The 57,671-nt window shown below is 63.3% G+C and carries 45 protein-coding genes and 2 pseudogenes (1 of these 47 cut by a window edge); 21 read left to right on the forward strand and 26 right to left on the reverse strand.

The window, feature by feature from the left end:
- The 3 genes from KMZ29_RS24115 to KMZ29_RS24125 form a co-directional block, all read right to left on the reverse strand.
- On the reverse strand, window positions 1-1,197 hold the 5' portion of the coding sequence (locus KMZ29_RS24115) for an extracellular solute-binding protein (protein ID WP_215621521.1). Its footprint begins 672 nt before the window's first position; 1,197 of the gene's 1,869 nt are visible here — the first part of the coding sequence; its start codon is at window positions 1,195-1,197; its stop codon lies beyond the left edge, outside the window.
- Between the two features lie 14 nt (window positions 1,198-1,211).
- A complete protein-coding gene (locus KMZ29_RS24120; RefSeq protein ID WP_215621522.1) occupies window positions 1,212-3,104 on the reverse strand; it encodes an extracellular solute-binding protein in 1,893 nt (630 codons plus the stop codon).
- Window positions 3,105-3,396: 292 nt separating this feature from the next.
- A complete protein-coding gene (locus tag KMZ29_RS24125; RefSeq protein ID WP_215621523.1) occupies window positions 3,397-3,945 on the reverse strand; it encodes a c-type cytochrome in 549 nt (182 codons plus the stop codon).
- A 199-nt stretch (window positions 3,946-4,144) separates the two neighbouring features.
- On the opposite strand from KMZ29_RS24125, the gene KMZ29_RS24130 reads away from it, so the two are divergent.
- From KMZ29_RS24130 to KMZ29_RS24140, 3 genes are all read left to right on the forward strand, one after another.
- Window positions 4,145-4,903, forward strand: a complete 759-nt coding sequence (locus KMZ29_RS24130) for a 3-deoxy-manno-octulosonate cytidylyltransferase (protein WP_215621524.1) — start codon at window positions 4,145-4,147, stop codon at window positions 4,901-4,903.
- Window positions 4,904-4,926: 23 nt separating this feature from the next.
- A complete protein-coding gene (locus KMZ29_RS24135; protein ID WP_215621525.1) occupies window positions 4,927-5,787 on the forward strand; it encodes a prephenate dehydratase in 861 nt (286 codons plus the stop codon).
- 193 nt (window positions 5,788-5,980) lie between these two features.
- Window positions 5,981-7,021, forward strand: coding sequence for an IS110 family RNA-guided transposase (locus KMZ29_RS24140; RefSeq protein ID WP_215621526.1), 1,041 nt, complete (start codon window positions 5,981-5,983; stop codon window positions 7,019-7,021).
- Window positions 7,022-7,322: 301 nt separating this feature from the next.
- Here the strand turns inward: KMZ29_RS24140 and KMZ29_RS24145 are convergent, their stop codons facing one another.
- Window positions 7,323-8,342, reverse strand: coding sequence for an LLM class flavin-dependent oxidoreductase (locus tag KMZ29_RS24145; RefSeq protein WP_215621527.1), 1,020 nt, complete (start codon window positions 8,340-8,342; stop codon window positions 7,323-7,325).
- Between the two features lie 417 nt (window positions 8,343-8,759).
- Here KMZ29_RS24145 and metF point away from each other — a divergent pair, with 417 nt between their 5' ends.
- The 4 genes from metF to maiA all read left to right on the forward strand — a co-directional run bounded on the left by metF (window position 8,760) and on the right by maiA (window position 15,576).
- Window positions 8,760-9,674, forward strand: coding sequence for a methylenetetrahydrofolate reductase [NAD(P)H] (gene metF, locus KMZ29_RS24150; protein WP_215621528.1), 915 nt, complete (start codon window positions 8,760-8,762; stop codon window positions 9,672-9,674).
- A gap of 4 nt (window positions 9,675-9,678) precedes the next feature.
- Entirely contained in the window at window positions 9,679-13,554 is a 3,876-nt protein-coding gene (gene metH, locus KMZ29_RS24155; RefSeq protein ID WP_215621529.1) for a methionine synthase, read from the forward strand.
- A gap of 248 nt (window positions 13,555-13,802) precedes the next feature.
- Window positions 13,803-14,798 carry an AraC family transcriptional regulator gene (locus KMZ29_RS24160; protein ID WP_215621530.1) on the forward strand — a complete coding sequence of 332 codons (996 nt, stop codon included), beginning with the start codon at window positions 13,803-13,805 and terminating at the stop codon, window positions 14,796-14,798.
- A gap of 115 nt (window positions 14,799-14,913) precedes the next feature.
- Window positions 14,914-15,576 (forward strand): maleylacetoacetate isomerase, encoded by a 663-nt coding sequence (maiA, locus tag KMZ29_RS24165; RefSeq protein ID WP_215621531.1) that lies wholly within the window; start codon window positions 14,914-14,916, stop codon window positions 15,574-15,576.
- A gap of 157 nt (window positions 15,577-15,733) precedes the next feature.
- Here the strand turns inward: maiA and KMZ29_RS24170 are convergent, their stop codons facing one another.
- From KMZ29_RS24170 to KMZ29_RS24215, 11 genes and pseudogenes are all read right to left on the reverse strand, one after another.
- Window positions 15,734-16,363, reverse strand: a complete 630-nt coding sequence (locus KMZ29_RS24170) for a glutathione S-transferase family protein (protein WP_215624397.1) — start codon at window positions 16,361-16,363, stop codon at window positions 15,734-15,736.
- Window positions 16,364-16,569: 206 nt separating this feature from the next.
- Window positions 16,570-17,247, reverse strand: coding sequence for a transglutaminase-like domain-containing protein (locus tag KMZ29_RS24175; protein WP_215621532.1), 678 nt, complete (start codon window positions 17,245-17,247; stop codon window positions 16,570-16,572).
- Between the two features lie 58 nt (window positions 17,248-17,305).
- Window positions 17,306-17,448, reverse strand: a pseudogene (locus tag KMZ29_RS26820) (glutathione S-transferase family protein); the annotation flags it as partial.
- 15 nt (window positions 17,449-17,463) lie between these two features.
- Complete coding sequence (locus tag KMZ29_RS24180; RefSeq protein WP_215621533.1) at window positions 17,464-18,174, reverse strand: PP2C family protein-serine/threonine phosphatase; 711 nt, start codon at window positions 18,172-18,174, stop codon at window positions 17,464-17,466.
- Window positions 18,174-19,484: a serine/threonine protein kinase gene (locus tag KMZ29_RS24185; protein WP_215621534.1), complete on the reverse strand. Its 1,311-nt coding sequence runs from the start codon at window positions 19,482-19,484 to the stop codon at window positions 18,174-18,176. The genes KMZ29_RS24180 and KMZ29_RS24185 overlap by 1 nt, the downstream gene beginning before the upstream one ends.
- A 77-nt stretch (window positions 19,485-19,561) precedes the next feature.
- Window positions 19,562-21,067 carry a glycerol kinase GlpK gene (gene glpK, locus KMZ29_RS24190; protein WP_215621535.1) on the reverse strand — a complete coding sequence of 502 codons (1,506 nt, stop codon included), beginning with the start codon at window positions 21,065-21,067 and terminating at the stop codon, window positions 19,562-19,564.
- 233 nt (window positions 21,068-21,300) lie between these two features.
- The gene (locus KMZ29_RS24195; RefSeq protein ID WP_215621536.1) at window positions 21,301-22,074 is read right to left on the reverse strand and encodes an SDR family NAD(P)-dependent oxidoreductase; all 774 of its coding nucleotides are present in this window, start codon (window positions 22,072-22,074) and stop codon (window positions 21,301-21,303) included.
- A gap of 155 nt (window positions 22,075-22,229) precedes the next feature.
- Window positions 22,230-23,372 (reverse strand): pimeloyl-CoA dehydrogenase small subunit, encoded by a 1,143-nt coding sequence (pimD, locus tag KMZ29_RS24200; RefSeq protein ID WP_215621537.1) that lies wholly within the window; start codon window positions 23,370-23,372, stop codon window positions 22,230-22,232.
- Window positions 23,373-23,501: 129 nt separating this feature from the next.
- Window positions 23,502-24,692 carry a pimeloyl-CoA dehydrogenase large subunit gene (gene pimC, locus KMZ29_RS24205; protein ID WP_215613527.1) on the reverse strand — a complete coding sequence of 397 codons (1,191 nt, stop codon included), beginning with the start codon at window positions 24,690-24,692 and terminating at the stop codon, window positions 23,502-23,504.
- 217 nt (window positions 24,693-24,909) lie between these two features.
- Window positions 24,910-26,592: a dicarboxylate--CoA ligase PimA gene (gene pimA, locus KMZ29_RS24210; protein ID WP_215621538.1), complete on the reverse strand. Its 1,683-nt coding sequence runs from the start codon at window positions 26,590-26,592 to the stop codon at window positions 24,910-24,912.
- 168 nt (window positions 26,593-26,760) lie between these two features.
- Window positions 26,761-28,857 carry a 3-hydroxyacyl-CoA dehydrogenase NAD-binding domain-containing protein gene (locus KMZ29_RS24215; RefSeq protein WP_215621539.1) on the reverse strand — a complete coding sequence of 699 codons (2,097 nt, stop codon included), beginning with the start codon at window positions 28,855-28,857 and terminating at the stop codon, window positions 26,761-26,763.
- Between the two features lie 211 nt (window positions 28,858-29,068).
- Between KMZ29_RS24215 and KMZ29_RS24220 the strand changes: the two genes are divergently transcribed.
- The 7 genes from KMZ29_RS24220 to KMZ29_RS24250 all read left to right on the forward strand — a co-directional run bounded on the left by KMZ29_RS24220 (window position 29,069) and on the right by KMZ29_RS24250 (window position 36,217).
- Window positions 29,069-29,929, forward strand: a complete 861-nt coding sequence (locus KMZ29_RS24220; protein ID WP_215621540.1) for an IclR family transcriptional regulator — start codon at window positions 29,069-29,071, stop codon at window positions 29,927-29,929.
- A 72-nt stretch (window positions 29,930-30,001) separates the two neighbouring features.
- Complete coding sequence (locus KMZ29_RS24225; RefSeq protein ID WP_215621541.1) at window positions 30,002-30,799, forward strand: ABC transporter ATP-binding protein; 798 nt, start codon at window positions 30,002-30,004, stop codon at window positions 30,797-30,799.
- Window positions 30,796-31,509: an ABC transporter ATP-binding protein gene (locus tag KMZ29_RS24230; RefSeq protein ID WP_215621542.1), complete on the forward strand. Its 714-nt coding sequence runs from the start codon at window positions 30,796-30,798 to the stop codon at window positions 31,507-31,509. Before KMZ29_RS24225 ends, KMZ29_RS24230 begins: the two co-directional genes overlap by 4 nt.
- 11 nt (window positions 31,510-31,520) lie before the next feature.
- Window positions 31,521-32,399 (forward strand): branched-chain amino acid ABC transporter permease, encoded by an 879-nt coding sequence (locus tag KMZ29_RS24235; protein ID WP_215603739.1) that lies wholly within the window; start codon window positions 31,521-31,523, stop codon window positions 32,397-32,399.
- A 2-nt stretch (window positions 32,400-32,401) separates the two neighbouring features.
- Window positions 32,402-33,418 (forward strand): branched-chain amino acid ABC transporter permease, encoded by a 1,017-nt coding sequence (locus tag KMZ29_RS24240; RefSeq protein WP_215621543.1) that lies wholly within the window; start codon window positions 32,402-32,404, stop codon window positions 33,416-33,418.
- 187 nt (window positions 33,419-33,605) lie between these two features.
- Window positions 33,606-34,835, forward strand: coding sequence for an ABC transporter substrate-binding protein (locus KMZ29_RS24245; RefSeq protein ID WP_215621544.1), 1,230 nt, complete (start codon window positions 33,606-33,608; stop codon window positions 34,833-34,835).
- Window positions 34,836-34,987: 152 nt separating this feature from the next.
- On the forward strand, window positions 34,988-36,217 hold the full coding sequence (locus tag KMZ29_RS24250; RefSeq protein ID WP_215621545.1) for an ABC transporter substrate-binding protein: 1,230 nt from the start codon (window positions 34,988-34,990) through the stop codon (window positions 36,215-36,217).
- A gap of 350 nt (window positions 36,218-36,567) precedes the next feature.
- Here the strand turns inward: KMZ29_RS24250 and KMZ29_RS24255 are convergent.
- Window positions 36,568-37,736 (reverse strand): IS3 family transposase gene (locus KMZ29_RS24255; RefSeq protein ID WP_215620298.1). Its coding sequence is split into 2 segments (ribosomal slippage): window positions 36,568-37,448 and window positions 37,448-37,736, totalling 1,170 coding nucleotides; the frame shifts between segments, so codons are not numbered across the junction.
- A 401-nt stretch (window positions 37,737-38,137) separates the two neighbouring features.
- Here KMZ29_RS24255 and KMZ29_RS26825 point away from each other — a divergent pair.
- The 3 genes and pseudogenes from KMZ29_RS26825 to KMZ29_RS24270 all read left to right on the forward strand — a co-directional run.
- A pseudogene (locus tag KMZ29_RS26825) lies at window positions 38,138-38,268 on the forward strand (IS3 family transposase); the annotation flags it as partial.
- Between the two features lie 436 nt (window positions 38,269-38,704).
- Complete coding sequence (locus tag KMZ29_RS24265; RefSeq protein WP_215621547.1) at window positions 38,705-40,981, forward strand: outer membrane protein; 2,277 nt, start codon at window positions 38,705-38,707, stop codon at window positions 40,979-40,981.
- 800 nt (window positions 40,982-41,781) lie between these two features.
- The gene (locus tag KMZ29_RS24270) at window positions 41,782-43,062 is read left to right on the forward strand and encodes a glycerate kinase type-2 family protein (protein ID WP_215621548.1); all 1,281 of its coding nucleotides are present in this window, start codon (window positions 41,782-41,784) and stop codon (window positions 43,060-43,062) included.
- 158 nt (window positions 43,063-43,220) lie between these two features.
- On the opposite strand, the gene KMZ29_RS24275 is transcribed toward KMZ29_RS24270, so the two are convergent.
- Window positions 43,221-43,739: a MarR family winged helix-turn-helix transcriptional regulator gene (locus tag KMZ29_RS24275; RefSeq protein ID WP_215621549.1), complete on the reverse strand. Its 519-nt coding sequence runs from the start codon at window positions 43,737-43,739 to the stop codon at window positions 43,221-43,223.
- Window positions 43,740-43,927: 188 nt separating this feature from the next.
- On the opposite strand from KMZ29_RS24275, the gene KMZ29_RS24280 reads away from it, so the two are divergent.
- The 3 genes from KMZ29_RS24280 to KMZ29_RS24290 are packed head-to-tail and all read left to right on the forward strand — an operon-like array spanning window position 43,928 to window position 47,471.
- Window positions 43,928-44,965 carry a branched-chain amino acid ABC transporter permease gene (locus tag KMZ29_RS24280; protein WP_215621550.1) on the forward strand — a complete coding sequence of 346 codons (1,038 nt, stop codon included), beginning with the start codon at window positions 43,928-43,930 and terminating at the stop codon, window positions 44,963-44,965.
- 5 nt (window positions 44,966-44,970) lie between these two features.
- Window positions 44,971-46,743 carry a branched-chain amino acid ABC transporter ATP-binding protein/permease gene (locus tag KMZ29_RS24285; protein WP_215621551.1) on the forward strand — a complete coding sequence of 591 codons (1,773 nt, stop codon included), beginning with the start codon at window positions 44,971-44,973 and terminating at the stop codon, window positions 46,741-46,743.
- On the forward strand, window positions 46,740-47,471 hold the full coding sequence (locus KMZ29_RS24290; protein WP_215621552.1) for an ABC transporter ATP-binding protein: 732 nt from the start codon (window positions 46,740-46,742) through the stop codon (window positions 47,469-47,471). The genes KMZ29_RS24285 and KMZ29_RS24290 overlap by 4 nt, the downstream gene beginning before the upstream one ends.
- Window positions 47,472-47,590: 119 nt before the next feature.
- On the opposite strand, the gene KMZ29_RS24295 is transcribed toward KMZ29_RS24290, so the two are convergent.
- The 9 genes from KMZ29_RS24295 to KMZ29_RS24335 all read right to left on the reverse strand — a co-directional run bounded on the left by KMZ29_RS24295 (window position 47,591) and on the right by KMZ29_RS24335 (window position 56,363).
- Window positions 47,591-48,742 carry an ABC transporter substrate-binding protein gene (locus tag KMZ29_RS24295; RefSeq protein ID WP_215621553.1) on the reverse strand — a complete coding sequence of 384 codons (1,152 nt, stop codon included), beginning with the start codon at window positions 48,740-48,742 and terminating at the stop codon, window positions 47,591-47,593.
- Window positions 48,743-48,857: 115 nt separating this feature from the next.
- Window positions 48,858-49,277: an acyl-CoA thioesterase gene (locus tag KMZ29_RS24300; RefSeq protein ID WP_215603751.1), complete on the reverse strand. Its 420-nt coding sequence runs from the start codon at window positions 49,275-49,277 to the stop codon at window positions 48,858-48,860.
- 11 nt (window positions 49,278-49,288) lie between these two features.
- The gene (locus KMZ29_RS24305; RefSeq protein WP_215621554.1) at window positions 49,289-50,050 is read right to left on the reverse strand and encodes an SDR family NAD(P)-dependent oxidoreductase; all 762 of its coding nucleotides are present in this window, start codon (window positions 50,048-50,050) and stop codon (window positions 49,289-49,291) included.
- Between the two features lie 37 nt (window positions 50,051-50,087).
- Window positions 50,088-51,965, reverse strand: coding sequence for a feruloyl-CoA synthase (locus tag KMZ29_RS24310; RefSeq protein ID WP_215621555.1), 1,878 nt, complete (start codon window positions 51,963-51,965; stop codon window positions 50,088-50,090).
- Between the two features lies 1 nt (window position 51,966).
- Window positions 51,967-52,770 (reverse strand): crotonase/enoyl-CoA hydratase family protein, encoded by an 804-nt coding sequence (locus KMZ29_RS24315; protein WP_215621556.1) that lies wholly within the window; start codon window positions 52,768-52,770, stop codon window positions 51,967-51,969.
- A gap of 196 nt (window positions 52,771-52,966) precedes the next feature.
- Window positions 52,967-53,431 (reverse strand): DUF3237 domain-containing protein, encoded by a 465-nt coding sequence (locus KMZ29_RS24320; RefSeq protein WP_215621557.1) that lies wholly within the window; start codon window positions 53,429-53,431, stop codon window positions 52,967-52,969.
- 4 nt (window positions 53,432-53,435) lie between these two features.
- The gene (locus KMZ29_RS24325; RefSeq protein WP_215621558.1) at window positions 53,436-54,752 is read right to left on the reverse strand and encodes a TRAP transporter large permease; all 1,317 of its coding nucleotides are present in this window, start codon (window positions 54,750-54,752) and stop codon (window positions 53,436-53,438) included.
- Window positions 54,753-54,757: 5 nt separating this feature from the next.
- Window positions 54,758-55,267, reverse strand: coding sequence for a TRAP transporter small permease (locus KMZ29_RS24330; protein WP_215603757.1), 510 nt, complete (start codon window positions 55,265-55,267; stop codon window positions 54,758-54,760).
- 79 nt (window positions 55,268-55,346) lie between these two features.
- Window positions 55,347-56,363, reverse strand: a complete 1,017-nt coding sequence (locus tag KMZ29_RS24335) for a TRAP transporter substrate-binding protein (RefSeq protein ID WP_215621559.1) — start codon at window positions 56,361-56,363, stop codon at window positions 55,347-55,349.
- 134 nt (window positions 56,364-56,497) lie between these two features.
- Between KMZ29_RS24335 and pobA the strand changes: the two genes are divergently transcribed.
- The gene (pobA, locus tag KMZ29_RS24340; protein WP_215621560.1) at window positions 56,498-57,667 is read left to right on the forward strand and encodes a 4-hydroxybenzoate 3-monooxygenase; all 1,170 of its coding nucleotides are present in this window, start codon (window positions 56,498-56,500) and stop codon (window positions 57,665-57,667) included.
- Window positions 57,668-57,671 lie beyond the last annotated feature (4 nt).

Consider the following 57,671-nt stretch of genomic DNA (forward strand, 5'->3'; position numbering starts at 1 on the left):
CGGCACCTGGCCGCGGAACGGCTCGAGCAGCTTGAGTTCCTCCGGCGAGGGCGGCCCGCTCACCATCATGTCCGAATTCTGGAACGGCGAATGGGTGCGCGCATAGGCGCCGTACATGATGGTCTTGTTGGTCCACTCGAAATCGAACGCCTGGATCAGCGCCTCGCGCACCTTCGGATCCCTAAACTTGTCGCGGCGGGTATTGATGAACCAGCCCTGCGCGCCCGACGGCGTGTCGTCGGGCAGGATCTCGCGCTTGACGCGGCCATCCCTGACCGCCGCAAAATCATAGCGCGTCGCCCATACCCGCGCGGTGAACTCCTCGCGGTACAGATAGTTCTTGCCGGTAAATCCCTCGAACGCGACGTCGCGGTCGCGGTAGAACTCGTAACGCACGGTATCGAAATTATAGGCGCCGCGCGCCACCGGCAGATCGGCGGCCCACCAATCCTTGACCCGCTCGAATTCGACGTAGCGATTGACCTCGAACTTGCCGACCTTGTACGGCCCGGAACCGAGCGGAATATCGAGCGTCGATTCATCGAAGGGGCGCGTCGCATAATAAGCCCTCGAAAAAATCGGCAAGGAGGCGACATAGAGCGGCACGTCGCGCGCGCGCTTCTCCGCGAAGGTAACGACCAGCGTGGCGTCGTCGGGCGCTTCCGCCTTCACCATGTCGCGCATCTGCGTCACGATCAAAGGATGGCCCCTGGCCTTCAGCGTGGTCAGCGAGAAGGCGGCGTCATGCGCAGTCAGTTTCGAACCGTCGTGAAACCGCGCCTCCGGGCGCAGCGTGAAGCGGTAGGTCAGCTTGTCCGGTGAAATCTGCACCGATTTGGCAACGAGGCCGTACATCGCGTCGGGCTCGTCGGTGGCGCGCACCATCAGCGGCGAGAACGTCATGTCCATGCCCTGCGCGCCTTCGCCCTTCAGGATGTAGGCGTTGAAGGAGTTGAAGGTCTGGTAGGACTGGTTGTAGGCGCGCGTCGAGGGGATCAGCGAAAACATCCCGCCCTTCGGCGCCGCCGGATTGACGTAGTCGAAATGACGGAAGTCGGCCGGATATTTCAGATCGCCGAACACCGATATGCCATGCGCTTCGGTGCCGCCGCCAGCGGCGCGCGCGGGCCGGAACTGCGCCGCGCCCAGCGCGCCGAGGCCGAGACCGAGCACATGCCGGCGGGAGAAAAGCGCCATGCGCGAAAAATCCCTCAAGATCGCTTGCCGATCCGCCCGGCCTTGTCGGCATCGAACCACCACAGCGACGGCAACCCGGAACGGCCGTATTTCGGCAGCGGCTCGAAATGGCTGAAGCGGTCCCAGCGCGCGTAGCGCGAAAAGCCATAGGTGAATTGCGGCACGACGTAGAAATTCCACAGCAGCACGCGGTCGAGCGCCCTGGTCGCGGCCACCAGCGTCGGGCGATCCTTGGCGAAGATCAACTTCTCGATCAGCGCATCGATCGCGGGATTCTTGACGCCGATGGTGTTTCTCGAGCCGGGCTGGTCGGCGGTCTGCGACCCCCAGAATTCCCGCTGCTCGTTGCCGGGCGACAGCGACTGGCCCCAGAGGTCGGTGATGACATCGAAGTCGAAGTTGCGCAGCCGGTTCTGATATTGCGCATCATCGACGATGCGGATCGAGGTGGTGACGCCGATGCGCTCCAGCGACGGCTTGTAGAACAGCGCGATCCGCTCGGCGGAAGGGTCCTGCACCAGGATCTCGACTGACACGGGCTTGCCTGATGCATCGACCAGCTTGCGCTCGCGCACCTCGAAGCCGGCTTCCTTCAGGAGCCGCGCGCTCTCACGCAAATTGGCGCGCACCGATTCCGGATTGCCGCCGACCGGATTGACGTAAGGCTTGGTGAAGACATCGGCCGGCACCTTGTCGCGGACCGACTGCAGAATCTCCAGCTCCAGCCCCTCGGGCAGACCGGAGGACGCAAGCTCGGTGCCCTCGAAATAGCTGTTGATGCGCTTGTACTGCCCATAGAACAGCTGCTTGTTCATCTCCTCGAAATCGAAGGCGTAGTTGAAGGCCCGGCGCAGCCGCGCGTCCTTGAACTGGTCACGGCGCAGGTTGAGAACGAAGCCCTGCATCCGGCCGGAATCGGTGATCGGGAATTCCTCCTTGACGACGCGCTTGTCGGTCACGGCCGGAAAGTCATAGGCCGTCGCCCATTGCTTGGCCGAATTCTCCGCGATCCAGTCGGCCTGGTCGGCCTTGAAGGCTTCCAGCGCCACCACGTTGTCGCGGAAGAACTCGAAACGCATTTCGTCGAAATTGTTCTGGCCGATCCGCGACGGCAGATTGAGGCCCCAGTAATCCTTCACCCGCTCCAGCGTGATCGAACGCCCGGCGACGAAATCCTTGATGCGGTAAGGGCCGGAGCCGAGCGGCTTCTCCAGCGTGGTCGCCGAGATGTCGCGCTTGCGGCCCTGGCTGTCGGTGCCTTCCCAATAGTGTTTCGGCAGTACCAGCAGCTCTCCGACGATGGTCGGCAGTTCGCGGTTGCCCGTCGTGTCGAAGGTGAACTTGATGTCGCGCTCGCCGATCTTTTCGGCCTTGACGACGTGGCGGTAATAGGACGCGTACATTGGGCTGTATTTCTTCAGCACCTCGATCGAGAAGATCACGTCGTCCGGCGTCACCGGCTTGCCGTCGTGCCAGCGGGCTTCCTTGCGCAGGCGGTAGATCACCGAGCCGAAATCGTCGGGATGCGATGCCGCCTCGGCGACCAGGCCGTATTCGGTGGCGACCTCGTCCTGCGACTTGGTCATCAGCGTTTCGTAGATCAGGGCGGCGGCCGGCGCGAGCGAGCCTTTGACGCCGGCGACCGCGATGTTGAAATTATCGAAGGTGCCGATCGAGATCATGCGGGCGATGCCGCCCTTCGGCGCATTCGGATTGACGTAATCGAAGTGCTTGAAGCCGGCCGGGTATTTGATGTCGCCGAACAGCGACAAGCCGTGGCGCCAAGCCGGTTCGCCGGATTGCGCCTGGGCCGGTTCCGCTGCGGGAACGCCTGCCGCTATCCCCAAAGCCGGGGCGAGCGCGGCATAGGCGCCGCTCTGCAGAAGATGTCGTCGGGTAATCGCCAAATGAGAATTCCTGATTGCTATCGCGGGCTATTGAGGACGCAATATAAGGCAAGGATTCGACCGATTATGTTGCTTTTTCCTCATGTTACCAGAGCCTTTTCGGTTCTGGCGGGATCGAACCCGAGGCTCTATCTCCTTTGTCTGACGCGTTTTCTTCGCCCCGCTTCGCTGAAAAACGCTTCTGTCCCCCGCTGCGGCGAAACGCCCCGATAACAAGGCCGCGATCATAGCAAAACGGCCAGGCAATGCCTGGCCGTCTTGAGGTGGAGACCCATGGTGGGGCGCCGGGATGTTACTTCGACGCCGTCGGCCGCGGAACCGGCTTGTCCGCAAGCGAACGCAGGTAGTCGATGACGTCGGCGCGTTCGCTGTCCTTGGCGATGCCGGCGAAGCCCATCGCGGTGCCGGGAACGTTGGCCTTGGGATTGAGAAGGAATGCGTTGAGCTCCTGGAAATCCCATTTCCCGCCCTTGGCCTTCATGGCGGCGGAATAGTTGAAGCCGGCCTCGGAGGCGCGGGCGCGTTCGACGACGCCGAACAGGTTCGGACCGACGCGGTTGGGGCCGCCCTTCTCGAAGGTGTGGCAGGCCGCGCATTTCTTCGCCGCCGCGGCGCCCTTCTCGACGGAGGCGGTCTGCAGCAGCTTCTCGATCGGTTCGGCCGGCGCCGCCGCGGCTGCCTTGCCGGCGCCGTGGCCCGCGTCCTTGACCGCGATTTCATAACCCGGCTTCGCCGGCATCTCGGGCGCAAAAAGCGCGCCGGCGGTGAAGCTCGTCACCAGCAGGAGAAGACAGGTGGCCAGAATGGCGCCGAGAATTTTATTGAGTTCGAAGGAGTCCATTTTGGATCAGGCTCCAGGCCGGAAGGTCGACTAAAAGGCCGGAGAGACGGCCGGGATGAGCATCAGGAATCGGCTTTCGCACCGCCCCCCGAGCGAGGATGAGATATCGGTTTGCCCGGGCTCTGGCAACCCGTATAAACGCCCCAACTTTCCGCCCATCCCCATCAATTCCTGATCCTGTGAGCCGGGTCCGAACCCGATGACCGACCCCCGCATTCTGGTGCTGATTCCCGCCCGCATGGCGGCCACGCGCCTGCCCGGCAAACCGCTATTGGACATTGCCGGCCTGCCGATGATCGTCCATGTACTGCGCCGGGCCTGCGAGGCCGGCATCGGCCGGGTGGCGGTCGCCACCGACACGCCGGAGATCGCCGCCGCCGTGACAACCCATGGCGGTGAAGTGGTCATGACACGCGCCGATCACCCCTCCGGATCGGACCGGATCCACGAGGCGCTGGGCAAGCTCGATCCCCAAGGCGAGGCCGAAATCGTCGTCAACCTGCAGGGCGATTTCCCGACCATCCGCCCCGACAACATCCGCAGCGTGCTGGCGCCGCTGGCCGATCCCGCGGTCGATATCGCCACCCTGGCCGCCCGGATCCACACCGAGGAAGAGGCCACCAATCCGAATGTGGTGAAAGCGGTCGGCTCGCCGATCAGCTCGGTGCGGCTGCGCGCGCTGTATTTTACCCGTGCCACGGCGCCCTGGGGCGATGGGCCGCGCTATCATCATATCGGCCTCTATGCCTATCGCCGGGCGGCGCTGGAGCGTTTCGTGTCGCTGCCTCCCTCCCCGCTCGAGCAGCAGGAGAGACTCGAGCAGTTGCGGGCGCTGGAGGCCGGCATGCGGATCGATATCGGCATCGTCGACACGGTGCCGCGCGGCGTCGATACGCCGGCCGATCTCGAAACCGCCCGCCGCATACTGGCTGACGCTGGCAAAAGCCTGAACGGCTGATACAAGGCCCCCAGGAAAACATCATGACCAAAAAGCTGAAAATTGCCTTCCAGGGCGAGCCGGGCGCCAATTCCCACATCGCCATCGTCGAAGCCTATCCCGACGCCGAGCCATTGCCCTGCCCGACCTTCGAGGACGCGCTGGCCGCGATCGCCTCCGGGGAAGCCGACCTCGGCATGATCCCGATCGAGAACTCGGTCGCCGGACGCGTCGCCGACATCCATCATCTGCTGCCGCAATCCGGCCTGTTCATCGTCGGGGAATACTTCCTGCCGATCCACCACCAGATGATGGCGCCGCGCGGCGCCAAGCTCTCCGACATCAAGACGGTGGAGAGCCACGTCCACGCGCTCGGCCAATGCCGCAACATCATCCGCAAGCTCAAGATCAAGCCGATCGTCTCGGGCGATACCGCAGGAAGCGCCCGCATCGTCGCCGAGCGCGGCGACAAGAGCTGCGCCTCGATCGCCTCGAGGCTCGCCGCCGATATCTACGGCCTCGATATCCTCGCCGAAGACGTCGAGGACGAGACCCACAACACCACACGCTTCGTGGTGCTGGCGCGCGAAGCGGCCTGGGCCAAACAGGGATCGGGACCGCTGGTTACGAGTTTCGTGTTCCGGGTGCGCAACCTGCCCGCCGCGCTCTACAAGGCGCTGGGCGGCTTTGCCACCAACGGCGTCAACATGACGAAATTGGAAAGCTACATGGTCGACGGCAATTTCTTCGCCACGCAATTCTATGCCGACGTCGACGGCCATCCCGAGGACCGGGGGCTGGCGTTCGCGCTGGAGGAGCTGAAATTCTTCTCGCGCGAATTCAGGATCGTCGGGGTTTATCCGGGCCATCCGTTCCGCGCGACGTTCAGTGAGAAGGCGGAGTGAATTAACCGCGGGATTTCTCCGCACGTCGTCCCGGCCTTGAGCCGGGACCCATACCGCGTGATGCATCAATAAGGCGCTGTGGCTGACGCCTACCGCAACAATTTGCAGCGGTGGTTGATGGGGTGGACGGCCCCCTACGGCATCAGTTGTGCCAGAATGAGGTTGTTGCAAATCTCAGACAAAGGAGCCGTCCGTGGAACAGATTATCCGAATTGGCATGGATACGTCGAAGCATATTTTCCAGCTGCATGGGGTTGATGCGACCGAACGGCCGGTGTTGCGCAGGCGGCTCGGCCGGGCGCAAATGGTGGCATTTTTTACCAAGCAGCCGCCGACCGTGATCGGGATCGAGGCCTGCGGTGCGGCGCATTATTGGGCGCGCGAGCTTGGCAAGCTCGGCCACGAGGTGAAGCTGATCGCGCCGCAACACGTGAAGCCTTACGTCAGGCGGAACAAGAACGACGGGCGAGATGCCGAGGGGCTGTGTGAAGCGATGGGCCGACCGACGATGCGGTTTGTGCCAGTGAAGACGGCCGAGCAGCAGGCAGCTTTGATGCTGGCAGGTCTCCGCGAGCAGATGGTCGCCCGTCGCACCCAGCTCAGCAATATGATCCGGGGCTATGCGGCAGAGTTCGGCCTTGCGGTGGCCAAGGGCCTCGACAAGATCGAACCGCTTTTAGCTGGCATCGCGCAAGATGACAGCGTGCCGGCGCTGGCGCGCGAGTCGTTTGCGGTCCAGGGCCGCGAGTACGCGCAGTTGCAGGGAGAGTTGAAGGCAATCGAAGCCAGGCTGAGGGCCTGGCACCGCGGCAATGCCGATAGCCGGCGCTTGGCGAAGATTCCAGGAGTCGGGCCGATCGGCGCCACGGCGCTGGTGATGAAGACGCCTGATCCGCGTGCCTTCTCCTCGGGCCGGCATTTTGCGGCCTGGCTCGGACTGACCCCGAAAGACCACTCCACTGCCGGCAAAACCCGGCTCGGCAAGATCACCCGTGCCGGCGATGAGAGGTTGCGCAGCGTGCTGGTGGCAGGAGCGACCGCCGTGATTCAGCAGGCGAAGTACGGCCGTGGCCATCCATCGCCCTGGCTGATCGCTTTGCTCAAGCGCAAGCCGCCAAAACTCGCGGCGGTGGCGCTCGCCAACAAGATTGCCCGCATCGCCTGGAAACTGATGGTTACGGGGGATAATTACGACGGCGCGCGGATGTCTGAGGCATCGGCGTCAGCCGCCTAAGAGATCAGCCGGTAAGTTCGTCTTATCGGCTGAGCCGGAGCTGCAAGAGGAGCAGATGGTAGGATCGATCGATCCGAGGTGCGAGACAATCCGTGGGACCCATTGGCCCAAGACAGGTCGTGTGGTTGTTTGGAACTCGCGTCGCGGAAGCCATCTTGGCCAGCGGTCCAAGCGACCGCACCAACAGGCCGGACATATGGATGCAAGCGATCCGATCAGACCTCAAAAAACTCTTGTGGCACGGGGGCCGTCCACATATGGGTCCCGGCTCGCGCTTCGCTTGGCCGGGACGACGAGTGTGTTACGCCGCCGCCATTTTCCTCAGCCCGAACGCATCCGCCAGCAGGCTGTAGGATTTTTTCCGCGCGTCGTGGTCGTAGACGGCGGTGATGACCATCAGCTCGTCGGCCTGGCTCGCGTCGATCATCGGCTGCAGCTGTTGCAGCACCGTGGCCGGACTGCCGACGAACAGCCGCGAGCGGTTGCGGGCGATCGAGGCGCGCTCGGAGTCGGTGTAGGGATAGGCCAAGGCTTCTTCGACGCTCGGCAGCGGCAGATACTGGCCGCGGTCGCGGCGCAGGCGGTTGAGATCCATCGACGACGCCAGCTTTTCGGCTTCCGCATCGGTCTCGGCCGCTACCACGGCGACGGCGAGAATGCCGTGCGGCGCCGCGCGCCAGCCCGACGGCTTGAAGTGGGTGCGGTAATTCATCATCGCTTCGACGGCGTCATGGGAGGCAAAGTGGTGCGCGAACGCAAAACCCATCCCGATCTGCGCCGACAGCTCCGATGAGTAATCGCTGGAGCCGAGCAGCCAGATCGGCGGCAGCGGGCTGTCGTCCGGCATCGCCACCACATTGTTGTAGGGATGGCCGGGCGGAAAATCGCGGGTCTCCCACAGGATCAATTCATGCAGCCGCTCGAGGAAGTCGTCGCCCTCGCGGCGGTCGAGCCGGCTGCGCAGCGCATGCGCGGTGGCGCCGTCGGTGCCGGGCGCGCGGCCGAGGCCGAGATCGATGCGGCCGGGAAACAGCGCCTCCAGCATCTTGAAGCGCTCGGCCACCACCAGCGGCGCGTGGTTGGGCAGCATCACGCCGCCGGAGCCGACCCGGATGTGCCTGGTCACCGCCGCGATCTGCCCGATCATCAGGTCGGGCGCCGGGCTCGCCACCGATGCAAGATTGTGGTGTTCGGCCAGCCAGTAGCGGACGTAGCCGAGGCCATCGGCGTGGCGCGCCAGGTCGATGCTGTTGCGCAAGGCCGCCGCGGGCTTCGTGCCGGTGGTGACGACGGAGAGATCGAGGATCGAGAGCGGAATCATGAAGGTAAACTAGTGCGCCTGATCGGGCCGACAAAGGCCCTTGCCGCGCAGATCAGGCGCGCGCCGGCAGACATCCGCGACGGTAGCCTGGACATGGAAAGTGGGCCAATTTGCCAGATAGAAACACATACTATGTTCTGCCCACCATATAGCTCTGGGATGGCGCGGCACCCGGACCCGCCGAAACTTGATGAAATGTCCGATTTTATGGTATTTATCCGAAATTTTGGCCAATGAGGCGCTTCGCCCTCCATTGCCCACCAATTGAGTAGTGGAACAATAATTCCATACGAAATGCAAATATTGGGCTATTTCCCATCTGCGATGGGCTGTTTGAACGACCTTGTTTGGCTTATTTTAGCGTCTCGGCAGCTAAGCCGGCCGTTCCCGAAAGCTTCGAGTGGAGTTTGTGGTGCCATGACCGAGGTTACGCCCCCCGCGCCTGACGGGCACCGCGCGCTCAAATCGCCTGACATCTCCTTCGAGTTCTTCCCGCCGAAGACCGAGGAGATGGAGAAGAGCCTGTGGGAGACCATCAAGCGCCTGGCGCCGCTCACGCCGAATTTCGTGTCGGTAACCTATGGCGCCGGCGGATCGACCCGCGAGCGCACCCATTCCACCATCGCCCGCATCCTGGCGGAAACCGACCTGACGCCGGCGGCGCATCTGACCTGCGTCGGCGCCGCGCGCGGCGAGATCGACGAGATCGTCGGCCGCTACCATGACATCGGCGTCCGCCATATCGTCGCGCTGCGCGGCGATCCGCCCGGCGGCATCGGAACCGCCTACTCCAGCCATCCCGACGGCTACCAGACCTCGGCCGAACTCGTGGCCGGCATCAAGCGGCAGCACGGTGACATCGAGGTTTCGGTTTCCGCCTATCCGGAAAAACATCCGGAAAGCCACGACTTCGATGCCGACATCGATACGCTGAAGGCCAAGGTCGACGCCGGCGCGACGCGGGCTATTACGCAGGTGTTCTTCGACAACGACCTCTACTTCCGCTACCTCGACCGGGTTCGCGCGCGCGGCATCGCCATTCCGATCGTGCCCGGCATCATGCCGATGCACAATTTCAAGCAGGCCCGCAATTTCGTCACCCGCGCCGGAACGTCAGTGCCGGACTGGCTCGCGGAAAAATTCGAAGGCCTCGACGACGATGCGGAGACCCGCAAGCTGGTGGCGGCGACGGTTGCCGCCGGCCAGGTGCAAAACCTGGCCAAGCACGGCGTCGACACCTTCCACTTTTACACCATGAACCGCGCGGACCTCGTGTTCGCGATCTGCCATTTGCTCGGCATTCGCCCGCAGGGCGCACAGAAAGCCGCCTGATCCGATGACCGTACCCGTTTCCGAAAAGCGAACCGCTTTGCTCGCGGCTGCCCGCGAGCGCATCCTGGTGCTCGACGGCGCCATGGGCACCATGATCCAGGGCCTGCAATACGACGAGGCGGCGTTTCGCGGCGAACGCTTTGCGGATTTCCACCGCGACATCAGGGGCAATAACGACCTGTTGATCCTGACGCAGCCGAAAGCGATCGAGGACATCCACGCCGAATACTTGCGCGCCGGCGCCGACATCGTCGCCACCAACACCTTCTCCTCGACCTCGATCGCGCAGGCCGACTACGATATGTCGGACCTCGCCTATGAACTCAACCGGGACGGCGCGAAGCTGGCGCGCGCCGCTGCCGAGCGCGTGACCGCCGAAGACCGCAAACCGCGCTTCGTCGCCGGTGCGCTCGGCCCGACCAACCGCACCGCCTCGATCTCGCCCGACGTTTCCAATCCCGGCTACCGCGCCGTCACCTTCGACGACCTGCGCAAGGCCTATGGCGAACAGATCGACGGCCTGCTGGATGGCGGCGCCGACCTGCTGCTGGTCGAAACCATCTTCGATACGCTGAACGCCAAGGCAGCGCTGTATGCGATCGCGGAAATCGCCGAGGCGCGCGGCATCGACGTGCCGGTGATGATCTCCGGCACCATCACCGATAAGTCCGGCCGGCTGTTGTCGGGCCAGTTGCCGGAAGCGTTCTGGAATTCGGTGCGCCACGCCAAGCCGATCACGGTCGGCTTCAACTGCGCGCTCGGCGCCGAGGATCTGCGCGCCCATATCGCCGACATCGGCCGCGTCGCCGATACCCTGGTCTGCGCCTATCCCAACGCGGGCCTTCCCAACGAATTCGGCCAGTATGACGAGAGCCCGGAATATATGGCGCGGCTGATCGGCGAATTCGCTGCCAGCGGCCTCGTCAACATCGTCGGCGGCTGCTGCGGCACCACGCCGGCCCACATCGCCGCCATTGCGGCTGCCGTCGCGCCGCATAGGCCGCGCGTTGTCCCCGTGATCGAACCGCGGCTGCGGCTGTCGGGACTCGAGCCGTTCGAACTGACGCCCGCGATCCCCTTCGTCAATGTCGGCGAGCGCACCAATGTCACGGGCTCCGCCAAATTCCGTAAATTGATCACCGCGGGCGATTACACCGCAGCCCTGCAGGTGGCGCGCGACCAGGTCGAGAACGGCGCCCAGATCATCGACGTCAACATGGATGAGGGCCTGCTAGATTCCGAAGCCGCGATGGTGACGTTCCTCAACCTCGTCGCCGCCGAGCCCGACATCGCCCGCGTCCCGGTGATGGTCGATTCCTCGAAATTCGCCGTGATCGAAGCCGGCCTGAAATGCGTTCAGGGCAAGCCGGTGGTGAATTCGATCTCGATGAAGGAAGGCGAGGCAAAATTCATCCACGAGGCCCGGATCGCGCGGCGCCACGGCGCGGCCGTGGTGGTGATGGCGTTCGACGAGACCGGGCAAGCCGACACTTTCGTGCGCAAGACCGAGATCTGCAAGCGCGCCTACGACATCCTGGTGGGCCAGCTCGATTTCCCGCCGGAAGACATCATCTTCGATCCCAATATTTTCGCGATCGCCACGGGGCTCGAAGAGCACAACAATTACGGCGTCGACTTCATCGAGGCGACGCGCTGGATCCGCGCCAACCTGCCGCACGCCCATATCTCCGGCGGCGTCTCCAACCTGTCGTTCTCGTTCCGCGGCAACGAGCCGGTGCGCGAGGCGATGCATTCGGTGTTTCTGTACCACGCGATTCATGCCGGCATGGACATGGGCATCGTCAATGCCGGGCAGATGATCGTCTATGACGACATCGATCCCGAGCTGCGGCAGGTGTGCGAGGACGTCATTCTGAATCGCGACCCCGGCGCGTCGGAACGGCTGCTGCAGCTTGCGGAGAAATTCCGCGGCAAGGAGAAGCAGGCGAAAGAGCAGGACCTCGCCTGGCGCGAATGGCCGGTCGAAAAGCGGCTCAGCCACGCGCTGGTGCACGGCATCACCGAATTCATCGAGGCCGACACCGAGGCCGCCCGGCTGCTGGTCGAGCGCCCGCTCAACGTGATCGAAGGCCCGCTGATGGCCGGCATGAATATCGTCGGCGACCTGTTCGGCGACGGCAAGATGTTCCTGCCCCAGGTGGTGAAATCCGCCCGCGTGATGAAGCAGGCGGTCGCCTATCTGATGCCATTCATGGAAGAAGAGAAGGCGCGCAACCTCGCCAACGGCATCGAGGGCGACGGCCGCAACTCGGCCGGCAAGATCGTGCTCGCCACCGTCAAGGGCGACGTCCATGACATCGGCAAGAACATCGTCGGCATCGTGCTGCAATGTAACAATTTCGAGGTCATCGACCTCGGCGTGATGGTGCCGGCTTCGAAGATCATCGAGACCGCCAAGGCCGAAGGTGCCGACATCATCGGGCTGTCCGGCCTGATCACGCCATCGCTGGACGAGATGAGTTTCCTGGCCGGCGAGCTGGAACGGCAGGGCATGAAGGTGCCGCTGTTGATCGGCGGCGCCACCACCAGCCGCGTCCATACCGCGGTCAAGATCGACCCGAACTACAAGGGCGGCCCGGTGGTGCATGTCAACGACGCCAGCCGCGCCGTCGGCGTCGCCTCCTCGCTGCTGTCGCCGGAACGGCGCGAAGCCTATGCCGCCGAGGTGCGCGCGGATTATGCGAAAATTTCCGCGGCGCATTTCCGGGCGCAGGCCGACAAGAGGCGGCTGAAGCTGGCGGATGCCCGCGCCAACGCGATCACGATCGATTTTGCCAAGGCGCCGCCGAAGAAGCCGGCGTTCCTCGGCATCCGGAGCTTTGCCGAGTACGATCTCGCCGAATTGGCCTCCTACATCGACTGGACGCCGTTCTTCCAGACCTGGGAACTGACCGGGCGTTTCCCGGCGATTCTCGACGATCCCAAGGTCGGCGAAGTCGCGCGCTCGCTCTATGACGATGCCCGCAAGATGCTCGATCGCATCATCGCGGAGAAATGGTTCAAGGCACAGGCGACGATCGGCTTCTGGCCCGCCAACGCCGAAGGCGACGACATCGTGGTCTATGCCGACGACAGCCGCAAACAGCAGATTGCGACGTTCCACACCCTGCGCCAGCAACTGGAGAAGCGCGAAGGCCGCTTCAACTCGGCGCTGTCGGATTTCATCGCGCCGGCATCCTCGGGCGTGCCCGACTATATCGGCGCCTTCGTGGTCACCGCCGGGATCGGCGAGGACATCATCGCCGACCGCTTCAAGAACGCCAACGACGACTACTCCTCGATCCTGTGCAAGGCGCTGGCCGATCGTCTCGCCGAAGCCTTTGCCGAGCGGATGCATGCCCGCGTGCGCCGCGAGTTCTGGGGCTACGCGCCGGATGAGGCGCTTTCGCCGGAGCAACTGATCCTCGAACAGTACGTTGGGATTCGCCCGGCGCCGGGCTATCCGGCGCAGCCCGATCACACCGAGAAGGCGACGCTGTTCGCGCTGCTCGATGCCGAGAATACCGCCGGCGTGAAGCTGACGGAAAGCTATGCGATGTGGCCGGGCTCCTCGGTGTCCGGGCTCTATTTCAGCCACCCCGAAAGCTTCTATTTCGGCGTCGGCAAGATCGAGCGTGATCAGGTCGAGGATTACGCCGCGCGCAAGGGCTGGAGCGTGGCGGAAGCCGAGCGCTGGCTGGCGCCGGTGCTGAATTACATCCCGGCGCAGGATCAGTCCGAGCAGGATCGCCGCCTCAAAGAGGCGATGCCGACGCTGGCGCCGACCTCCGCCGAGCCCGCCAACGACGTGTCGTCGCATCCGCCCGGCTGCAACTGCGCAGTGCATCTGGCGTATCGCAAGAAGGCGGCACGGGCGTAGGTGGATTCTTGTTTCCCTTCTCCCCCTGTGGGAGAAGGTGGCGCGAAGCGCCGGATGAGGGGTCTCTATCCGCCGGCACGACGGCCGTTTCCATGGCCGCTGTGTCCCGGCCGACACGCGAATTTGTCCTGGGCGGAACAACCATGGGACCATGCGGAACACTGCTTCAACAGCGTCGGGCTTCATGAACGCGTCTTCAATTGGCCGCGACTACCAGAGGAGAGATCGATTCCTGGGCAGGGGGCGCCATGCAGAACATCGAACCGCTCGGGCACGCGCATATCACCACGAATGCGTTCGCGGAGCACACGCGGCTGGCGACCTGGCAGGAGATCTACGGCCGCGGCATCGCCAACGTCGATATCGAGCCGATCGGCGACAAGCCGTTTCACGCCGACGTCACCTTCAACCTGCTGCCCAATGTCAGCATCGCCGCCGGCTCGCGCTCGCCGGCGCATTACCGGGTGACGCGGGAGCTCGCCGGGCGCGGCCGTGACATCATCGCGCTCAGCATCCTGCGCAGCGGCGCCGCTTCCGCCACGCAGTTCGGCAACGAGCTGATCAGCGGCGTCGGCAGCGCCAGCGTGCTGGTGCCGACCGATCCCTCGACCTCGACGCTGTACACGGATGGCAGTTTCATCACGCTGGCGCTGTCGCGCAGCAGCCTCGCCGCACTGGTTCCGGACCTGTCGCAGGCCTTCGGGCGGCCGGTCCCGGGCAGCAGCACGGCGCTGCGGCTCCTGACCCGCTATCTCGAGGTGGTGCAGGCCGGCGACGAGCTGACCCATCCCCGCATCGGGCAGAGCGTGTCCGACCACATCATCGACCTGGCAGCTCTGGCGCTGGGCGCGCGCGGCGATTACGCCGAGATGGCGCGCGGGCGCGGCGCCAGGGCGGCGCGGCTCGGCGCCATGAAATCGGATATCCTGCGCGAGCTCGGCCGCGGCGAGCTGTCGGCCGACCTGATCGCGGCCCGTCACGGCATCTCGGCGCGCTATGTGCGAAAGCTGTTCGAGCAGGACGGCTCGTCGTTTTCCGCCTTCGTGCTGCACGAGCGGCTGGTCAAGGCCCATCGCATGCTGATCGACCGCCGCTGCAGCGGCATGAGCATCGCGCAGATCGTCTACGCCAGCGGCTTCGGCGACATCTCCTATTTCAACCGCGCCTTCCGCCGCCATTTCGGCGCCAAGCCCTCGGATTTCCGCGAGGCCGCGCGGCGGAGCTGGCGCGAGGGGTTGGAGTGAGGGCGGTTGTTCGTCATCACCGGGCTTGACCCGGTGATCCATCTTCTCAAGAGTCTTGTGAAGATTGATGGATGCGCGGGTCGGGCCCGCGCATGACAACGGCGCGGATTCCTCCATGAAATTCTTTTCCTTCTGGCGATCGCTGGCGAGTTTTCGCGTTCGGATCGCGCTCAATCTCAAGGGCCTGCCGGCCGAAATCGTGTTCGTCGATATCGACGCCGACGCGCACCGCGCCGACGACTACCGCAAGGTCAATCCGCAGATGGCGCTGCCGGCGCTGGTCGAGGACGACGGCACCACGCTGTTCCAGTCGCTCGCCATCATCGAATATCTCGACGAGACCCATCCCGCCCCGCCGCTGTTGCCGGCCGATCCGCGCGGCCGCGCGAGGGTGCGCGCGCTGGCGCTGATGGTCGCCTGCGAAGGCCATCCGCTGCTGGTGCCGCGGGTGCGGCGCTATCTCGATCACGAACTGAATTTGCGGGAGACCCAGCAAGCGGCGTGGCGGCGGCACTGGACGACGGAGACGCTGGCCGCGCTGGAAGCCATTCTCGCCAACGACAAGGCCACCGGCCGCTTCTGCCATGGCGACACGCCCACGCTCGCCGACATCTGCATGGTCGGCCACGTCAGCGTGGCGCTCACCCAGCAGATCGATCTTGCGCCCTGGCCCACCGTCAAGCGCATCTTCGAGACCGCGATGGCGCTGCCGGCATTTGCGAGCGCCCATCCGCTGGCCCAGCCGGATACGCCGGAGGCGATGCGGGTGAAGAAGTGAGGGTAGCGGGGCTTCTTACTTCCCCTCTCCCCTTGTGGGAATTTGTCGCAGGCGCTCGCTCGCTCCGTCATTCCGGGGCGATGCGTTAGCATCGAACCCGGAATCTCGAGATTCCGGGTTCACGCTTCGCGTGCCCCGGAATGACGGGAGGAGTTTTTCACCCCTTCGGCGGATCGAGCTTCTGCACGACTTCCCGGAACGGCTGCAGCGCCTCGCAACGCGCGGCGTGCGCCGTCAGCGCCGGATAGCGCGCCGCCGGGAACAGCGCCGGATGCGCCTCGCCGGTGAAGCGCAGCGCGCAGGCGACCATGATGTCGGCGTGGCCGATCCGCTCCCCGAACCAGAACGGCGTCGCCACCGCGGCGCGTTCCTTTTCCAGCAGGTCGAGCACGCCGCCGATCTGGGCCTGGCAGCGCTCGACCCACAGCTCCAGCTGATCCTTGCGCAGCACCCGCTCATAGATCAGGCTGACCGCCTTGTCGGCGAGCCCGCTTCCGAGCGCGCAGATCTTCAACGCATGGCGCCGCGCCTGACCATTTTCCGCGATCATCGCCTTTTCCGGCCCGACCAGCTCGTCGAGATAATCCAGCATCGCGCTGCTCTCGATCAGCACCTCGCCGTCGTCGAGCACGAGCGTCGGCACCCGCCGCAGCGGATTGAAGGCTGCGATCTTGTCGGCGTCGCCGAAGGTCGACCACGGCCGGTGCTCATAGGGCAGCCCGTAAAGCCGCAGCGCAATCGCCACGCGGCGGACGAAGGGGGAGTCGTATTGGCCGATCAGGATCATTTCTGCAGATACCTCTCTCATCGTCATGGCCGGACTTGATCCGGCCATCCACGTCTTTGCCTCACCTCAAAGTAAGTAAGACGTGGATCACCGGGTCAAGCCCGGTGATGACGGTCGGATGGATGCCCGGATCAAGTCCGGGCATGACGGCTGAATGCGTTGCAGCGCTCAGCTCCGCCGCGAAGCGCCTGCAAGACGCCGGTCCATCACCCTTGCGCCGCTTCCCGTTCCATGTCGCGGCCGGAGAGGTCCTCGCTTTGCATGTGGGCGTAGTCGCGCGCCATCTCCCGCATCAGGAATTTTGCCGGAACGTCGTGGAACGAGCCGTGATCGCAGACATATTGCATGTAGGTCCGCCCCTCGCCGTCGAAGGGATGCAGCAGCGCGTCGGTGTGGCCGTCGAAATCGAGCGGATGCACGCCGACCTTGGCGCACAGCGTGGCGTTGAAGGTCGGGGTGGCCTTGCGCCAGGCGCCGTCGACATGGACTTCGGTGTAGCCGTGCCAGGTGAAGATATCCGTGCCCATGCTCCGGCGCAGCTTCTCGGTCGTGAGGTGGTTGCGCACGTCGGCGAATCCGACACGGGCGGGAATGCCGTGGACGCGGCAGGCGGCGGCGTAAAGCGCCGCCTTGCCGACGCAATAGCCGACCCCGGCCGCCAGCACGCTGGAGGCCCGGAACGTCTCTGATGTGCGCATGTTGACGTAAGGGTTATAGCGGATGCCGTCGCGCACCGCTCTGTAGAGCAGGCTGGCCTTCTCGCGGTCGGAGGCGTCAGCCGCAGCGGCGGCGGCGGCGAAGCTTTGCACGGCCGGATGGTCGCTGTCGATATAGTCGCCGGGATCGGTGTAGAGGCGGCGGATCGTGTCGGGAAGGTCGGTCATGCCGCAAGTCTAGCAAGCGGGGGTCGGTTGGCAAATGGTGTTGCTAACTCCCTCGCCGCAACAGCGCCGGCACCCGCCGCAGCGGCTTGAACGGCGCGATCTTGTCGGCGTCGCCGAAGGTCGACCATGGCCGGTGCTCGTGGCCGAGCCTATCGCCACGCGGCGGACCAAGGGGGAGCCGTATTGGCCGATCAGGATCATGGGGGACTCGGAGCGCTATCCAACGACAAAGACCGTCGCAATGCTGTAGTTATCATCTGCATTTCGCAGCGCCATCTTATCGCTCAATATCTTGATAACAGCTTGAGGAGTCCGCACTTTCGAGGTCAAGACAAAAAGCTCTCGCAAGGGGATCTTGTTGTGAAACCCATCGCTTGAGAAGAAAAATCTATCACCGAGCATTAACGGAAAACTACCGGCGTCGATTTTCGGCTCTCCCTTGATGCCAAGCGCGCTCTCCAGAATGTTTTTACGCGGATAATCTTCGAATTGAGCTTTAGTTATCGCACCCGACGAGAGCAATCTTTGGGCTTCTGTATGATCGACCGTGAGCCTGCGAATGCCTGCATTGCGAGCAACCGATATTCGCGTGTCTCCGCAGTGTACAAACTCCATCAAGCCGCTTCGGAATATTGCTCCTGACAACGTTGTTGCCATTGTACGTATTTCGGGGCTCCGCTGTTGATACTCCCGTATCTGCGAATGAATGTGAAGCGCCACCGATTGAAGATCGACGTTTCGTTCCGAAGCCAGATCAACGAATGTCTCGACTGCCAGCATTGACGCAATTCTGCCGCCGGCATGCCCTCCCAACCCATCAGCCACGGCAACTACTAGGTTGGCAGCACCAAATTCCTTCAGTCCAATCGCATCCTGATTTTCAGGACGCGGCCCTGCGCTTGTCAGAGAATCTACTACGAAACGCATTAGCAGATTTCACCTAGAGTGTGAGCTAGCAGGGGGTGGAGGGACGTACGACTGACATGTATTGATCGCTCGAGATGAGAGACCGCCCTGCATACCTTTTCGTCGGAAGCGCGAAATTCAATCGCCAGACGCTTAGCAACGGGTTCGTCTAAGTCTGCGGAACATAGGCTTACAAACATTCGTTCAACGTACCAGCGATTGTGCGAGGTCCCCATCAATAACAGCGCCATTAGACACTCGACTTTCGCCGTGATTGGAACCGATGAAATAAGGGCGGAAAGACGATCGGCAATGCCGTCACAGGCGTCAAAGTTGAATCCGGACGACGCAACCCATTCCGCATACACAACCGCCAACCTACCGGCGTTATCAGGGGCCTGGCCGCAGAGCTCCTCTATACGTTCGAGACTCAACTTCCTAAGCAGGGATTTGCCGTCCTCGCTCGCCAGGTTATCCTCTACGAATTCTACAAACCGGCTCCATATGGCTGGCGTCATCGGTCCCGGCTTTTCTAAATGCTCGGCCAACTCCTTCGCCTGGTCGTTTTGTAAGGCGGGCGCCTTGGGATCTATTGATATTAGGGCATCTAAAAAAGCACGGACGGATTTGAACCTTCGGGCCGGATCAGTTCGGGTACATCCCAATAGAACTTGGGCGTAGTCGCCATCCTCCTTGATTTCTTGGCATGGTACCCGATCCTTCTGTCCAACAATGTCGTGGAGTATGCATCCCAAGGAATAGATGTCTGATTGGGCCGATGCGCGCCTCAAATCAGCAGTGATCTCTGGGGCTGTGTAATAGTCGGATCCCTTCGCCATTCCAGTGGTCGTTAATTTGGAGAGCGTCGAGTCTTTTTGAGAAATCAATCCGAAATCGCTCACTGCATAGAATTGGGAATCACCTTCTTGGAATCGGAGAATATTGTGTGGCTTTAAGTCTCGATGATAAATATCTAGGGAGTGGAGCTCTTCGAGAGCCGCAACAATATCACTAATAACCGAAATGAAATTACCGCCACACGTGCGATCCTTATCTAGGTCATCACCTAAGCTAGAAAGCGCAACTGGCATCAAGTAGTAGGGCTTATCACCCTCTAAATTTTCACCAACAACCGGAACAATGTTTCGGTGACGAAGGCCCTGCTGCATCTTAGCTTCACGAATGAATCGTTTTCTGACGTTACTGACCATCTCCTCCGAGAAATTCTGACTATTTGAGAACGTTTTTCGGGCAAATGGCATTCCCTTGTCGTCAGTAACCAAATCGACGACTCCGAAGCCTCCCGCACCGAGTTGTTTGACAAGTTTCACTGAAATACCTCGACAGCAGCCCCATTCTATTGCGCTTTTACCACATTACTTGTGTTAGATTGACTGTGTCCAAAGGGCTACCCCTCCCCCTCATCGCTCGCCAACAGCCCCTTCACCGCCCTCGCCCACCCCGCCAGCTTGCGCTCGCGCGTCGCAGCAGACATCGCCGGCTTGAAGCGGTGCTCCAGCCGCCAGTTGTCGGCAAACTTCGCCGGCTCGGGATAGACGCCGGCGGCGAGGCCGGCGAGATAGGCGGCGCCGAGCGCGGTGGTTTCCTGGATCATCGGGCGGTCGACCGGCGCGTCCAAGAGGTCGGCGAGGCGTTGCATGGTCCAGTCCGAGGCGGTCATGCCGCCGTCGACGCGGAGCACGACATGGGCCGCCTTGGCATCCGGCCAGTCGGCGCGCATCGCGGCCCACAAGTCAAACGTCTGGTAGCAGACGCTTTCGAGCGCGGCATGGGCGAGTTCGGCGGGACCGGTGTTGCGGGTCAGCCCGAACAGCGCGCCGCGCACCCGCGGATTCCAGTAGGGGGCGCCGAGGCCGACGAAGGCCGGCACCAGGTAGACCGACTGCATCGAATCGGACTTGTCGGCGAGCGGGCCGGTCTCCGAGGCCTGCCTGATGATGCCGAGCCCGTCGCGCAGCCACTGCACCGCGGAGCCGGCGACGAAGATCGAGCCTTCGAGCGCGTAGGTGCGCTGGCCGTTGAGCTGGTAGGCGATGGTGGTGAGCAGCTTGTTCTTCGAGTTAACCGGCGTGGCGCCGGTGTTGAGCAGCGCGAAACAGCCGGTGCCGTAGGTCGACTTCATCATGCCCGGCGCAAAGCAGGCCTGGCCGATGGTGGCGGCCTGCTGGTCGCCGGCGATGCCGGAAATCGCGATCGCGCCGCCAAACAATTCGGGCACGCTGTCGCCGAAATGGTGCGAGGAATCCTTCACCTCCGGCAACAGCGAGCGCGGCACCCGCAAAAGCTTCAGGAGGTCGTCGTCCCACTGCCCGGTGTGGATGTTGAACAGAAGCGTGCGCGAGGCGTTGGTGGCGTCGGTCGCGTGCGCCTTGCCGCCGGTCAGCCGCCACAGCAGATAGCAATCGACGGTGCCGAACAGCAGTTCGCCACGCTCGGCGCGCTCGCGGGCGCCGGGGACGTGATCGAGGATCCAGGCGACTTTGGTGCCGGAGAAATAGGGATCGACGATCAGGCCGGTCTTGCCTGTTATCGCCGGCTCATGGCCTTCGGCCTTCAATTTGGCGCAGATGTCGGCGGTGCGGCGATCCTGCCAGACGATGGCGCGGTGGATGGCCTGCCCGGTGGCGCGGTCCCACACCACGGTGGTCTCACGCTGGTTGGTGATGCCGATCGCGGCGATGTCCTTTGCCGTGACGCCGGCTTTCTTCAGCGCCTCGCGGCAGACCGCGATGGTCGAGGTCCAGATGTCCTCCGGCTCGTGCTCGACCCAGCCGGAGGCCGGAAAATGCTGCGGGAATTCCTGTTGCGCGGTCGCGGCGATCGAGATGTCGCCGCGAAACACGATGGCGCGCGAGGATGTGGTGCCCTGATCGATGGCCAGCACAAAGGACATGACGTTGCTTCCCGGCGGTTGGGTGGTGTTATAGGCAAGGCAAGCGGATTGGGGGTGGTTCGTCAATATGGGCGGGAGCGAGCGTGCTTCTTCACGAACGGCGCGCCCCCTCTCCCGCGCTTGCGGGGGAGGGTTGGGGTGGGGGCTCTTGCCGCAAAGGGATTCGCGGAGGCAGCCCCCACCTGCCTCGCTTTGCTCGGCACCCTCCCCCGCAAGCGGGAGAGGGAAGAGAGCTACACCGACGCGGTGGTAACCCCGCCGTCGACCACGATGGTCTGGCCGGTCATGAAGCTCGAGGCGTCGGAGCCGAGATAGGCGACGGCGCCGGCGATTTCGTCGGGTTCGCCGATCCGGCGCAAGGGCGTGGTGGCGCAGCGGCGCTTCAGGCGTTCTTCGTCTTCCCACAGCGCTTTCGCGAAATCGGTTTTGATCAGGCCCGGCGCGACGCAATTGACGCGCACGCCCTTCGGGCCCCATTCGCCGGCGAGGCTGCGGCACAGCGCGAAATCCGCCGCCTTGGAAATCCCGTAGGCGCCGATCACGGTGGAGCCACGCAGGCCGCCGATCGAGGAGATGATGACCACCGAGCCGTTGCCGCGCTCGGCCATCTGCGGGATCGCCAGCTGGCAGAGCCAGATGTTGCTCTTGACGTTGGAGTTCATGATCTTGTCGAAGGCCTCGTCCGTGATGTCGAGCAGCGGGCCGTAATAGGGATTGACCGCGGCGTTGCAGACCAGGATGTCGATCTTGCCGTAGTGCATGATGGCCCCCTTGATCAGCACCTCGACTTCCGCGCGATGCGAGATGTTGCAGGGGATGACGTGGGCGTCGCCGCCCGCCTTGCGGATGCCAGCAGCCACTTCCTGGCAGGCATCGATCTTGCGGCTGGAGATCACCACCTTGGCGCCGAGCTTCGCCAGCAGTTCGGCCGAGGAGCGGCCGATGCCGCGGCTCGAGCCGGTGACGACGGCGACCTTGCCGGTGAGATCGAACGGGGTGTTTTTCATCGTTTGATACCTCCCTGTTTTTTTCTCCTCGTCATTGCGAGGAGCAAAGCGACGAAGCAATCCATGCCCGAGCCCGCGGCCCTATGGATTGCTTCGCTTCGCTCGCAATGACGCTGAGGGGGCGCGTTGCTTGCTCCGACAGAGGCGATTGCCCCTTACACCAATCCCCCGCCGTCACTGACGCGGCGCAGGTGGTATTCGGTGTCGCCGAAGGTGTTCTCGATCATGGTCAGCCGCTTGAAGTAGTGGCCGATCCTGGCCTCCTGGGTCATGCCGATGCCGCCATGGAGCTGGATCGACTGCTGGCCGACGAATTTCGCCGACTTGCCGATCTGCACCTTGGCCGCGGCAACGGCGGTTGCGCGCTCCTTGGCGTTGTCGAAATCGGCCGCCATGGTCGCGAACATCGACATGCTGCGGGCCTGCTCGACGGCGACGAACATGTCGGCGGCGCGATGCTGCAGGGTCTGGAAGCTGCCGATCGCCACGCCGAACTGCTTTCGGGTCTTGAGATATTCGACGGTGGTCTTCAGCGATTCATCCATCGCGCCGACCGCTTCCGCGCACAGCGCGGTGCGGGCCTCGTCGACCACGCGCTCGATCAAGGCGAGGCCGTTCTCGGGGTCGCCGATCGCCGCGTCGGCGCCGACCTCGACGCCGGTGAAGGCGATGTCGGCCGCGTGCAGGCCGTCCTGGGTCGGATAGCCCTTTTTCGTGATGCCCTTGGCGTTGGCCGGCACCAGGAACACGCCGATGCCGGTCTTATCGCGCTGGCCGCCCTTGGTGCGCGCGGTCACCACGAAGCTGTCGGCGTTCTCGCCGTTGATGACGACGAACTTCTCGCCGTCGATCACCCAGCCGTCGCCCTTCTTCTTCGCCGTGGCGGTGACGTCGGAAAGGTCATAGCGCGAATTCTTCTCGAGCTGCGCAAAGGCAAAGGTCTTGCTGCCGTCGATGATGCCGGGAATATGCGCGGCCTTCTGCGCCGCCGAGCCGCCATGGCGCAGGAAGCCTCCCGCGATCACCACGGTCGGCAGATAGGGCTCCAGCACCATCGCCTTGCCGAGCGCCTCCATCACGATCATGGTCTCGACCGCGCCGGCGCCGAAGCCGCCGTCGGCTTCCGGGAACGGCAGGCCGAGCAGGCCCTGTTCGGCGAGCTTGCTCCAGACGGCCTTGCTCCAGCCGCCCTTCTCCGCCCTGTATTTCTTGCGCGCGTCGAAGTCGTAGGAGTCGTTCAACAGCCCGTCGACGCTTTCCTTGAGAAGCCGCTGCTCCTCGGACAGATCAAAATCCATGTTCTCTACTTTCCTTGATACTTAGAAGCGAGTCATTCCGGGGCACGCGTCTTCGCGTGAACCCGGAATCTCCGGGTGCCACAATCTCGAGATTCCGGGTTCGCGCTCACGCGCGCCCCGGAATGACGGTCACAACCCCAGCACGGCCTTGGTGATGATGTTGCGCTGGATCTCGTTGGAGCCGCCGTAGATCGAGACCTTGCGGTTGTTGAAGTAGCTCGGCGCGATCTGCGCAGTCCAGTCCATCGCCTCGTTGCTGCCGTCCTCGCCGTGCTCGTCATAGGGCGCCGCGAACGGGCCGATCACTTCCATCAAGAGTTCGGTGGTGGTCTGCTGGATTTCCGAACCCTTGATCTTCAGGACCGAGGACGCCGGATTGGGCTTGCCCTTGCCGTGCTTGCCTTCATCGGCGACGACGCGCAGCTGGGTGAGCTCGAGCGCCTTGAGCTCGATCTCGCAGGCGGCGAGCTTCTCGCGGAAGCCCTGGTCCTGGATGATCGGCTTGCCGCCGGATTCGACCTTGGAGGCGAGTTCCTTGATGCGGCGCAGCCGCTCCTTGGAGACGCCGACCCGGGCGATGCCGGTGCGCTCGTTGCCGAGCAGGAACTTGGCGTAATCCCAGCCCTTGTTCTCCTCGCCGATCAGGTTCTCGACCGGCACCTCGACGTCATCGAAGAACACCTCGTTGACCTCGTGGCCGCCGTCGATGGTCTCGATCGGGCGCACCGTGACGCCCTTCGACTTCATGCTGAACACGATGAAGGAGATGCCCATCTGCTTCTTCGCATTGGTGTCGGTGCGGCACAGGCAGAAGATCATGTCGGCGTGCTGCGCCAGCGTGGTCCAGGTCTTCTGGCCGTTGATGATGTACTTGTCGCCCTTGCGCTCGGCCTTGGTCTTGAGCGAGGCGAGGTCCGATCCCGAGCCGGGCTCCGAGAAGCCCTGGCACCACCAGTCGTCGACATTGGCGATGCGCGGCAGGTATTGCTTCTTCTGCTTCTCGTTGCCGAAGGTGTAGATCACCGGGCCGACCATGCTGACGCCGAAGGCGAGCGGCGCCGGCGCCGGGTGCATCTGCAGTTCCTCGTTGAAGATGTAGTGCTGCACCGAGCTCCAGCCGGTGCCGCCATATTCCTTCGGCCAGTGCGATACGCCCCAGCCCTTCTTGTTCAGGATGCGCCACCAGGCGACCATCTCGTCCTTGGAGAGGTGACGGCCCTCGACCAGTTTCCGCCGCGTCTCCGTCGGCACGTTGTCCCTGAAGAACGCCCGCACTTCCTCACGAAACGCTGCTTCTTCCTTGCTGAAAGCGAGATCCATCGGATCCTCCTGTGTGCGAATGAACTACATTCGTTAGTTACGCGTTGTCTCAATCTCGTCGTCCCCGCCTAGTGCGCCATTGCGCACGGGGCGCGGGGACCCATAACCCCCGGCGTTCGGGAGTGGCAAAAGCCGGCCACCACGGTGCCTCAAGCACATCCTCGGCGTATGGGTCCCGGCTCGCGCTTCGCTTGGCCGGGACGACGAGGATGTTTGGCTACGCTCGCCCTCCCGATACCAGTTGCGGTTGCTTTCCCGGCGCCGGCTGCCGGTTGCGCAATTCGTGGCGCGACAGCTTGCCGACCGGGGTGCGCGGCAGTTCGTCGACGAATTCCAGTGCGGCGGGAATTTCGTGCTTGCCGAGCTTGCCGGCGAGAAGCGCCTTGAGTTCGTCCAGCGTGAACGGCGCAGCACCATCACGCAGCTTGACGAAGGCCTTGGCCGCCTCGCCGCGATAGTCGTCGGGAATGCCGATCACGATCACTTCATGCACCGCCGGGTGGGTGTAGATCGCCTGCTCGATCATCTGCGGGTAGACGTTGAAGCCGCCGGAGATGATCATGTCCTTCTTGCGGTCGACCAGATAGAAGTAGCCGTCCGGATCCATGTAGCCGATGTCGCCGGTGAGAAAACGGTCGCCGACGAAGGCCTCGGCGGTTTCCTTCGGCTTGTTCCAGTAACCCTTGGTGACATTCGGCCCGCGAATGCGGATTTCGCCGACTTCGCCCGGCTGCAGGACCTGCTTGGGATCCTCGAGCGCGACCACGTCCATTTCGATGCCGGGCAGCATCAGCCCGATCGAGCCCGGCTTGTCCGGGCCTTCCTTGGGATGGCCGGTGCCGGGCGAGCAGGTCTCGGTCATGCCCCAGCCGCTCTTCAGCTTCATGCCGACCTTGCGTTCGAAGATTTTTGCGACTTCGACCGGCAGCGGCGCGCCGCCGGAGCCGCAGCTCACCAGCGACGACAAATCGCGCTTGTCGAGATCCGGAAGGGCGGCGATCGCGATCCACATCGTCGGCACGCCGGGGAAGGCGGTGGCGCGCTTGATCTCGATGTCGCGCATCACGGCCTCGACGTCGAAGCGCTGATGCAGCGAGATCAAATTGCCGCGCCGGAGCGAGGACAGCAGCACCACCGTCAGCGCGAAGATGTGGAACAGCGGCAGCACGCAGATCACGCGCTCGATGGCGTTGCGCTCGGCGCGCGCCGTCTTGCCCCAGACGTCGTAGACCGAAACCGCCGACGTCAGGTTGCCGTGACTGAGCATGGCGCCCTTGGGCAGCCCCGTGGTGCCGCCGGTATATTGCAGCAATGCTGTGTCATCGACCGCGATCTGCGGCCACTGCGCCGGCTTCGCCGCGCCGTCGACGAACTGACGGTAGGTGACGATGGCGGGATTGGCGGGCAGCGGCGTCTGCGGCGTGCCGACCTTGCCCCAGTCGTCGTCCTCGCAGACGATCAGGCGATCGAGCAGGCCCTTGTCGAGAAATTTCAGCGCGGTCGGCAACAGCGCCTGAAGATTGCTGGTGACCAGCACCCGCGCCCCGGAATCGCTGAGCTTGTGCGACAGCGCGATCTCGCCGTCGAGCGGACTGAGATGCACGATGCGGGCGCCGGCCTTCAGCGCGCCGAAGAAGTTCACGGGGTGATCGGGCGTGTTGCCGAGGAACAGCGCGACCGAATTGTCCCTGCCGTAGCCGGCGCGCAGGAACGCCGCGGCCGCGACCTCGACCCTGGCTTCGAGCTCAGTGTAGCTGATCGGACGGTCGCGGAATTCGATCGCCGGCCGCGCGCCGTATTCCGCCGCCGCCTGCGACAGCAGGTCAGGCAGCGTACCGCGCGCGATCAGATCGTCCCAGTGGACGCCTTGCGGATAGAACTGTTCGCCGGGGTGGGTCATGAATTTTCCGCGTCGTCCCTGCGAACGCAGGGACCCATAACCCCGAACCTCGACATTGAAGAAAGGTCTCTACCCCCGCGCCAAAACGCGAGTTCCCGGCGTATGGGTCCCTGCGTTCGCAGGGACGACGGGTTGAGGCGCGGAGCAGAGCACATCCGGTTCATCCCATCAGGCCGCTTTCGCCGTCTGCGTCAGCGACGCAAAAGTCTTGCCTTCGGCGGCGAGGCGCTTGAGCAGCGGTGACGGCTCCAGCGAGGGATCGTTGGTCTCCCTGGCGTAATAGGCGAGACGCTCGGCGATGTGCTTGAGGCCGACCTGGTCGGCATAGAACATCGGACCGCCGCGGTAGATCGGCCAGCCATAACCATAGAGCCAGATCACGTCGATATCGCTCGGACGCGCCGCGACCTTCTCTTCCAGGATCCGCGCGCCCTCGTTGATCATCGGATACATCATGCGCTCGAGGATCTCCTCGTCGCTGACTACCCGCTTCTTGCGCCCCAGCCGCTGCAGGGTCTCGTCGATCAGCTTCTCGACTTCCGGATCGGGCAGCGGCGCGCGCGAACCTGCTTCATACTTGTAATAGCCCTTGCCGGTCTTCTGGCCGAAGCGGCCGGCTTCGCACAGCGCATCGGCGATTTCCGACTTGATGCCGCGATCCTTGCGCGAGCGCCAGCCGATATCGAGGCCGGCGAGATCGCCCATCGCGAACGGTCCCATCGGCATGCCGAACTTGGTCACCACGGCGTCGACCTGCTGCGGCAGCGCGCCTTCGAACAGCAGTTTCTCCGCCTGCTTGCCGCGCTGCGCCAGCATCCGGTTGCCGACGAAACCGTCGCAGACGCCAACCACCGCCGGCACCTTGGCGATCTTGCGGGCGACGGCGACCGCGGTGGCCAGCGCGTCCGGCGCGGTCTTGGCCGCGCGCACGATCTCGCACAGCTTCATCACATTGGCCGGCGAGAAGAAGTGCATGCCCAGCACGTCCTGCGGACGTTTGGTTTCCTTCGCGATCTCGTCGATGTTGAGATAGGAGGTGTTGGAAGCCAGCACCGCGCCGGGCTTGGCGTACTTATCGAGCGCGGCGAACACTTCCTTCTTGATCGCCATCGTCTCGAACACCGCCTCGATGATCAGGTCAGCGTCCTTGACGTTCTCGAGCCCGACCTTGCCGTTGATCAGGCCCATGCGCTTGGCGGGCGCGTCCGCAGGGATGCCGCCGCGCGCCGCGGTGGCCTCGTAATTCTTCTGCATCACGCCCATGCCGCGCTTGAGCTGCTCTTCGCCGGTCTCGATCAGCGTCACCGGAATACCGGCATTGGCGAACGACATCGCGATGCCGCCGCCCATGGTGCCGGCGCCGATAATGGCGACGCGCTCGACATTGCGCGGTTTGGTGCCTTCGGGCACGCCGGCGATCTTGGCGGCTTCGCGCTCTGAGAAGAAGGCATAGCGCTGGGCCTTCGACTGATCGCTCGTCAAAAGCTTCAGGAAGCCCTCGCGCTCCTTCTTCAGCCCTTCGTCGAACGGCAGGTCGATCGCGGCGCCGACCGCATCCGCAGCGGCGAACGGAGCTTCCAGCCCGCGCGCCTTCTTGGTCAGGGCGGCGACCGCGTTGGTGAAGATCGAGCGGTCGGCTTTGGCGGCGGCGAGCTTGGAGTCGTCGTCGCGCAGTTTGCGCAGCGGTCGCTTCTCGGCCAGCACCCTGCGGGCAAAGGCCTCGCCGCCCGACGCCGGGCCTTCGACGATTTCCTCGATCAGGCCGTTCTTCAGCGCATCGGCCGCACCGATCGGATCGCCGCCGACGATCATCTTGACCGCGAGTTCGGGGCCGACCGCGCGCGGCAGGCGCTGGGTGCCGCCGGCGCCCGGCAGCAGGCCGAGCTTGACTTCGGGGAGGCCGAGCCGGGCGTCCTTGGTCGCGACCCGGAAATGACAGGCCAGTGCGACTTCGAGGCCGCCGCCGAGCGCGGTGCCGTGAATCGCGGCGATGATCGGCTTCGGCGAATTCTCCATCGCGACCAGCACTTCAGCGAGGCCGGGCGGCTTCGGCGGCTTGCCGAATTCGGTGATGTCGGCGCCGGCGATGAAGGTGCGGCCGCCGCAGGTCAGCACGATCGCCTTCACTTCGGGATCGGCGATCGCCGCTTTCATGCAGTCGAAAATACCGCCGCGCACGGCGGCGCTCAGCGCGTTGACGGGAGGACTGTTAACCGTGACGATGGCAATAACATCATTACGCTCGAGCTTGACCACTTCGTTCACGAGACTCTCCCTGGATACCTGTTCTTGGATGGCTTCTTAACTTGCGTCGAGAAGCTACGGCACTTGTTAACTTGCGTTCAGTAGCTACGCACTTGCGTTGAGTGGCTACATTTTTGCTTATTTCGCACTGCGAAATTCAATTCCACACCTTGACACGGAGGGTTATTTTGAAGCACGTCCGTTGTCAACGAGGTCCGTTCAGCAGCAGGCAATGAAACGTCCAGCCAAGAAAGTGGCGACCGATCGCAGTTTCGTCGTCGCACTTTCCCGCGGCCTTGATGTGTTGCGCGCATTCCATCCCAACGACGGGCTTCTTGGCAATCAAGAGATCGCGGCCCGTACGAACTTGCCAAAGCCAACCGTTTCACGGCTGACCTATACTTTGACCAAGCTCGGCTACCTTACACCGGTTCCTCGGTTCGAGAAGTATCAGCTGGCGCCTTCAGCCATGGCGCTGGGGTATGCCGCCCTTGCAAACCTCGGGGTCCGGCATTTGTCCGAACCCTTTCGCGAGGAACTCATGCGCGAGACCGGCGGCGCGGTCGCCGTCGGCGGCCGCGACCGCACCAGCATGATCTACTTCGGCCAGAGCCGCGGCCAAACGCTGGGCGTGCAGCTGGACGTCGGTTCGCGAGTCCCGATTGCCACCACCGCAATGGGACGCGCCTATATCTGGGCACTGCCGGACGAAGAGCGCGGCGCGCTACTGCGCGAACTGCGCGAGCACTACGGCAGCCGTTGGCCGCGGATGCGCGACGGAATCGAACGCGCCGGCGAAACAGTGGAAAGACTCGGCTTCGCGATCTCGGCCGGTGAATGGCATGACGACATCCACGCCGTCGGCGTAGGGCTGAAGCTCAACGACGGAACTGGTCCGTACGCCTTCAATTGCGGCGCGCCCGCATTCCGTTTCACGGAAGATCGGCTGCGCAACGATATTGGACCTCGCCTCGTGGCGATGGTAAGGAACATCGAAGCGGCCTTGGGTGGCGCGGCGCCGCAATCAAAAAAAGATGACAAGAAGTTGAAAGCAGGAGGAAAAGTTGCACGTGTGGTTGAGGGGATCAGGTAGCCTTCATCATTGCGACCGGCGAAAAAATTCGCATGGCCGCTTCCGCCCAACGATCGACGTGGGCGGAGCCAGATGATGCAGGCACAGCTCGCGCAGGGACATAACCCCCTGCTCGCGGTTCGCGACGTCAGCGTCGTGTTCGGCGGCATCGTCGCGTTGAATGGCGTGTCGTTCGACATGCGCAAGGGCCAGATACTCGGCCTGATCGGGCCGAACGGCGCCGGCAAGACGACGCTCTTCAACTGCCTCTCCAGGCTTTACCAGCCGAGCTCCGGCGACATTCTGATGGAAGGCGAGAGCATCCTGATGCGCCCGCCGCACCGGATCGCCGAAATCGGCATCGGCCGCACCTTCCAGAACGTGGCGCTGTTCCCCAATCTTTCGGTGCTCGACAATGTCAGGGTCGGCACCCATTCACGCACCAACAGCGACATCATCTCAGACTCGCTCCAACTGGGCTGGGTCCGCCGCGGCGAGGCCGAGATCAACCGGCGCGTCCATGAAATCATCAGCTATCTCGAGCTTGACGCCGTCGCGCACACCGTGGTGTCCGGCCTGCCGTTCGGCACCCAGAAGCGCGTCGAATTGGCGCGCGCTCTGGCTGCGGAACCGAAGATCCTGCTGCTCGACGAGCCCGCCGGCGGTCTCAATCACGAGGAAGTCCACGTACTCGGCGACCTGATCCGCCGGATTCGCGACGATCGCCATATGACCGTGCTGCTGGTCGAACATCACATGGGTCTGGTGATGTCGATCGCCGACCACGTGGTCGCGCTGAACTTCGGCCGCAAGCTCGCCGAAGGCACGCCGGCCCAGGTGCAATCCGACCCGGATGTCATCAAAGCCTATCTGGGGAGCAAGGACCAATGACCGCGATGCTTAACGTCAAGGATCTCAGGGCCTATTACGGCCAGGTCCAGGCGCTTCACGGCCTCTCCTTCTCGCTCAACGAAGGCAGCCTGACCACGTTGCTCGGCGCCAACGGCGCCGGCAAGACCACCACCTTGCGGGCGATCTGCAGCATGGTGCGTTCGACCGGCGGCATCGAGTTCGACGGCGCTCCGCTCACCGGCCGCTCCACCGAAAACATCGTCCGCCTCGGCATCGCCCATGTGCCGCAGGGCCGCGGCACCTTCACCACCATGACGGTGGAGGAAAACCTGCAGCTCGGCGCGATCACGCGCAAGGACAGGGCCGGCGTCACCTCCGACATCGAGCGCATGTACGATCACTTTCCGGTCCTCAAGGAGCGGCATACCCAGCAGGCCGGCACGCTTTCGGGCGGCGAACAGCAGATGCTGGCGGTCGCCCGCGCGCTGATGCTGCGCCCGCGGCTGATGCTGCTGGACGAGCCGTCGTTCGGCCTGGCGCCGTTGATCGTGCGCGATCTGTTCAAGATCCTCGGCAAGATCAACCGTGAGGACAAGGTCACCATTCTGGTGGTGGAGCAGAATGCGCAGCTTGCGCTGGAGCTCGCCGACAAGGCCTACGTCATTGAAACCGGACGCATCGTGATGTCGGGAAGCGCTGCCGAAATCGCGAACAACGAAGACGTCCGTAAATCCTATCTCGGTTATTGAGGAGCGCAGCCATGGAACTTTTTATCAACCAAGTCCTGGCTGGCATCGCCACAGGTGCGATCTATGCCTGCATGGCGCTAGCCGTCGTCATGATCTACCAGGCGATCGATCATCTCAATTTCGCCCAGGGCGAAATGGCGATGTTTTCGACGTTCATCTCCTGGCAACTGATGCAGTGGGGCGTGCCCTACTGGTGGGCCTTCCTGCTCACGCTGGCATTTTCGTTCGCCGGCGGCATCCTGATCGAGCGGTTGCTGTTCAAGCCGCTTGCCAAGGCGCCGATTCTGACCAATGTCGCCGGTTTCATCGCATTGTTTGCGATCGTCAACAGCGTCGCCGGGCTGACCTGGGACTTCACCATCAAGCAGTATCCGACGCCGTTCGGATCGTCGCCTTTTCTCGGCAGTCAGCTCATCTCTACCCATCAGGCCGGCATGATCGGCGTCACGATAGGACTGTTGATCCTGCTCTATTTGTTCTTTCAGTTCACGCGGATCGGCCTTGCCATGCGCGCGGCTGCATCGTTGCCGGAATCGGCACGGCTGGTCGGCATCAACACCAGCTGGATGATCGCGCTTGGCTGGGGCATGGCGACCGCGATCGGCGCGATCGCCGGCATGCTGATCGCGCCGGTGGTGTTCCTGGAACCGAACATGATGGGCGGTGTGTTGATCTACGGGTTTGCCGCCGCCGTCCTCGGCGGCCTGACCAGTCCGCTCGGTGCGGTGGTTGGAGGCTTCCTGGTCGGCGTGTTCGAGAATCTCGCCGGGACCTATATCCCCGGCGTCGGCAATGAACTGAAATTGCCGATCGCACTGGCGCTTATCATCACCGTATTGGTTCTCAAACCGGCGGGCCTGTTCGGCCGTCCCATCGTGAAGCGAGTTTGATCATGAGCGCAATTGAGGAAGTCGCAAACGAAGCACCGGCGGTCGAGGCCGTTCCAAAGAGAGCCATGACGCTGGGCTACGGCACCTCGATCGTGGTGCTGGGATTGCTGGTCATCGCGCCGATGTTCATGAAGAATTTCATCGTCTTCCAGCTGACGATGGTGCTGATCTACGCGCTGGCGGTGCTGGCGCTGAACATCCTGACCGGCGGCAGCGGCCAGTTTTCGCTGGGCCAGAGCGCCTTCTACGCAGTCGGCGCCTACACTTCGGCCATTCTGATGGAACATGTGGGCATGAATTATGCCCTGACGTTGCCCATTGCCGGCATTATCTGCTTCGGCTTCGGGTTCCTGTTCGGTCAGCCGGCGCTGCGCCTGAGCGGCATCTATCTGGCGCTGGCGACCTTTGCGTTGGCAGTGGCAATGCCGCAATTGTTGAAGCTCGGTGTCTTCGAACACTGGACCGGCGGCGTCCAGGGCCTGGTGGTGACCAAGCCCGATGCACCGTTCGGCCTGCCGATCTCGCAGGACAGGTGGCTGTATTATTTCACGCTTGTGGTCTCGATCGCGATCTACATCTTCTCGATCAACCTCCTGAAGTCGCGTTCCGGCCGCGCCTTCATGGCGATCCGCGACAACGAGATCGCGGCTTCCGCGATGGGCATCGACGTCGCGCTGTACAAGACGCTGGCATTCGGTGTCAGCGCCGGCATCACCGGCGTCGCCGGCGGCCTCGGCGCCATCGCCGTGCAGTTCGTCGCGCCCGACGGCTACACCATCACGCTGGCGATCTCGCTGTTTCTCGGCATGGTCGTCGGCGGCGTGGGATGGCTGCCCGGCTCGATCGTCGGTTCGGCCTTCATCATCTTCGTGCCGAATATCGCGGAGGGCATTTCGAAGGGCCTGTCCGGCGCGGTGTTCGGCGTGCTGCTGTTCCTCGTCATCTTCCTGGTGCCGCACGGCGCGCGGCAAGTCGCAATCGTCGCCCAGCAACTGATCGGCAAACTCAAGAAGGGTTAACGAACGTATTCCACCTAGCGGAATACGCGTCGAATCTGTTCCCAATAAAAAAGCCCCCTGCGACCGTCGTCGCAGGGGGCTTTTTCTTGATGGGCACCCAGAGAAGGTATTGAATGCAGGCAGGCGCCGAAAAGTGCGTCCAATAAAAAACAATGACACAATCACACCAGGACCCAGGGAGATCCAAATGCCTGCTATCCAACTGCGATTGGGGGCCTTTTCGGCTGCCCTCGCGATGCTTGCCGTAACCAGCAGCGGCGCACTCGCACAGAAGAAATACGATACCGGCGCCAACGACACCGAGATCAAGATCGGCAACATCACGCCCTACAGCGGACCGGCCTCCGCCTACGGCGTGATCGGCAAGACCGAAGCTGCCTACTTCAAGAAGATCAATGCCGAGGGCGGCATCAACGGCCGCAAGATCAACTTCATCAGCTACGACGACGCCTACAGCCCGCCGAAAACGGTCGAGCAGGCGCGCAAGCTAGTCGAGAGCGACGAAGTGCTGCTCATCTTCAATCCGCTGGGCACGCCGCCGAACTCGGCGATCCAGAAGTACATGAATGCGAAGAAGGTGCCGCAGTTGTTCGTCGCCACCGGCGCCACCAAGTGGAACGACCCCAAGGACTTCCCCTGGACCATGGGCTGGCAGCCCAACTACCAGAGCGAGTCCCGGATCTACGCGAAGTACATTCTCAAGGAAAAGCCGAACGCCAAGATCGCCATCCTCTATCAGAACGACGACTACGGCAAAGACTACGTCAAAGGCCTCAAGGACGGTCTCGGCGCCAAGGCGGCCACCATGATCATCGCCGAGGAAAGCTTCGAGGTCACGCAACCGACCATCGATTCGAACATCGTCAAGCTGAAGTCGACCAACGCCGACATCTTCTTCAACGTCACCACGCCGAAATTCGCGGCGCAGGCGATCAAGAAGATGGCCGAAATCGAATGGAAGCCGCTGCACTTCCTCAACAACGTGTCCGCCTCGATCGGCGCCGTGATGAAGCCGGCCGGCTTTGAAGCCAGCCAGGGCATCATCTCATCCGCCTACCTGAAGGATACGTCCGATCCGCAGTGGAAGGACGATGCCGGCATGAAGGCCTTCGACGAGTTCCTCGCCAAGTACTTCCCTGAAGGCAACAGGATCGATGGCGCGGTGATGTACGGCTACACGGTCGCACAAGGCCTCGTGCACGTGCTGAAGGCCTCCGGCGACAATCTCACCCGCGAGAACGTCATGAAGCAGGCGGCCAGCATCAAAGGACTTGAGCTGGGCAGCATGCTGCCGGGCATCAAGGTCAATACCAGTCCCACCGACTTCGCCCCGATCTCCCAGCTTCAGCTGATGCGGTTCAAGGGCGACAAATGGGATCTGTTCGGAGAGGTCATCAGCGGCGACGTCGGCGGCTGACGCTCCGGCGGGATTAACCGACTGCCAAGGAAAGAGCCTTTGCGCCCCCCGGCGCAGGGGCTTTTCCTTGATGGCCGCCGCCAAATGGTATTCAATCCGGCCGTGCCAAGAAGAACATAACGCACCCAACATCAAGAAAAGGGAGACCCTGAATGCTTACTACCCCCAAGAAACTTGCGATCGCCTCGGCCGCGTTGGTTGCGCTTGCCGCAACCAGCAGCGCCGCGCTCGCCCAGAAGAAATACGACACCGGCGCCACCGACACCGAGATCAAGATCGGCAACATCATGCCCTACAGCGGACCTGCCTCCGCCTATGGCGTGATCGGCAAGACTGCAGAGGCCTACTTCAAGAAGATCAATGCCGAGGGCGGCATCAACGGCCGCAAGATCAATTTCATCAGCTATGACGACGCCTACAGCCCGCCGAAGACCGTCGAGCAGGCGCGCAAGTTGGTCGAGAGCGACGAGGTGCTGCTCGTCTTCAATCCGCTCGGCACGCCGCCGAATTCGGCGATCCAGAAGTACATGAATGCGAAGAAGGTGCCGCAACTGTTCGTCGCCACCGGCGCCACCAAGTGGAACGATCCGAAGGGCTTCCCCTGGACCATGGGCTGGCAGCCCAACTACCAGAACGAAACCCAGATTTATGCCAAGTACATCCTCAAGGAACTACCGAACGCCAAGATCGCCGTGCTCTATCAGAACGACGATTACGGCAAGGACTACCTGAAAGGATTGAAGGACGGACTCGGCGCCAAGGCGGCTTCGATGATCGTCATGGAAGAAAGCTACGAGGTCTCGGAGCCGACCATCGACTCCCATATCGTCAAGCTCAAATCGACCGGCGCCGACGTCTTCGTGAACATCACCACGCCGAAATTCGCCGCGCAGGCGATCAAGAAGAACGCGGAAATCGGCTGGAAGCCGCTTCATTTCCTCAACAACGTCTCCGCCTCGATCGGCAGCGTGATGAAGCCGGCCGGCTTTGAAGCCGGCCAGGGCATCATCTCGTCGGCCTACCTGAAGGATACGTCCGATCCGCAGTGGAAGAACGATGCCGGCATGAAGGCCTTCGACGAGTTCCTCACCAAGTACTTCCCCGAAGGCAATCGGATCGATGGCTCGGTGATGTACGGCTACACCGTCGCGCAAGGCCTCGCGCACGTGCTGAAGGCCTCCGGCGACAATCTCACCCGCGAGAACGTCATGAAGCAGGCGGCCAGCATCAAGAATCTGGAGCTCGGCGGCCTGTTGCCCGGCATCAAGGTCAACACCAGCGCCACCGACTTTGCTCCGATCTCGCAGGTGCAACTGATCAGGTTCAAGGGCGAAACCTGGGAGAGGTTCGGCGAAATCCTGGGCGCCGACACCACCAACTGACGTACTAACCCGCGCCGCCCTTCAGGGCTCACAGACCCCCGCAGCACGCTGCGGGGGTATAGTGATAGCCTAAAATAGGACCAGTTTTGACCAGAGTGTCGTCAGGACTGGATTATGGGTTTAAGGACGCGCCATCAGGCGCGGCGTTACTGGGCGGGAAGGTGTCAGCGCGTTTCTTCGAGTTTTCGAAGGCTTTAGATCGCTGCGATATCGTCGGACAGCGTACCAAAGAGCCTTCTTATAAATGAAAGGGCGTCAGCGCTATCGATAAGCAGTTGTCTAACTGCACTTTCGTATTGCGTTCTTCCTTGGAAACCGAGGGTGATCTTCCCCCGAAAAAGTGGACGGGTTTAAGCGGCTTTTAGCTCCATCTCGATCGGGGCGATATACCCGATGGCGGAATGGAGCCGGGTTCGGTTGTAGAAGCCCTCGATGAAGGTGAAGATATCGCGCTGGGCCTCGGCGCGAGTCTTGTAGTTGCGATGATGAACGAGCTCGGTCTTCAGGGTATGGAAGAAGCTCTCCATCGGGGCATTGTCGTAGCAATCGGCCTTGCGGCTCATCGATGCGGTGATGCCGGCGGCCGTGAGAGTGTTGCGATAGGCGTGTGAGGCATACTGCACGCCGCGATCGGAGTGGTGGATCAATCCGGCCTGCGGGCGTTGCTGCTGGATGGCCATCGTCAGCGCCGCGGAAGCGAGTTCGACCTGCATATGATCCCGCATGGCCCAGCCGACGATCTTTCGGCTGAAGAGATCCATGACGGCCGCCAGGTACAGCCACCCCTCCGCGGTCGGGATATAGGTGATATCGGCGAGCCAGACCCGGTTCGGGGCTGGGGCCGTGAAGTCGCGCGCGATCAGGTTCGGTGCGATCGGCAGGTCGTGACGGCTGTCGGTGGTGCGCACACGGCGCGGCGGTGCCATGATGGCGCGGATACCGTGCCGACGCATCATCCGCTCGATCCGGCCGCGGCTGGCGCCACGGCCCTGCCTCCGCAGGACGGTATGGACGCGGGGACTGCCGTAGCGCCCGCTGCTGTCTTGATGGACTTGCCGGATTGCAGCCAGGAGCGTGGCATTGGATTTTGTTCGCTCACTCACCGGGCGATCACGCCAGGCGTAATAGCCGGCTGGCGAGACCTCGAGCACGGCACACATCAACCGCACCGGATAGGTGTCGCGGTGGTCCTCGATGAAACGGAAGCTCATGTCCGGGTTCCGGCAAAGATCGCGATCGACTTTTTTAAAATGTCGCGCTCCATACGCAGCCGTTCGTTCTCCTGGCGCAACCGGGCGATCTCCGAGGCCTGGTCCGCCGACATCGGCGTCGCCTGCGTGGTGGGGCGCCACGCCGCCGATGTCGGCCCCTGCCGGAACTTGTCCACCCAGCGCCGCAGCACCGAGTCGCGCAGACCGAGTTCCTTGGCCACCGACGTGACCGAGCGACGGCTCGACGCCACCAGCTCGACCGCTTGGCGCTTGTACTCTTCGGTAAATGACCGACGTTGACGTTCCATTCGACACCTCCGGGCTCAACGAGCCTACTACAGGTGTCCACTCATTCGGAGGAGGTTCAAGGGTCTCCGCTATGAGTCCCAAGGCAGGAGACTCCCGGACGGGATAACGAGCAACTATGAAGCCTAGATCGCCTCTGGCAATCGCGGCCTCAAGCTTCACTTTCTTTTCAGAGATGATTTTAGGCACGTCTATAGTGATATCGATTGGAAGTGCCGTGGCAATATCTTTGCGCTTCGGCAGCTTGCTCATCAAGTCGGCTCGTATCTTCGCTTCAACAACGCGCTCGCTTAGCCTCTGGACGTGCGGACCAAACGATGCCAACGCTCGCTTGCTCGCCTCTGGTATCAGGGAGGACGCGTTGAGCTGCACCCGGTTCCGAAGACACCGAGTTAGGTGTTTTATGGAGCAGGAGCTTGAGGCGGTTCGACTGATCAAGGAGCGCGGCGTGTCGTATGCAGCAACTGCGTGAAGCAGCTTGCGGGCGATCCACAGCATGCATTCCCCGGCCACGGTCAGATGAAGCCGGAGCGGAGCATGCGTTCTCTTGTGAGCACGCGCAGCGGCGCGCACGCCGTGACGTCAATTGATGTCGATATGTTCCACCGCACCATCAACCTATTGCAATACTGGCGCCCTCACCTCGGCGGCGCCATGCAGTGGGACGCACGCGAGCGCCTTCCGATTTGAGGCCACGACGCTCCCGGCAAAACTCGCGCGAGCCGCATCCACCCCGAATCGAGCACGAGGCGGCTTCCATCCGCCACCGAATCGAAGCGCGCGGATTTCGCTGCTCGCGCGCCCAAAAGGCAAATCACCACCGGAAACAGCCGGGAACTGTTGCCACCATGCTACGCCGACAGTCTATCTCGCTGCTTCGAGGCGCACCTTCTGCACCCTCAGGTAGCGCCTCGGAGCGACGGGAAATATTCTGATCGGGTATTTTGCAGGAATTTAAGGGGTGGCTGGAATGTCCGACACAACGCAGACGGGATCGGGAATGGGCCGGATAGCGCTGCGCCGGCTGTTTCTCGCCGGCACGTCGCTGACGGTGCTGAGCGGCTCGACGCTGGCGGCGGACCTTCCGCTGGTGAAAGCGCCGCCGCCCGTGATCGCGTCGTCGTGGGCCGGTTTTTATCTCGGCGTTCATGGCGGCTACGGCTGGAAACACGACGACTTTTCCCGATCCGAGGCCGAGTTCTTCTTCACGACGCCGCCTCCGTCGCTTGACGGCGTGCGGTCGCAAGGCGGGGTCTTCGGCGCCCATGCCGGTTACAACTGGCAGTTCGGCCGTGTCGTCACCGGGCTGGAATTCGACTTCAGCGCGACGGATATCAAGGGCACCAACAGCGTCAGCGAGGTCTTCGTCGCACCCGGCACAACAGTTTCAAGCAGCGACACGCTGGGCGAAAACGTCAGATATCTCGGCAGTGCCCGCACGCGGCTCGGCTGGCTGCCCACGGACAAGGTGCTGCTCTACGGGACCGCGGGCCTTGCCTGGGAGCGGCTCGACCAGACCAAGGTCCAGTCCCAGGCCGTCACGGCGAACGGAGTACTTGTGACTTCAAACTCGTTTTCCTTCCGGGATCCCATCGACAAATTCGGCTGGGTCGCGGGCGTCGGCGCGGAAGCGATGCTGGGCAGCCCGAACTGGATCGGCCGCGTCGAATATCTGCACTACGATTTCGGGCAGGTCATGACGGCCAGGAGCGACACCAATACGGCGCCTGGATTTGGCTCCTTCAACAGCTCCGCCGGTTCGCAGACCATCGACCTCGTTCGCGCCGGTATTTCCTACAAGTTCGGCGAGCCTGCCAGGATGGCGGCCGTGCCCTATGCCAAGGTGCCGGTTGCGGCGTCAGCCTCGTCATGGGCCGGCTTCTACCTCGGCGCCCATGCCGGGTATGGCTGGGGAAACGATCCCGGCACGGAGCCGTTAATACTGTTCCCCGGGATCGGCTCGACGGCGACCCTCGGCGGGGTCAACTCGAAAGGCTGGGTCGGCGGCGGCCAGCTCGGTTACAACTGGCAGTACGGTCGTTTCGTAACCGGTCTCGAAATCGACCTCAGCGCCGCCGACATCAGCGGCAGTTCGAACACCGCGACCGCGACCATCGCGGTTCCGGCCGCCACTCTCTCCGGCAGATTCGACGAAAACGTAAAATATCTCGGCACCGCGCGCGGCCGCCTCGGCTGGCTGGCGACAGATAATTTGCTGTTTTACGGCACGGCGGGCCTTGCCTGGGAACGCCTCGAGCGCACCAAAATACAAAATGAAACGACACCGGCAGGGATAACGAACGCCACATCCACCAGTCCGTCCGACCGGTTCGGCTGGGTCGCGGGTGTCGGCGGCGAAATGATGCTCGGCAGCACGAACTGGATCGGGCGCCTCGAGTATCTGCACTACGATTTCGGCCGCATCAACACCGGCGGCAACATCAGCATCTTTCAGAGCGGACTATCCGCCAACGCAACCATCACCGCAGGGCGTCAAACCATCGACGTGGTGCGCGCCGGCGTTTCCTACAAGTTCGGCCCGGAAATGGCTGCGGCGGTTCAGCCTGCGATGTACACCAAGGCGCCGCGCGTGCCGCCGCCGCTGCAGAACTGGGCCGGTTTCTATCTCGGCGCCCATGGCGGCTATGGCTGGAAGGGCAACGATTTCGCGATCACCGCCTTCAGCCGCGCGCTCGCCGGCGGCATCAAGTCGGCGGGCTGGCTCGGCGGCGGCCAGGCCGGTTACAATTGGCAGTACGGCCGCGCGATCGCCGGACTGGAGATCGACGGCAGCGCCACCGGCATCCGGGGCAGCTCGCTCCCGGTGACCTTCGGGGGCACGACCGGCACGCTGTCGGACAATGTGAAATATCTCGGCACCGCGCGCGGCCGTCTCGGCTGGACGCTCGCGGGCGACTGGCTGCTCTATGGCACCGGCGGCCTCGCATGGGAGCGTGTCAACCGAACCTGGTTCAGGGTCTCGCCCAGCCTGAATAACATTAACACGATTCTCAGCGAATCGCCGCGCGACCATTTCGGCTGGGTGGCCGGCGCCGGTGTCGAAACCATGATCCACAACTCGAACTGGATCGCGCGCCTCGAATATCTGCACTACGATTTCGGCACCGTCGAGTCTACCACGGTCCAGACATCGACCGATCCCGCAAATCCGCCGTTCGCCGAGCGGGGCGGCCGCCAGACCCTCGAGGCCGTCCGCGCCGGCCTGTCCTACAAGTTCACGCCGTAGCGTTTCAACCAACGAACGGCCGGGCCACAGGACCCGGCCGTTTTTGTTTGAACGGTGAATGCCAGATATTCCTCCGGAAGTGCGATTCGCCCTTCACGGCGGCGACCGCCACCTTCGCCTTGAAGGCCGGTGTGTTTCCGGCGCGTTCTTCTACTCATGGTCGCTCCTGATTCGCAGGCACAGCGTGCCCGTTGTCAGGCAGACACTCCACTTATCGCCCTGTGCAGAATTCCATGACGGGCTCTTTTGGCTCGTAAAGCGCAAAGCCGTCCGATGGACTTGGGCGGGCAAAGATAATCTTGAAGTTGGCTCCGTACCGCGGCTGCCAATGCCCTTTTGCCCCGAATGGCCAACCTTTTTGGCCGATGGTCTTGTGACAGGAGATTTTTCAGGCCCCGACCCGATCAAGGAGGAGTTTCGAGAGCCGATCAAGAGGATACTAAGAAGCCTGGGTAACTAGAATAGAAAACTGTTGCAGGCCAGTTTGAAGCCTGACCGACAGCGTCAGGATTAGCAGCGCAATTACGAGCAATTCGCTGCCGATCTTCCATGTTTCTAACAATGAAGGCTAGAAGCGAGATGCTTGCCAACGTCATTTGTTGCAGCATCTATCGAGCGCTGAAAAAGCCGGACGGGGCGCATTCTGAATAGCAGAATTATCGGCACAATGGCGCTAAGGTCAAAACTGGCCTATTTTCTTGATATCACTATACCCCCGCAGCGCGCTGCGGGGGTTTTCTTTTGTGCAAAACGGATGGATAACCGGCGTCGCATGTTTCCATTTCAAATCCCGCGAATCGATGACCGACAGACGCCCTCTCCTGCGCGCGATCTATGATGCCGCCGTCGCCGCCGCACATCCCGACGTGGTGCTGGCGAGGCATCTGCGCCCGGCGCCGAAGGGCCGGGTGATTTGTCTGGCCGCCGGCAAGGGCGCGGCCGCCATGGCCGCAGCGGCGGAGCGGCACTATCTTGACGAACTGGGGCTCGAGCCGTCGCGTCTCACCGGGATCGCCACCACCCGCCACGGCCACGCCGTGCCGACGCGGCGGATCCGGGTGGTCGAAGCCGGCCATCCCGTCCCCGATGAGGCTGGCCTCAAGGGCGCCGAGGACAGCCTGCGTCTGGCCGCGAGCGCGGGTGCCGACGATCTCTTGCTGGTGTTGTTGTCGGGCGGCGGTTCCGCGAACTGGATCGCGCCGGCCGAGGGCGTATCGTTCACGCAGAAACAACAGCTGAACCGGGCGCTGCTGCGCTCGGGCGCGCCGATCGGCGAGGTCAACACCGTTCGCAAACACCTGTCGCGGATCAAGGGCGGGCGGCTGGCGCGCGCCGGGAAGCTGGCCGAAATCGTGACACTGGCAATATCGGATGTTCCGCACGACGATCCGAGCGCCATCGCCTCCGGACCGACGGTGCCGGATCCGACCACGCTTGCGGATGCGCGCGCCCTGGTCGCAAAATACGGCCTTCAGGTTGACGACGCGATCCGGATTGCGCTCGACGACCCCAGGAACGAGAGCTGCAAGCCAGGCGATGCCGCCTTTGCGCGCGCAGAGTTCGAACTGATCGCGCAGCCGAAGGCGTCGCTGGACGCCGCGATCAGGCTGGCCAAGGACGCGGGCTACGAGATCATCGGACTCGGCGCCGACCTCGAAGGCGAGGCCCGCGACGTCGCCGCCGATCACGCCAGGCTTGCGCTGCAGGCCCGCGCGGCGAACAGGCGCGTGGCGATCCTGTCGGGCGGCGAACTCACCGTGACCGTGCGCGGCAATGGCCGCGGCGGCCCCAACCAGGAGTATGCGCTGGCGCTGGCCGGTCTGCTCAAGGACACACCCGATATTGCGGCGCTGGCGGCGGACACCGACGGCGCCGACGGCGGCGCCGGCAGCGCCGCCGATCCCGCGGGCGCAATGATCGATTCCGCCACGTTCGCTAAGATGAAGTCGCTCGGCCTCGATCCCAGGGCGTACCTCGACAACAACGACGCCACCGCGTTCTTCAGCGCAACCGGCGATCTCCTGCTGACCGGCCCGACGCTGACCAATGTCAATGATATCCGGGTGATATTGGTGGATTAGGGCGCAGCTCCATCCACGTCATTGCGAGCGCAAGCGAAGCAATCCATTCTTCCTTGCTGCTGCCATGGATTGCTTCATCGCGGAGCCTGTCATCGGGCGCGCATTCGCGCGACCCGTTGGCTCCTCGCAATGACGAGCGAGCGTGCCTCGCACCCGCCTCAAAACTCTCTTGCGAGCTTGCTCAGCATATCCAGCAGCGCGGCGCGGTTGGCGGGGCCCAGCACCTCGTTGAGACGCGCTTCGTGCTTGGTCGCGACCAGCTTCTTGGCGCGCGCCAGCACCGCCCGGCCCTTGTCGGTCAGCATCAGGATGTGGGAGCGGCGGTCGTTGGTCGAGCGGACCCGCGTGCACAGGTCTCGGCTCTCGAGGCCGTCGAGCATCGCCACGAAATTCGGCCGCAGGATGCCGAGCGTATTGGCGATCTCGGTCTGGTTGCGGCCGGGATTCCTGTCGAGCAGCAACAGCACCGAGAACTGCGCCGGCGTCAGCTGCAGCGGCGCCACACAACGCAGGAAATCCTCGAAAATTCTCAACTGCGCGCGCTTGAGCGAATAGCCCAGCAGTTCCGACAATTCGCCGAGCTGCAGCGCGGTGTCCGGCGCCGAGGCCTCCGCCGGTTCCTTGCGGGCGGCGCGGGACGGCTTGACGGCAGCGGCGGCGGTCTTGGAAACAGTCATCGCTCGAGGCTCGCAATCCCGCTAGGCTGAAAGGTACCCGGCTGACGCCTACCGGGCCTTGAAGTTATATTTGATAATTGTTATGCACTATACCGAATATCGGCGGGACTTTTCAACTGCTGTTATTCGACGGTCAGCGGCCGCTCAAGGCCGCGACCGGTCCGACGCTTGAGGGGGAGCGCCCGGCCTTGAACACAACCATCATGCTGTTCCTGGTACAGGACGGCATTACCAGCGGCGCAATCTATGCGCTGCTCGGACTTGCGCTGGTGCTGGTGTTCGCCGTCACCCGCGTGATCCTGATTCCGCAGGGCGAGTTCGTCACCTATGGCGCGCTGACCTATGCCACGCTGTCGGCGGGCCATGTGCCCGGCACGGCGCGGCTGGCGGTGGCGATGGGCATGGTGGCGTTTGGCCTCGACCTGTTCGCCGGCCGCAAGTTGCTGCATCTGCGCCTGGTGGCACGCGCCTTCGCGGTCAATATCCTGCTGCCGGTCGTGATCCTCGCTTTGACCTCCTGGCTCGCCGGCCAGAAGTCGATCGCGATCAATATCGCGCTGTCGCTCCTGATCGTCGCGGCGATCGGCCTGTTTCTCTACCGCATTGCGTTTCAGCCGATCGCGCACACCTCGGTGCTGGTGCTGCTGATCGTTTCCGTCGGTTGCCACCTCGCGCTGCAGGGCCTCGGCCTGGTATTTTTCGGCGCCGAAGGCCAGCGCGGCCCGGCGATCCTGGATACGGCCTTCACGATAGGCCCGCTGCGCTTCACCGGCCAGAGCATGGCGGTCTACGCCATCACCATCGCCTTCATCGTCGGCCTGTGGCTGTTCTTCGGCCTCACACTCTACGGCAAGGCGCTGCGCGCCACTGCTGTCAACCGGCTCGGCGCGCGCCTGGTCGGCATCCGGACCACGCTGTCGGGACAGATCGCCTTTCTGCTGGCCTCGGTGATCGGGGCGATTTCGGGCATCCTGATCGTGCCGATCACGACGCTGTATTACGACACCGGGTTCCTGATCGGCCTGAAGGGCTTTATCGCTGCGATCATCGGTGGCCTCGTCAGCTACCCCCTGACCGCGGTCGCGGCGCTGGTGGTCGGCACCGTCGAGGCGTTCTCCTCGTTCTATGCCAGCAATTTCAAGGAGGTCATCGTCTTCACGCTGATCCTTCCGGTCCTCGTGCTGCGGTCGCTCGCCGCACCCGAGGTCGAGGAAGAGAAGGATTGATCGCGATGACGCAACGCCTCCTTCCCATGTTCGTCTTCGCGCTGGTGATGGCAGCGATTCCGTTCATCCCGGGCATGCCGCCGTTCTGGATCGTGCTGCTCAACAACATCGGGCTTGCCGCCCTGGTGGCGATGGGGCTGGTGCTGCTGACCGGCGTCGGCGGCCTCACCTCGTTCGGCCAGGCGGCATTTTGCGGTTTTGGCGCCTACACGACGGCGGTGCTCACCACCGCGTATGGAGTATCGCCGTGGCTGACGCTGCCGCTCGCCTTGCTGGTGAGCGGCATCGCCGCCGTCCTGCTCGGCCTCGTCACGGTGCGGCTGTCCGGCCACTATCTGCCGCTCGGCACCATCGCCTGGGGCATCGGCCTGTTCTACCTCTTCAGCAAGCTGGAATTCCTCGGCCGCAATGACGGCATCACCGGGATCCCGCCGCTGTCGATCGGCTCGCTCAAGATGCTCGATGCCGGGACGATCTACTTCGCGATCTGGGTCGCGGTGCTGATCTCCGCCCTGCTCACCATGAACCTGCTGGACTCACGCACCGGCCGCGCGATCCGGGCGCTGCGCCGCGGCCACATCGCCGCCGAAGCCTTCGGCGTGCAGACCCCGCGCGCCAAGCTGTTGGTGTTCATTTATGCCGCGGTGCTGGCCGGGCTGTCCGGCTGGCTCTATGCGCATTTCCAGCGCGCCGCCAATCCGACCCCGTTCGGCGCCCAGGCCGGTATCGAATATCTTTTCATCGCGGTGGTCGGCGGCGCCGGCTATGTCTGGGGCGCGGTGCTGGGGGCCGGCATTGTCGTCATCCTGAAAGAGATCCTGCAGAGCCACCTGCCTTATCTGTTCCACGGCGAAGGCCAGCTCGAGACCATCGTGTTCGGCATCCTGCTGGTGCTGCTGCTGCAACTGGCGCCGACCGGCGTCTGGCCCTGGCTGATGGCGCGGCTGCCGTTCACGCCCGGCCGCAAGCGGCCCGATACCTCGCTGGTCCTGCCGGCGCGCAGCCGGCCGGCGACCGCGCCCGGCGTATTGCTGCAGCTCGACCGTGCCCGCAAGCAGTTCGGCGGCGTGATCGCGGTCAACGAGGTCTCCTTCGACGTCCAGGCCCGCGAGATCGTGGCGCTGATCGGCCCCAACGGCGCCGGCAAGAGCACCACCTTCAACCTGATCACCGGCGTGCTCACTTCTACCGGCGGCTCGATCTCCGTGCTCGGCCGCAACATCAACAACGCGCCGCCGCTGGAAGTGGTAAAACTTGGTATCGCCAGGACCTTCCAGCACGTCAAACTGGTGCCCGACATGACGGTGCTGGAAAACGTCGCGATCGGCGCCCATCTGCGCGGGCATTCCGGCGCGCTCTCCAGCATGTTCCGGCTCGACCGGGCAGATGAGGCGAAATTACTGGCGGAGGCGGCGCGCCAGATCGAGCGCGTCGGGCTCAGTGACCAGATCGACCAGCTGGCGGGCAGCCTGTCGCTCGGCCAGCAGCGCATCGTCGAAATCGCGCGGGCGCTCTGTGTCGACCCGATGCTGCTGCTGCTCGACGAGCCGGCGGCCGGTTTGCGGCATATGGAGAAGCAGCGGCTCGCCGGCCTGCTGCGGCAATTGCGCGACGGCGGCATGTCGGTGCTGCTGGTGGAGCACGACATGGGATTCGTGATGAATCTGGCCGACCGCGTCGTGGTGCTCGACTTCGGCACCAAGATCGCCGAGGGCACCCCCGATGCGATCAAGACCAATCCGGACGTGATCGAGGCCTATCTCGGAGCGGTTTCATGAGCGCATTGCTGCAGGTCACCGACGCGCATGTCGCTTACGGCAAGGTCGAGACGGTGCGTTCGGTCTCGCTCGAGGTTAATGACAACGAGATCGTCACCATCATCGGCGCCAACGGCGCCGGCAAGACCACACTGCTGAACGCCGTCATGGGCATCCTGCCGCTGCAGGGCCGCGTCGTCTTTGCCGGCGAGGACATGTTGCGGTTCGAGATCGAGGACCGCGTCGCGGCGGGCCTCAGCCTCGTGCCTGAGCATCGCGAGCTGTTCGCCACCATGAGTGTCGAGGACAACCTGCAGCTCGGCGCCTTCCGGATCGCGAAAGCGGTCGCGGCGCAATCGTTCGAGCGGGTCTACACGCTGTTCCCGCGGCTGAAGGAGCGGCGCAAGCAGCTCGCCGGGACGCTGTCGGGCGGCGAACAGCAGATGCTGGCGATGGGCCGCGCCCTGATGGGCGCGCCAAAGCTGTTGATGCTGGACGAGCCGAGCCTTGGCCTCGCCCCGATCATCGTCGCCGATATCTTCCACATCATCGGCGAACTGCGCGCCAACGGCGTTTCGGTGCTGCTGGTCGAACAGAACGCCCAGGCCGCGCTGAAGATCGCCGACCGTGCCTATGTGATGGAGCTCGGTGAGTTCATCCTGAACGGTCCGGCGACGGACATCGCCGCCAACCAGCGGGTGGCGGCGAGCTATCTCGGCTTCACCCACGAGGGCGAGAGCGCGGTTTAGAAAAGAAAAAGTAGGGTGGGCAAAGGCGCTCTTGCGCCGTGCCCACCATGGTGAATGGCGTTCAAGTGGTTGGTGGGCACGCTTACGCTTTGCCCACCCTACCGACTACGAACTTCAGCTCACTTCGCCGGAACGTATTTTCCGTCCTTCACCGTCAGGATGATGCGCGAGCGGTCGTCGACGCCGTAGCGGTCCTTTTCGGTCCAGTTATAGACGCCTTGGCTCGCCGCGAGGTCCTTCTCGCTCAGCCACGCCTTACGGATGCCCTCGCGGAATTCCGGCGTGCCCGGCTTGCCCGCCTTCAGCGCCACCGGAATGACGCGCTTGAGAACTTCAAAGGCATCGTAGGAATGTCCGGCGAACTGGCTGCGGCTGTTGGGACCGAACTTGGCCTCATAGGCGGTGTTGAGCGCGAGGCCGGGCTTCTTGGTCAGCGCGCTGTCGGCTTGCGTTTCCGGCGACATTACCGGACCCGACGCCATGATCACGCCTTCCGCAGCCTTTCCGGCGATGCGGATGAAGTCCATGCTGGCAGCGCCATGGGTCTGATAGATCAGCCCCTTGTAGCCGCGCTCGCGCAGCGCCGTCTGCGGCAGCGCCGCGGCGGTGCCGGACGCGCCGACCAGGACCGCGTCGGGATTGGCGGCGACCAGCTTCAGCACCTGTCCCGCGACCGAGGTATCCGGCCGCGCAAAGCGCTCCTCGTCAACCATAGTCATTCCCATCGGGACGGCCTGGTTCTTGAAGTCGTTGAACCAGAGATCGCCGTAGGAATCGGAGTAGCCGATGTACCCGACGGTTTTGACGTTATGCGCCTTCATGTGCTCGTACAGCACCTTGCCCATGATCGGGACCGGTTGCGGCATGACGACCGACCACTTGGCGCGCTCCGGCGTGATCGGGAGCGGCGCCAGGCCGAAATGCGGAATGCCGGCTTCATTGGCGACGGTGGAGACCGCAACCGTCGGCGGCGTGGTCGACGAACCCATGATGATGTCGGCCTTGGATTCCGTGACGAAGCGCCGCGCATTGGTGGTGGCGGCGGTCGGATCGCCACCGTCGTCGAGTACGATCAGCTTGAGCGGGACGCCGCCGATTTCCTTCGGCACGAATTCGAGCGAGTTGCGCTCGGGAATGCCCAGCGCCGCCGCGGGTCCCGTGGTCGTGACGGTGATGCCGATCACGATTTCATTGCTCTGGGCGCTTGCCGGTAACGCCGGCAGTGCCAAAGTTGCCGCGATGGCCGCGGCCGACAGGTAAAACTTGTTCATTCATTCCTCCCTTTGAGTGTTGTTGTCCAACCTAGATCAAAATCGGGCTGTTCATTCAGCCCCTTCTTTAGGTCATGCCGCTGCCCAAGTCAGTTTTCAAGTCAGCCTCTTCAAGTCAGCCCCGCGTGAACCTCGCAATAATCTCTTCCGGCATCGGGGCCGATTTCAGCTTGCCGGGATCGTCCGGGTGCCGGCCGACCAGCACCCGGGTCTCGAACGCCTCGATCGCCAGCGCCTCGCCCTTGAACACCTTGTGGGTGACCTCGAAGCTCGACCGCTTGAAGCTCTCCACCCGGCTCTCGATCGCGATCCAGTCGCCGTGGGTCGAGGCGATGTAGAATTTGGCCCGCGTGTCCACCATGGGAATGCCGACCAGGCCATATTTGTGGATGATGTCCTGCTTCGAGAAACCGGCGGCTTCGAACATGATCGAGGTCGAATCGTCGAACATCGCGAAGTAGCGCGGATAGTAGACGATGTTGGCGGGGTCGCAGTCGCCCCACTGGATCTGCACGTCGCGCCGGTGGACGAACATCCGCTTGTCCTTTAGCGCGGCGCCATGCGCAGCGCGGCGTCGAGCCGCACCACCTCGCCGTTGAGGTAGGGATTGTCGATCATGTGCAGCGCCAGCGAGGCAAACTCTTCGGGCTGGCCGAGCCGGTGCGGGAACGGAATCGAGGCGGCGAGCGAATCCTGCGCTTCCTGCGGCAGGCCGGCCAGCAGCGGCGTCAGGAACAGGCCCGGCGCAATGGTCAGCACGCGAATGCCGAACTGCGCCAGTTCGCGCGCGATCGGCAAGGTCATCGCGACGATGCCGCCTTTCGAGGCCGAATAGGCCGACTGGCCGATCTGGCCGTCATAGGCCGCGACCGACGCCGTGGAAATCACCACGCCGCGCTCCCCGGTCGAAAGCGGCTCCAGCTTGGCCATTTCGGCGGCCGCCAACCGCAGCATGTTGAAGGAGCCGATCAAATTGACCCTGATCACCCTGTCGAAATCGGCGAGCGGCATCGGGCCGTCGCGGCCGACCACCCGCTTGGCGACGCCGATGCCGGCGCAGTTGACCAGCACCCGCGCCGGGCCATGGGCCTTGGACGCCGTGGCGATAGCGGCTTCCGCCGAAGCGACGTCGGCGACATCGCAGGTCACCGCGACGCCGCCGATTTCGGCGGCGACGCTTTCGGCAAGCTTGGTGTTGAGATCGCATACCGCGACCTTGGCGCCTTGCGCTGCGAGCTTGCGCGCGGTGGCGGCGCCCAATCCCGATGCGCCCCCGGTGACGATGGCGGCCTGATCCTTCAACTGCATGGTTCTCTCCCTGGCGAAACTGGTCTTTGGAATTCGGTTAAAGCGTTATCACGTGGGCCGGCGGCGTTGGCGAATAAAGCAGGTCGATCAGGCCGCTGCGGTGATCCAGCACCGCGCGCTGGTTGATCGAGCCCTTGTCGGTAACCTCGCCGCGGTCGATCGACAGTGGCGTGTCGAGCAGCACCGCGCGCGTGATCCGGGTTGACGATCCCGTCGCGCTCGCAAGAAATTCTGCAAACCGCTCGCGGAACGCTTCCCGGATCAAGGGATCGGACGCAATCGCGGCAACGTCGTCCGGCGGCAGCGTTGGATTGATCAGGCGGCAGCCGTCGATGTCGAGAACCACCAGCGCCGATATTTCATCCTGGTTGATGCCGGCGATCACGACGTCGCGCACCAGCGGCGCGCAGGCCGCGACAAAGCGCGCGCGCAGCGGACCGACGCTGACCCAGGTGCCGCTGGCGAGCTTGAAATCCTCGGCGATGCGGCCGTCGAAATCGAAACCCTTGTCGAAATCGTTCGGGTCGACCGGCTTCAGCGCGTCGCCGAACTTGTAGAAGCCTTCCTCGTCGAACGCGGCGGCGGTCAGCTCCGGCTGACGCCAATACCCCGGGGTGACGTTCGGACCCTTGGCGCGGACTTCCAGCTTGCCGTTGTTCGGAATCAGCTTGGCATCATTGCCGGAAACGGGAAGCCCGACATGGCCGGAACGGCTGGTGGCGGGCTTGACCGACATGAAGAACGGCGCCGTTTCGGTAGCGCCGAGGCCGGTCAGGACAGGCACGCGATAGCCGGTCTCGGCGACGGCGAGTTCGTCGAGGCTGTTCCAGACGAAAGGCGACAGCGCCGCCCCGGCGAAAAACATCGCGTGCAGCCGGTGGAAGAATTTTGCGCGTAGCGCCTTGTCGTCGCGCAGATACGGCAATAGCGATTCATAGCCTTTCGGCACGTTGAAATAGACCGTCGGCGAGATCTCGCGAAGATTGCGCACGGTCTCCTCGATGCCGCCGGGCATCGGCTTGCCCTCGTCGAGATACATCGAGCCGCCGTTGAACATGGTCAGCCCGATATTGTGATTGCCGCCAAAGGTGTGGTTCCAGGGCAGCCAGTCGACGATCACGGGCGGCTCGTCCTTCAGAAACGCCAGCGTCTCGCGCAGCATCACCTGGTTGGCGCAGATCATCCGCTGGGTGTTGATGACCGCCTTCGGATTGCCGGTCGAGCCCGAGGTCAGCAGAAACTTGGCGATCGTATCCGGGCCGATCGCGGCGTGCGCCGCGTCGAGCCGCGGATGTTCCGGCGTCGCCAGCAGTTCGGCAAGCATGGTCACCTTGCGGCCGGGCACTTCGCCGCGGCACGCCACGATCTCGGCATCCCCGGGAACGTTGGCGGCGAGCGCATCGGCGAATTTGCCGGCGTCGTCGGCGAACACCAGGCCGGGTGTCAGGAGCTTCATCAGGTAAGCGAGCTTGCCGTAGTCCTTCGACACCAGCGAATAGGCCGGCGATACCGGGCAAAAGGGAATGCCGGCATAGAGCGCGCCGAACGCGAGCAACGCGTGATCGACCGAATTGCCGGAGAGAATGACGATCGGCCTTTCGGCGGAAAGCCCGCGCGCGAGCAGCGCCGAGGCGATATGCCGCACGGCCACCAGCCATTGCGCGTAGGTGACCTGCCGCCAGCCGCCGCCCTTGTCGCGCTCCGCCATGAACACGCGGTTGGACTCGGCGCTTGCCCAATGGTGCAGGCGGTCGGTCAGCCGGACCGGGTAATCGCCCAGCGGCTTCTTCGGCCTGAGATAAATGGTGCCGTCGTCACGGCGCTCGACCGACACCACGGGATCGCCGAACGAGATCGGCCGCAGCGGCGCGTCGCTGGTTCCGGCCGGGACGGACATGTTGGGCCTGGCGCTCATGTCAGACGGGTTTCACCTTTGCGGTCTTGCGGTCGAGGAAGTCGCGAATCCGGCGCTTTGCCTCTTTGTCGCTCTGCGCCACGGTCGCCATCAGCGATTCCATCAACAGGCCGGTCTGCGGATTGGCTTCCGCAATCATCGGCAGCGCCTGCAATACCGCGAAATTCGTCAGCGGCGCATTGGCGGCGACGCGCTCGGCCAGCTCCATCGCCTTCGGCAGGGCGCCGCCGGCTTCGGTGAGGTACTGCGAAAAGCCATAGGCCGAACCCTCCGTCGCCGAATAGACGCGGCCCGTGAGCATCATGTCCGTCATCCGCGCCACGCCGATCAGCCGCGGCAGCCGCACCGATCCGCCGCCGCCGACGAAAATGCCGCGCTGGCCCTCGGGCAGCGCGAAATAGGCTGAAGGCTCGGCGACGCGGATATGCGCGGCGCAGGCGAGTTCCAGCCCGCCGCCGATCACCGCGCCCTTGAGGGCTGCGATGACAGGCACCCGGCAGTACTGAACCCGGTCGAACACCCGGTGCCACATCTGCGAATGCCGCAGGCCCTCGGTGGCATCGTGCTCGGTCAGCTCCGACAAATCGAGGCCGGAGGAGAAATGGTCGCCGATGCCGTGGATCACCACGGCGCCGATGCCTTCGGGGAGATTGGAGAAACAGTCCTGAATCGCGAGGATTATGCCGTCATTCAGCGCATTGCGCTTGGCGGGCCGGTTGAGACCCACGGTCAGCACCGCCCCCAGCGTCTCGATCTTGAGCAGCGCGGCCCGCTCGGCGGTCGCGGCAGATGCGGCGTTTCCCATGGGCGTTTTTACGTCCTGTCCAGAATAGTTATGTTTTATAACGATTTTGAGGGGAGTCAATAAGGCTGGGGCTCATCTGCCCCCGCCGTCATTGCGAGGAGCGACAGCGATGAAGCAATCCACCCTTTCCGCGGCGGCCTATGGATTGCTTCGCTTCGCTCGCAATGACGGGGAAAATTGCCCTATAATTCAACAGCTACAGCACCTGATGCACGTCGATGACGACGCGGTCGGCGTGGCGGGCGGCGGAGCCGATGAACAGGTTTTCCATCAGCCAGCGGTATTTTTCGCTTCCGGTTTCGAACCTCGGCACGGTGCGGAAATAGATCAGCTTGGGATCGACCGGCTCGCCGCGCTTCAGCTTTTGCAGCAGCTCGACGGGGCCGAAGCGGATGCCTTTGTTTTCGACATAAACCACCGCGCCGTCGTCGGTCTCGAAGGCATATTTCGCCTCCAGTTCGATCAGTTCGTTCGGCCGGATGATCTGAAAGTCGGCGCCGAACGCGCAGACCTTGCCATTGACCTTCTCGCCGCGCACCTCGCCGCCCAGGATCGGAATGATCCGGCGTACGCCGGTACCGATATCGCCGGCGGAAGTCACCTCGCCGATCCAGACGGTGATGGTGAAGGCGTATCTGGTCGCAAGCTGCGGCGGCGTCATGGAATTAGCCCATCATGCGCTGCGGCAGCCAGGTCGCCAGCAATGGAAACAGAATCAGGATCACCAGCCGGATCAGGTCGGTCGCCACGAACGGGATCACTCCCCTGAAGATGGTGGAGAACGACACGTCCTTGACCACGCTTTTGATCACGAACACGTTCATGCCGACCGGCGGATGGATCAGGCCGAGCTCTACCGTCATCACGATGATCACGCCGAACCAGATCGGATCGAAGCCGAGATGCATGATCACCGGAAAGATGATCGGCACCGTCAGGATGATCATGGCCATCGCGTCCATCAGGCAGCCGAGCACCAGGTACATCACCATGATCAGGGCGAGGATGCCGTAGCGGCCGAGGCCGAGGCCGGTGAGAAGCTCGGTGACCTTTTGCGGGGTCTGCGTCACCGTCAGGAAATAGCCGAAGATCAGGGCGCCGATCAGCACCGTGAAGACCGCGGCGGCGGTGCGGGTCGCCTGCAGCAGCGAATTGAGGATCTTTTCCTTGTCCAGCCGCCCGGTGAACACGCCGATCAGGAACGCGCCGGTGGCGCCGACGCCGCCCGCCTCGGTCGGCGTGAAGCGCGGCAGGAACGGCAGCCCGTACAGCCCGCCGATGACGAACACGAACAGCAGCACCGGCGCCCAGATATTCTTCAATCCCGCAAAGCGCTCGCGCCAGGTGGTCTGCGCACCGGTCGGCAGGAAGCCCGGCCGGAAATAGCCGATCAGCGCGATGGTCGCCATGTACATGGTCATGGCGAGCAGGCCGGGAATGATGCCGGCGATGAACAGCTTGCCGATGTCCTGCTCGGTGATGATGCCGTAGACCGCGAGCACCGTCGACGGCGGCAGCATGGCGCCCAGCGTGCCGCCGGCCGCGATCACGCCGGTGGCGAAGGATTGCGGATAGCCGAAGCGGCGCATCTCCGGATAGGCCACGGCCGAGAACGTCGCCGCCGTCGCCACCGACGAGCCGCAGATCGCGGCGAAGCCGCCGCAGGCCGCGACCGTGGCGATGCCGAGCCCGCCGCGCAAATGTCCGACAAAGCCGTTGGCGGCGCGGAACAGCTCGCGGCTCATGCCGGAATTGCTGACGAAGGTCCCCATCAGCAGGAACATCGGGATGACGCCAAAGGTGTAGTCGGTCACCGTGCGCATCGAGGTCTGGCCGACCAGCTTCAGCGCCGGCGTGAAGCCGACCAGGTAACCGAAGCCGGTGACGCCGACGAGGCCCATCGCCATCCCCACCGGCACGCGCAGCAGCATCAGCGCGAACAGCGCGACGAATCCGAGGACCGCGACGGCGTCGGTACTCATGCCGTCTACTCCACGGTCTTGATCTTGGGATCGTGCATCTGATCCGGATGGAAGATCAGGCGGTAGGTGCGGATCGCGATCAACAGCACCGCCGAGACGTCGCCGGCCCACGCCACCGCGAAGAACGGCCAGGTCGGCATGTGCATGTCGAAGGTAACGACATTGTCGTTATAGGTGCCGTGCACCTTGTCGAACAGGGTCCAGGTCTGCACCGTGACCACGAACAGCAGCACCAGCGTCGCGAACACGTCGATCCAGCGCTGATATCTCGGGCTGACATTGGCCCAGACCAGATCGACGGTGATGTGGCCGCCGCGATAGCTGGTCGCGGCGATGCCCCAGAAGATCAGGATGCCGAGCAGCATGCGCCCGATATCGAAGGAATCCGGAATCGAATAGCTGAAAATATTCCGCAACAGCACCGCGAGGAAAATATTGGCGGCGACGATGCCGACAAATCCGGCCGCGATCCATTCGATCGTGTCGATGAAACGATCCATCGAAGCGCGCTTCATTTCCGCTCCACGCTGCTGGCGGTTGCAAGAGAACGGCGGCGGGAGCATCCCCGCCGCCGCATCGATGTGGAGGCGTTTCTTACTGCGCCAACGCCTTGTATTTGGTCAGCGAGGCACGAAGCTCGGTCATTGCCGCGTCCGGGTCGGCGCCGGTCTTCTTGACATTCTCGGCCCAGGTCTTGACCAGCGGCTCGGACGCCTTCTTCCAAAGCGCCGTCTGCTCCGGCGTCAGTTTGTAGACCTCGTGACCGGCCAGCGCCTTGATTTTCTCGACACCGGCGTCCTCGAACTTGCCCCAGGGTTCGCCGACACGGCCGGCGGCCTCGGTATTGCAGTTGTTGTCGATCGCCTTCTTCTGCTTGTCGGACATCTGGTTGTACTTGTCCTTGTTCATCACGAAGGCGAAGGTCGTGACGTAGAGCGGCGCATCGATGTGATACTTCGTCACCTTGTCGATGCCGAACAGCAACACCGATCCCCACGGGAAGGTGACGGCGTCGGCCACGCCACGTTCGATGATGTCGCGGACTTCCGGCGCCGACGACTGCACATTGGTGCCGCCGAGCTGGGTCACGTAATTCGCCATGGTGGCATGGGCGGGACGGATCTTCATGCCCTTGACGTCATCCGGCACCACGATCTTCTTGGTGCGCGAATGGAACGTGGATGGCGAGTGGATGAAGGCGAGGCAGAACTTGACGTCCTTCATCTCCTTCTCGGCATATTTCCGGTACCAGGCGTCGAGCGCCATCGTGCCACCCTTGGCGTCCGACATCAGGAACGGCAGTTCGCCGGCGCCGATGATCGGGAAACGTCCGGGCTGGTAGCCCGGGTTGACGTAGGTGACGTCGGCGATGCCGTCACGCGCCATGTCGTAATGGTCGAAGGCCTTGCCGAGCTGCTGGGCGGGAAATACCTTGGACTTGATGGTGCCGCCGGATTCCTTTTCGACCGCCGCGCCCCAGTCTTCCAGTGCCTTCTGCAGCGGGTGCGACGCCGGCACCCAATGCGAAAGCTTCAGTTCGAAGGTCTTTTCCTGCGCGAACGCAGGCGTCACACTGGCGGCCAACAGCAACGCCAAGAACGTTTTCCTCATCGGCATCCTCTCCCTCATGCTCAGGACTTCAACGGCCCTTTGCAGACATTGTTATATGACATAATTATCATTGCAAGACGTGAAGCGACATCTTGGGCTTTGGTTGAAGCCGATAATAGTCAGGGGGGCAAGTGTTGCGGACAAAAGTAGCCATCATAGGCGCGGGGCCGGCGGGACTGCTGCTCGGGCAACTGCTCCACCGCTACGGCATCGACAACGTCATCCTCGAGCGCCAGAGCCCGGACTATGTGCTCGGCCGGATCCGCGCCGGCCTGCTCGAGGAAGGTACCGTGGCGCTGCTCGACGAGGTGGGCTGCGGCGCGCGGGCACACCGCGAGGGCCTGGTCCATGACGGCATCGAACTCGCCTTTGGCGGCCGCCGCCATCGCATCGACATGAAGGCGGCTACCGGCAAGACCGTGATGATCTACGGCCAGACCGAGGTGACGCTCGATCTGATGAATGCGCGCAAGGCGGCCGGCCTGACCACGGTCTATGAAGCCGAAGACGTGAGGCCGCTTGATTTCGATACCGACCATCCGCGGGTCTCCTACGTCAAGGACGGCGTTGCCTGCGAGATCGCCTGCGATTTCATCGCCGGCTGCGACGGATTTCACGGCATCAGCCGCGCCAGCGTGAAACCTTCGGCGATCAAGACCTTCGAGCGGGTCTATCCGTTCGGCTGGCTCGGCATCCTGTCGGAGACGCCGCCGGTCAGCCACGAACTGATCTATACCAACCACGAAAGAGGCTTTTCGCTCTGCACCATGCGCTCGATGCGCCGCAGCCGCTACTACCTGCAATGTTCGCTCGACGACCATGTCGATCAGTGGCCGGACGAAAGGTTCTGGGAAGAACTGAAGCGGCGGCTGGACCAGAAGGCGGTCGACCGGCTGATCACCGGTCCCTCGATCGAAAAGAGCATCGCGCCCTTGCGCAGCTTCGTCGCCGAGCCGATGCGGTTCAGGCGGATGTTCCTCGCCGGCGACGCCGCCCATATCGTGCCGCCGACCGGCGCCAAGGGGCTCAATCTCGCCGCCAGCGACGTGCATTACCTCTCGGGCGCATTGCGCGAATTCTACAACGAGAAATCTTCCGCCGGAATCGACGGTTATTCCCAGCAGGCGCTGGCGCGGGTCTGGAAGGCGGTGCGGTTTTCGTGGTGGATGACCTCGATGCTGCACAAATTTCCCGATCAGGGCGAATTCGGCGCGCGGATTCAACTGGCCGAACTGGATTACCTGGTGGGATCGAAGGCGGCGGCGACATCGCTGGCGGAGAATTACGTCGGGCTGCCGTATTAGGCGC

Origin of the sequence: Bradyrhizobium sediminis (assembly GCF_018736085.1) — a bacterium.
In the GTDB taxonomy this organism is placed as follows: domain Bacteria; phylum Pseudomonadota; class Alphaproteobacteria; order Rhizobiales; family Xanthobacteraceae; genus Bradyrhizobium; species Bradyrhizobium sediminis.

Excerpts from the sequence above, each read along its gene's own strand:
- KMZ29_RS24175 (WP_215621532.1), bottom strand. The coding sequence starts at position 17,247 with ATGACCGACCTTCCCGACACGATCCGCCGCCTCTACACCGATCCCGGC.
- KMZ29_RS24335 (WP_215621559.1), bottom strand. The coding sequence starts at position 56,363 with ATGAGGAAAACGTTCTTGGCGTTGCTGTTGGCCGCCAGTGTGACGCCT.
- KMZ29_RS24195 (WP_215621536.1), bottom strand. The coding sequence starts at position 22,074 with ATGAAAAACACCCCGTTCGATCTCACCGGCAAGGTCGCCGTCGTCACC.
- pimD (WP_215621537.1), bottom strand. The coding sequence starts at position 23,372 with ATGGATTTTGATCTGTCCGAGGAGCAGCGGCTTCTCAAGGAAAGCGTC.
- KMZ29_RS24270 (WP_215621548.1), top strand. The coding sequence starts at position 41,782 with ATGACCGACAGACGCCCTCTCCTGCGCGCGATCTATGATGCCGCCGTC.
- KMZ29_RS24130 (WP_215621524.1), top strand. The coding sequence starts at position 4,145 with ATGACCGACCCCCGCATTCTGGTGCTGATTCCCGCCCGCATGGCGGCC.
- metH (WP_215621529.1), top strand. The coding sequence starts at position 9,679 with ATGACCGTACCCGTTTCCGAAAAGCGAACCGCTTTGCTCGCGGCTGCC.
- KMZ29_RS24320 (WP_215621557.1), bottom strand. The coding sequence starts at position 53,431 with ATGACGCCGCCGCAGCTTGCGACCAGATACGCCTTCACCATCACCGTC.
- KMZ29_RS24240 (WP_215621543.1), top strand. The coding sequence starts at position 32,402 with ATGAGCGCAATTGAGGAAGTCGCAAACGAAGCACCGGCGGTCGAGGCC.
- KMZ29_RS24135 (WP_215621525.1), top strand. The coding sequence starts at position 4,927 with ATGACCAAAAAGCTGAAAATTGCCTTCCAGGGCGAGCCGGGCGCCAAT.
- KMZ29_RS24160 (WP_215621530.1), top strand. The coding sequence starts at position 13,803 with ATGCAGAACATCGAACCGCTCGGGCACGCGCATATCACCACGAATGCG.
- KMZ29_RS24315 (WP_215621556.1), bottom strand. The coding sequence starts at position 52,770 with ATGGGAAACGCCGCATCTGCCGCGACCGCCGAGCGGGCCGCGCTGCTC.
- glpK (WP_215621535.1), bottom strand. The coding sequence starts at position 21,067 with ATGTCCTTTGTGCTGGCCATCGATCAGGGCACCACATCCTCGCGCGCC.
- KMZ29_RS24275 (WP_215621549.1), bottom strand. The coding sequence starts at position 43,739 with ATGACTGTTTCCAAGACCGCCGCCGCTGCCGTCAAGCCGTCCCGCGCC.
- KMZ29_RS24170 (WP_215624397.1), bottom strand. The coding sequence starts at position 16,363 with ATGATCCTGATCGGCCAATACGACTCCCCCTTCGTCCGCCGCGTGGCG.
- KMZ29_RS24180 (WP_215621533.1), bottom strand. The coding sequence starts at position 18,174 with ATGCGTTTCGTAGTAGATTCTCTGACAAGCGCAGGGCCGCGTCCTGAA.
- KMZ29_RS24310 (WP_215621555.1), bottom strand. The coding sequence starts at position 51,965 with ATGAGCGCCAGGCCCAACATGTCCGTCCCGGCCGGAACCAGCGACGCG.
- KMZ29_RS24290 (WP_215621552.1), top strand. The coding sequence starts at position 46,740 with ATGAGCGCATTGCTGCAGGTCACCGACGCGCATGTCGCTTACGGCAAG.
- KMZ29_RS24235 (WP_215603739.1), top strand. The coding sequence starts at position 31,521 with ATGGAACTTTTTATCAACCAAGTCCTGGCTGGCATCGCCACAGGTGCG.
- KMZ29_RS24330 (WP_215603757.1), bottom strand. The coding sequence starts at position 55,267 with ATGAAGCGCGCTTCGATGGATCGTTTCATCGACACGATCGAATGGATC.
- KMZ29_RS24325 (WP_215621558.1), bottom strand. The coding sequence starts at position 54,752 with ATGAGTACCGACGCCGTCGCGGTCCTCGGATTCGTCGCGCTGTTCGCG.
- KMZ29_RS24305 (WP_215621554.1), bottom strand. The coding sequence starts at position 50,050 with ATGCAGTTGAAGGATCAGGCCGCCATCGTCACCGGGGGCGCATCGGGA.
- KMZ29_RS24295 (WP_215621553.1), bottom strand. The coding sequence starts at position 48,742 with ATGAACAAGTTTTACCTGTCGGCCGCGGCCATCGCGGCAACTTTGGCA.
- KMZ29_RS24285 (WP_215621551.1), top strand. The coding sequence starts at position 44,971 with ATGACGCAACGCCTCCTTCCCATGTTCGTCTTCGCGCTGGTGATGGCA.
- KMZ29_RS24250 (WP_215621545.1), top strand. The coding sequence starts at position 34,988 with ATGCTTACTACCCCCAAGAAACTTGCGATCGCCTCGGCCGCGTTGGTT.
- maiA (WP_215621531.1), top strand. The coding sequence starts at position 14,914 with ATGAAATTCTTTTCCTTCTGGCGATCGCTGGCGAGTTTTCGCGTTCGG.
- metF (WP_215621528.1), top strand. The coding sequence starts at position 8,760 with ATGACCGAGGTTACGCCCCCCGCGCCTGACGGGCACCGCGCGCTCAAA.
- KMZ29_RS24145 (WP_215621527.1), bottom strand. The coding sequence starts at position 8,342 with ATGATTCCGCTCTCGATCCTCGATCTCTCCGTCGTCACCACCGGCACG.
- KMZ29_RS24125 (WP_215621523.1), bottom strand. The coding sequence starts at position 3,945 with ATGGACTCCTTCGAACTCAATAAAATTCTCGGCGCCATTCTGGCCACC.
- KMZ29_RS24300 (WP_215603751.1), bottom strand. The coding sequence starts at position 49,277 with ATGTTCGTCCACCGGCGCGACGTGCAGATCCAGTGGGGCGACTGCGAC.
- KMZ29_RS24225 (WP_215621541.1), top strand. The coding sequence starts at position 30,002 with ATGATGCAGGCACAGCTCGCGCAGGGACATAACCCCCTGCTCGCGGTT.
- KMZ29_RS24230 (WP_215621542.1), top strand. The coding sequence starts at position 30,796 with ATGACCGCGATGCTTAACGTCAAGGATCTCAGGGCCTATTACGGCCAG.
- KMZ29_RS24220 (WP_215621540.1), top strand. The coding sequence starts at position 29,069 with ATGAAACGTCCAGCCAAGAAAGTGGCGACCGATCGCAGTTTCGTCGTC.
- pimC (WP_215613527.1), bottom strand. The coding sequence starts at position 24,692 with ATGGATCTCGCTTTCAGCAAGGAAGAAGCAGCGTTTCGTGAGGAAGTG.
- pimA (WP_215621538.1), bottom strand. The coding sequence starts at position 26,592 with ATGACCCACCCCGGCGAACAGTTCTATCCGCAAGGCGTCCACTGGGAC.
- KMZ29_RS24245 (WP_215621544.1), top strand. The coding sequence starts at position 33,606 with ATGCCTGCTATCCAACTGCGATTGGGGGCCTTTTCGGCTGCCCTCGCG.
- KMZ29_RS24265 (WP_215621547.1), top strand. The coding sequence starts at position 38,705 with ATGTCCGACACAACGCAGACGGGATCGGGAATGGGCCGGATAGCGCTG.